The 55,173-nt window shown below is 55.5% G+C and carries 64 protein-coding genes (2 of these 64 running past the window's edge); 15 read left to right on the top strand and 49 right to left on the bottom strand.

Translation table 11 applies throughout. The features are described 5' to 3' along the window. The 4 genes in view from BMZ67_RS16925 to BMZ67_RS16940 are tightly spaced (at most 14 nt apart) and all read left to right on the top strand, a layout consistent with a single transcriptional unit that may run on beyond the window. Positions 1-1,119, top strand: partial view of a carboxyl transferase domain-containing protein gene (locus BMZ67_RS16925; protein ID WP_092026015.1) — the 3' portion only. The gene continues 489 nt to the left of window position 1, outside the view; only the last 1,119 of its 1,608 coding nucleotides appear in the window; its start codon lies beyond the left edge, outside the window; its stop codon occupies positions 1,117-1,119. 14 nt (positions 1,120-1,133) lie between these two features. Further along, positions 1,134-1,925, top strand: a complete 792-nt coding sequence (locus BMZ67_RS16930; protein WP_092026018.1) for an enoyl-CoA hydratase/isomerase family protein — start codon at positions 1,134-1,136, stop codon at positions 1,923-1,925. A gap of 4 nt (positions 1,926-1,929) precedes the next feature. After that, positions 1,930-3,963 (top strand): acetyl/propionyl/methylcrotonyl-CoA carboxylase subunit alpha, encoded by a 2,034-nt coding sequence (locus BMZ67_RS16935; protein ID WP_092026020.1) that lies wholly within the window; start codon positions 1,930-1,932, stop codon positions 3,961-3,963. Further along, a complete protein-coding gene (locus tag BMZ67_RS16940) occupies positions 3,960-4,853 on the top strand; it encodes a hydroxymethylglutaryl-CoA lyase (RefSeq protein WP_092026023.1) in 894 nt (297 codons plus the stop codon). The genes BMZ67_RS16935 and BMZ67_RS16940 overlap by 4 nt, the downstream gene beginning before the upstream one ends. 326 nt (positions 4,854-5,179) lie before the next feature. Here the strand turns inward: BMZ67_RS16940 and BMZ67_RS16945 are convergent, their stop codons facing one another. From BMZ67_RS16945 to BMZ67_RS17000, 12 genes are all read right to left on the bottom strand, one after another. Further along, entirely contained in the window at positions 5,180-5,833 is a 654-nt protein-coding gene (locus BMZ67_RS16945) for a leucine-rich repeat domain-containing protein (RefSeq protein ID WP_092026026.1), read from the bottom strand. 92 nt (positions 5,834-5,925) lie between these two features. Beyond that, entirely contained in the window at positions 5,926-7,089 is a 1,164-nt protein-coding gene (locus BMZ67_RS16950; RefSeq protein WP_092026030.1) for a hypothetical protein, read from the bottom strand. A gap of 389 nt (positions 7,090-7,478) precedes the next feature. Then, on the bottom strand, positions 7,479-8,021 hold the full coding sequence (locus tag BMZ67_RS16955; protein ID WP_092026033.1) for a DinB family protein: 543 nt from the start codon (positions 8,019-8,021) through the stop codon (positions 7,479-7,481). 77 nt (positions 8,022-8,098) lie between these two features. Next, on the bottom strand, positions 8,099-8,506 hold the full coding sequence (locus tag BMZ67_RS16960; protein WP_092026036.1) for a hypothetical protein: 408 nt from the start codon (positions 8,504-8,506) through the stop codon (positions 8,099-8,101). 373 nt (positions 8,507-8,879) lie between these two features. Further along, positions 8,880-10,139 carry a DUF7151 family protein gene (locus tag BMZ67_RS16965; protein WP_092026039.1) on the bottom strand — a complete coding sequence of 420 codons (1,260 nt, stop codon included), beginning with the start codon at positions 10,137-10,139 and terminating at the stop codon, positions 8,880-8,882. A 266-nt stretch (positions 10,140-10,405) separates the two neighbouring features. Beyond that, positions 10,406-11,551, bottom strand: a complete 1,146-nt coding sequence (locus BMZ67_RS16970; RefSeq protein WP_092026042.1) for a DUF7151 family protein — start codon at positions 11,549-11,551, stop codon at positions 10,406-10,408. Positions 11,552-11,826: 275 nt separating this feature from the next. Next, positions 11,827-12,444: an SMI1/KNR4 family protein gene (locus BMZ67_RS16975; RefSeq protein WP_092026046.1), complete on the bottom strand. Its 618-nt coding sequence runs from the start codon at positions 12,442-12,444 to the stop codon at positions 11,827-11,829. A 100-nt stretch (positions 12,445-12,544) separates the two neighbouring features. Continuing rightward, positions 12,545-12,790 (bottom strand): hypothetical protein, encoded by a 246-nt coding sequence (locus BMZ67_RS16980; RefSeq protein WP_092026049.1) that lies wholly within the window; start codon positions 12,788-12,790, stop codon positions 12,545-12,547. A 107-nt stretch (positions 12,791-12,897) separates the two neighbouring features. Continuing rightward, the gene (locus BMZ67_RS16985) at positions 12,898-13,302 is read right to left on the bottom strand and encodes a zinc-ribbon domain containing protein (RefSeq protein ID WP_092026052.1); all 405 of its coding nucleotides are present in this window, start codon (positions 13,300-13,302) and stop codon (positions 12,898-12,900) included. An 81-nt stretch (positions 13,303-13,383) separates the two neighbouring features. Next, entirely contained in the window at positions 13,384-13,782 is a 399-nt protein-coding gene (locus tag BMZ67_RS16990; RefSeq protein WP_092026055.1) for a hypothetical protein, read from the bottom strand. Between the two features lie 82 nt (positions 13,783-13,864). Continuing rightward, on the bottom strand, positions 13,865-14,392 hold the full coding sequence (locus BMZ67_RS16995; protein WP_092026057.1) for a hypothetical protein: 528 nt from the start codon (positions 14,390-14,392) through the stop codon (positions 13,865-13,867). Between the two features lie 234 nt (positions 14,393-14,626). Beyond that, positions 14,627-15,667, bottom strand: coding sequence for an AraC family transcriptional regulator (locus tag BMZ67_RS17000; RefSeq protein ID WP_092026060.1), 1,041 nt, complete (start codon positions 15,665-15,667; stop codon positions 14,627-14,629). Between the two features lie 177 nt (positions 15,668-15,844). On the opposite strand from BMZ67_RS17000, the gene BMZ67_RS17005 reads away from it, so the two are divergent. Both BMZ67_RS17005 and BMZ67_RS17010 read left to right on the top strand, forming a co-directional pair. Further along, a complete protein-coding gene (locus tag BMZ67_RS17005) occupies positions 15,845-17,011 on the top strand; it encodes an aromatic ring-hydroxylating oxygenase subunit alpha (RefSeq protein ID WP_092026063.1) in 1,167 nt (388 codons plus the stop codon). A 66-nt stretch (positions 17,012-17,077) separates the two neighbouring features. Next, positions 17,078-17,914, top strand: coding sequence for a phytanoyl-CoA dioxygenase family protein (locus BMZ67_RS17010; RefSeq protein WP_092026067.1), 837 nt, complete (start codon positions 17,078-17,080; stop codon positions 17,912-17,914). A 52-nt stretch (positions 17,915-17,966) separates the two neighbouring features. Here the strand turns inward: BMZ67_RS17010 and BMZ67_RS17015 are convergent, their stop codons facing one another. Together BMZ67_RS17015 and BMZ67_RS17020 are read right to left on the bottom strand one after the other, a co-directional pair. Next, positions 17,967-18,257, bottom strand: coding sequence for a hypothetical protein (locus BMZ67_RS17015; protein ID WP_092026070.1), 291 nt, complete (start codon positions 18,255-18,257; stop codon positions 17,967-17,969). A gap of 63 nt (positions 18,258-18,320) precedes the next feature. Further along, positions 18,321-18,713 carry a hypothetical protein gene (locus BMZ67_RS17020; protein ID WP_092026073.1) on the bottom strand — a complete coding sequence of 131 codons (393 nt, stop codon included), beginning with the start codon at positions 18,711-18,713 and terminating at the stop codon, positions 18,321-18,323. A gap of 244 nt (positions 18,714-18,957) precedes the next feature. On the opposite strand from BMZ67_RS17020, the gene BMZ67_RS17025 reads away from it, so the two are divergent. Both BMZ67_RS17025 and BMZ67_RS17030 read left to right on the top strand, forming a co-directional pair. Further along, entirely contained in the window at positions 18,958-20,130 is a 1,173-nt protein-coding gene (locus BMZ67_RS17025; RefSeq protein WP_092026076.1) for an efflux RND transporter periplasmic adaptor subunit, read from the top strand. A 22-nt stretch (positions 20,131-20,152) separates the two neighbouring features. Continuing rightward, positions 20,153-23,266 carry an efflux RND transporter permease subunit gene (locus BMZ67_RS17030; RefSeq protein ID WP_092026080.1) on the top strand — a complete coding sequence of 1,038 codons (3,114 nt, stop codon included), beginning with the start codon at positions 20,153-20,155 and terminating at the stop codon, positions 23,264-23,266. 81 nt (positions 23,267-23,347) lie between these two features. On the opposite strand, the gene BMZ67_RS17035 is transcribed toward BMZ67_RS17030, so the two are convergent. The 29 genes from BMZ67_RS17035 to BMZ67_RS17175 form a co-directional block, all read right to left on the bottom strand. Continuing rightward, on the bottom strand, positions 23,348-23,677 hold the full coding sequence (locus BMZ67_RS17035) for a TRL domain-containing protein (protein WP_092026082.1): 330 nt from the start codon (positions 23,675-23,677) through the stop codon (positions 23,348-23,350). Positions 23,678-23,838: 161 nt separating this feature from the next. Further along, positions 23,839-24,324, bottom strand: a complete 486-nt coding sequence (locus BMZ67_RS17040; RefSeq protein ID WP_092026085.1) for a GFA family protein — start codon at positions 24,322-24,324, stop codon at positions 23,839-23,841. After that, complete coding sequence (locus BMZ67_RS17045; protein ID WP_092026087.1) at positions 24,321-24,605, bottom strand: hypothetical protein; 285 nt, start codon at positions 24,603-24,605, stop codon at positions 24,321-24,323. The genes BMZ67_RS17040 and BMZ67_RS17045 overlap by 4 nt, the downstream gene beginning before the upstream one ends. Before the next feature lie 19 nt (positions 24,606-24,624). Then, positions 24,625-25,596: an Acg family FMN-binding oxidoreductase gene (locus tag BMZ67_RS17050; RefSeq protein ID WP_092026090.1), complete on the bottom strand. Its 972-nt coding sequence runs from the start codon at positions 25,594-25,596 to the stop codon at positions 24,625-24,627. A gap of 168 nt (positions 25,597-25,764) precedes the next feature. Further along, the gene (locus BMZ67_RS17055; RefSeq protein WP_092026092.1) at positions 25,765-26,244 is read right to left on the bottom strand and encodes a hypothetical protein; all 480 of its coding nucleotides are present in this window, start codon (positions 26,242-26,244) and stop codon (positions 25,765-25,767) included. A 151-nt stretch (positions 26,245-26,395) separates the two neighbouring features. Beyond that, positions 26,396-26,740 carry a hypothetical protein gene (locus BMZ67_RS17060; protein ID WP_092026095.1) on the bottom strand — a complete coding sequence of 115 codons (345 nt, stop codon included), beginning with the start codon at positions 26,738-26,740 and terminating at the stop codon, positions 26,396-26,398. A 550-nt stretch (positions 26,741-27,290) separates the two neighbouring features. Continuing rightward, positions 27,291-28,055 carry a DUF2185 domain-containing protein gene (locus tag BMZ67_RS17065; RefSeq protein WP_092026099.1) on the bottom strand — a complete coding sequence of 255 codons (765 nt, stop codon included), beginning with the start codon at positions 28,053-28,055 and terminating at the stop codon, positions 27,291-27,293. 528 nt (positions 28,056-28,583) lie between these two features. Beyond that, complete coding sequence (locus BMZ67_RS18885; RefSeq protein WP_092026102.1) at positions 28,584-29,105, bottom strand: DUF4184 family protein; 522 nt, start codon at positions 29,103-29,105, stop codon at positions 28,584-28,586. A 49-nt stretch (positions 29,106-29,154) separates the two neighbouring features. Next, the gene (locus BMZ67_RS17080) at positions 29,155-29,964 is read right to left on the bottom strand and encodes a hypothetical protein (protein ID WP_139214396.1); all 810 of its coding nucleotides are present in this window, start codon (positions 29,962-29,964) and stop codon (positions 29,155-29,157) included. 162 nt (positions 29,965-30,126) lie between these two features. Further along, positions 30,127-30,549 carry a hypothetical protein gene (locus tag BMZ67_RS17085; protein WP_092026108.1) on the bottom strand — a complete coding sequence of 141 codons (423 nt, stop codon included), beginning with the start codon at positions 30,547-30,549 and terminating at the stop codon, positions 30,127-30,129. 49 nt (positions 30,550-30,598) lie between these two features. Next, positions 30,599-31,150 carry a tetratricopeptide repeat protein gene (locus tag BMZ67_RS17090; protein WP_092026110.1) on the bottom strand — a complete coding sequence of 184 codons (552 nt, stop codon included), beginning with the start codon at positions 31,148-31,150 and terminating at the stop codon, positions 30,599-30,601. Positions 31,151-31,230: 80 nt separating this feature from the next. Next, positions 31,231-31,782 (bottom strand): hypothetical protein, encoded by a 552-nt coding sequence (locus BMZ67_RS17095; RefSeq protein WP_139214397.1) that lies wholly within the window; start codon positions 31,780-31,782, stop codon positions 31,231-31,233. A gap of 42 nt (positions 31,783-31,824) precedes the next feature. Next, entirely contained in the window at positions 31,825-32,220 is a 396-nt protein-coding gene (locus BMZ67_RS17100) for a hypothetical protein (RefSeq protein WP_092026115.1), read from the bottom strand. Beyond that, positions 32,221-32,595: a hypothetical protein gene (locus BMZ67_RS17105; protein WP_092026117.1), complete on the bottom strand. Its 375-nt coding sequence runs from the start codon at positions 32,593-32,595 to the stop codon at positions 32,221-32,223. Continuing rightward, positions 32,592-32,816, bottom strand: coding sequence for an addiction module protein (locus BMZ67_RS17110; protein WP_092026120.1), 225 nt, complete (start codon positions 32,814-32,816; stop codon positions 32,592-32,594). The genes BMZ67_RS17105 and BMZ67_RS17110 overlap by 4 nt, the downstream gene beginning before the upstream one ends. Positions 32,817-32,896: 80 nt before the next feature. Beyond that, on the bottom strand, positions 32,897-33,223 hold the full coding sequence (locus BMZ67_RS17115) for an antibiotic biosynthesis monooxygenase family protein (protein ID WP_092026123.1): 327 nt from the start codon (positions 33,221-33,223) through the stop codon (positions 32,897-32,899). A 111-nt stretch (positions 33,224-33,334) separates the two neighbouring features. Next, entirely contained in the window at positions 33,335-33,688 is a 354-nt protein-coding gene (locus BMZ67_RS17120) for a hypothetical protein (protein ID WP_139214398.1), read from the bottom strand. A 52-nt stretch (positions 33,689-33,740) separates the two neighbouring features. Further along, the gene (locus BMZ67_RS18540) at positions 33,741-34,025 is read right to left on the bottom strand and encodes a hypothetical protein (protein WP_139214399.1); all 285 of its coding nucleotides are present in this window, start codon (positions 34,023-34,025) and stop codon (positions 33,741-33,743) included. A 93-nt stretch (positions 34,026-34,118) separates the two neighbouring features. Further along, positions 34,119-34,586 (bottom strand): hypothetical protein, encoded by a 468-nt coding sequence (locus tag BMZ67_RS17125; protein ID WP_092026128.1) that lies wholly within the window; start codon positions 34,584-34,586, stop codon positions 34,119-34,121. Between the two features lie 217 nt (positions 34,587-34,803). Next, positions 34,804-35,181, bottom strand: a complete 378-nt coding sequence (locus BMZ67_RS17130; RefSeq protein WP_092026131.1) for a nuclear transport factor 2 family protein — start codon at positions 35,179-35,181, stop codon at positions 34,804-34,806. Between the two features lie 144 nt (positions 35,182-35,325). Then, positions 35,326-36,042, bottom strand: coding sequence for a response regulator transcription factor (locus tag BMZ67_RS17135; protein WP_092026134.1), 717 nt, complete (start codon positions 36,040-36,042; stop codon positions 35,326-35,328). Further along, complete coding sequence (locus BMZ67_RS17140) at positions 36,039-37,547, bottom strand: sensor histidine kinase (protein ID WP_139214400.1); 1,509 nt, start codon at positions 37,545-37,547, stop codon at positions 36,039-36,041. Before BMZ67_RS17140 ends, BMZ67_RS17135 begins: the two co-directional genes overlap by 4 nt. 29 nt (positions 37,548-37,576) lie before the next feature. Further along, a complete protein-coding gene (locus tag BMZ67_RS17145) occupies positions 37,577-38,107 on the bottom strand; it encodes a tetratricopeptide repeat protein (RefSeq protein ID WP_092026140.1) in 531 nt (176 codons plus the stop codon). Between the two features lies 1 nt (position 38,108). After that, positions 38,109-38,504 (bottom strand): hypothetical protein, encoded by a 396-nt coding sequence (locus BMZ67_RS17150; RefSeq protein WP_092026227.1) that lies wholly within the window; start codon positions 38,502-38,504, stop codon positions 38,109-38,111. 125 nt (positions 38,505-38,629) lie between these two features. Beyond that, entirely contained in the window at positions 38,630-39,217 is a 588-nt protein-coding gene (locus tag BMZ67_RS17155) for a DUF4272 domain-containing protein (protein WP_092026143.1), read from the bottom strand. Then, positions 39,218-39,601, bottom strand: a complete 384-nt coding sequence (locus BMZ67_RS17160) for a hypothetical protein (RefSeq protein ID WP_092026146.1) — start codon at positions 39,599-39,601, stop codon at positions 39,218-39,220. Beyond that, on the bottom strand, positions 39,598-40,176 hold the full coding sequence (locus BMZ67_RS18635; protein ID WP_175481962.1) for a hypothetical protein: 579 nt from the start codon (positions 40,174-40,176) through the stop codon (positions 39,598-39,600). The genes BMZ67_RS17160 and BMZ67_RS18635 overlap by 4 nt, the downstream gene beginning before the upstream one ends. Positions 40,177-40,202: 26 nt before the next feature. Continuing rightward, positions 40,203-40,883 carry an MliC family protein gene (locus BMZ67_RS17170; protein ID WP_092026149.1) on the bottom strand — a complete coding sequence of 227 codons (681 nt, stop codon included), beginning with the start codon at positions 40,881-40,883 and terminating at the stop codon, positions 40,203-40,205. Positions 40,884-40,955: 72 nt separating this feature from the next. Then, complete coding sequence (locus tag BMZ67_RS17175) at positions 40,956-41,699, bottom strand: NUDIX hydrolase (protein WP_092026152.1); 744 nt, start codon at positions 41,697-41,699, stop codon at positions 40,956-40,958. Positions 41,700-41,786: 87 nt separating this feature from the next. Here BMZ67_RS17175 and BMZ67_RS17180 point away from each other — a divergent pair, with 87 nt between their 5' ends. The 3 genes from BMZ67_RS17180 (at position 41,787) to BMZ67_RS17190 (ending at position 45,022) form a co-directional block, all read left to right on the top strand. Then, positions 41,787-42,902 carry a bifunctional nicotinamide-nucleotide adenylyltransferase/Nudix hydroxylase gene (locus BMZ67_RS17180; RefSeq protein WP_281246624.1) on the top strand — a complete coding sequence of 372 codons (1,116 nt, stop codon included), beginning with the start codon at positions 41,787-41,789 and terminating at the stop codon, positions 42,900-42,902. 157 nt (positions 42,903-43,059) lie between these two features. Continuing rightward, positions 43,060-44,421, top strand: a complete 1,362-nt coding sequence (locus tag BMZ67_RS17185; RefSeq protein WP_092026158.1) for a nicotinate phosphoribosyltransferase — start codon at positions 43,060-43,062, stop codon at positions 44,419-44,421. Positions 44,422-44,575: 154 nt separating this feature from the next. Next, a complete protein-coding gene (locus BMZ67_RS17190) occupies positions 44,576-45,022 on the top strand; it encodes a hypothetical protein (RefSeq protein ID WP_092026160.1) in 447 nt (148 codons plus the stop codon). 6 nt (positions 45,023-45,028) lie between these two features. On the opposite strand, the gene BMZ67_RS17195 is transcribed toward BMZ67_RS17190, so the two are convergent. Next, positions 45,029-45,667 (bottom strand): bacteriohemerythrin, encoded by a 639-nt coding sequence (locus BMZ67_RS17195; RefSeq protein WP_092026163.1) that lies wholly within the window; start codon positions 45,665-45,667, stop codon positions 45,029-45,031. Between the two features lie 145 nt (positions 45,668-45,812). Between BMZ67_RS17195 and BMZ67_RS17200 the strand changes: the two genes are divergently transcribed. After that, complete coding sequence (locus tag BMZ67_RS17200) at positions 45,813-46,286, top strand: EVE domain-containing protein (RefSeq protein WP_092026166.1); 474 nt, start codon at positions 45,813-45,815, stop codon at positions 46,284-46,286. A 68-nt stretch (positions 46,287-46,354) separates the two neighbouring features. Beyond that, complete coding sequence (locus tag BMZ67_RS17205) at positions 46,355-47,179, top strand: ion transporter (RefSeq protein WP_092026169.1); 825 nt, start codon at positions 46,355-46,357, stop codon at positions 47,177-47,179. 127 nt (positions 47,180-47,306) lie between these two features. On the opposite strand, the gene BMZ67_RS17210 is transcribed toward BMZ67_RS17205, so the two are convergent. The 5 genes from BMZ67_RS17210 to BMZ67_RS17230 all read right to left on the bottom strand — a co-directional run bounded on the left by BMZ67_RS17210 (position 47,307) and on the right by BMZ67_RS17230 (position 53,532). Next, entirely contained in the window at positions 47,307-48,074 is a 768-nt protein-coding gene (locus BMZ67_RS17210) for an IclR family transcriptional regulator domain-containing protein (RefSeq protein ID WP_139214401.1), read from the bottom strand. Between the two features lie 58 nt (positions 48,075-48,132). Further along, positions 48,133-49,272: a DcaP family trimeric outer membrane transporter gene (locus BMZ67_RS17215; protein ID WP_092026175.1), complete on the bottom strand. Its 1,140-nt coding sequence runs from the start codon at positions 49,270-49,272 to the stop codon at positions 48,133-48,135. A gap of 507 nt (positions 49,273-49,779) precedes the next feature. After that, a complete protein-coding gene (locus BMZ67_RS17220) occupies positions 49,780-50,538 on the bottom strand; it encodes an SDR family NAD(P)-dependent oxidoreductase (protein ID WP_092026178.1) in 759 nt (252 codons plus the stop codon). A 9-nt stretch (positions 50,539-50,547) separates the two neighbouring features. Further along, positions 50,548-52,461 (bottom strand): TRAP transporter large permease, encoded by a 1,914-nt coding sequence (locus BMZ67_RS17225; RefSeq protein ID WP_092026181.1) that lies wholly within the window; start codon positions 52,459-52,461, stop codon positions 50,548-50,550. A gap of 66 nt (positions 52,462-52,527) precedes the next feature. Further along, on the bottom strand, positions 52,528-53,532 hold the full coding sequence (locus tag BMZ67_RS17230; RefSeq protein WP_092026184.1) for a TRAP transporter substrate-binding protein: 1,005 nt from the start codon (positions 53,530-53,532) through the stop codon (positions 52,528-52,530). 610 nt (positions 53,533-54,142) lie between these two features. Between BMZ67_RS17230 and BMZ67_RS17235 the strand changes: the two genes are divergently transcribed. Next, positions 54,143-55,084, top strand: a complete 942-nt coding sequence (locus BMZ67_RS17235) for a 3-carboxyethylcatechol 2,3-dioxygenase (RefSeq protein WP_092026187.1) — start codon at positions 54,143-54,145, stop codon at positions 55,082-55,084. A 40-nt stretch (positions 55,085-55,124) separates the two neighbouring features. Beyond that, positions 55,125-55,173 carry the 5' portion of an alpha/beta fold hydrolase gene (locus BMZ67_RS17240; protein ID WP_092026191.1) on the top strand. 827 nt of this gene lie beyond the right edge of the window, so 49 of the gene's 876 nt are visible here — the first part of the coding sequence; its start codon is at positions 55,125-55,127; the stop codon falls past the right edge of the window.

Raw genomic sequence — 55,173 nt, forward strand, 5'->3', positions numbered from 1 at the left:
GGCCACATCTTCTACCGCCAGGCCAACATGTCCGCCAAGGGCATTGCCCAGATCGCAGTCGTGCTGGGCCTGTGTACCGCCGGTGGCGCCTACGTGCCCGCCATGGCGGACGAGAGCATCATGGTGAAGGGCCAGAGCTCCATCTTCCTGGCCGGACCGCCGCTGGTGAAAGCCGCCACCGGCGAGACCGTCACCGCCGAAGAACTGGGTGGCGCTGACGTCCACACCGGCATTTCCGGGGTGGCCGACCACTACGCCAGCACCGAGGCCGAAGCCCTGGAGCGCGCCCGTCGCTGCATTGCCAACCTCAACTACACCCGCCCCAACCACATGGCCCTGAAAGAGCCGGTGGAACCGCTTTACCCGGCGGACGATATTTACGGCCTGATCCCCAGCGACCTGCGCACCCCTTACGATGTAAAGGAAGTGATCGCCCGCCTGGTGGACGGCTCCGAGTTTGACGAATTCAAAGCCAACTACGGCAAGACCCTGATCTGTGGCTTCGGCCACCTGTACGGCATGCCAGTGGGCATCGTCGCCAACAACGGCATCCTGTTCTCGGAGTCCGCCCAGAAAGGCGCCCACTTCATCGAGCTGTGCAGCCAGCGGGGCATTCCGCTGATCTTCCTGCAGAACATTACCGGTTTCATGGTCGGTAAGGACGCCGAGCACGAAGGCATTGCCAAGCACGGCGCCAAGATGGTGACCGCGGTGGCCTGTGCCCGCGTGCCGAAACTCACCGTAGTGATCGGCGGCAGCTTTGGCGCCGGCAACTACGGCATGTGTGGCCGCGCGTACAAGCCCCGTTTCATGTTCATGTGGCCCAACGCCCGCATCGCGGTGATGGGTGGTGAGCAGGCCGCTGGCGTGCTGGCCGACGTCAAACGCGCCGGTATCGAACGCCAGGGCGGAAGCTGGTCGGCCGAGGAAGAGCAGAGCTTCAAGCAGCCGGTGGTCGACCAGTTCGAGCGCCAGTCCAGCCCCTACTACGCTAGTGCGCGACTGTGGGACGACGGCATCATCGACCCGGCTGACACCCGTCGTGTGCTGGGCCTGAGCCTGTCTGCCGCCCTCAATGCACCGCCCGAAGACACCCGCTTCGGCATCTTCAGAATGTGATGGAGGCTGACGACATGAGCACAGACGCTGTACGTTACGAAACCGATGCCCGCGGTGTGACACGGATTACCCTGAACCGCCCGGACAAACGCAACGCCTTCGATGCCGACATCATCAAGGCGCTGACCGACGCGGTGAACCGCGCCTCGGACGATCCCGCCTGCCGGGTGATCGTGCTGGCCGGGGACGGCAAGCACTTTTCCGCCGGCGCCGATCTCAACTGGATGAAGCACACCGCCACCCTGACCGCGGATGAAAACCGCGAAGACGCCCGCGCCCTCGCCGGTATGCTCCAGGCCATCGACCTGTCACCCAAGCCCACCATCGCGCGGGTCCAGGGTGCAGCCTTCGGCGGCGCAGTGGGTCTGGTGTGTGCCTGCGACATGGCCATCGCCACCGAAGACGCCCGCTTCTGCCTCAGCGAAGCCCGCCTCGGGCTGGCACCGGCCGCCATCGGTCCCTACGTGGTCCGGGTACTGGGTGCCCGTCAGGCCCGTCGCTACTTCCTCACCACCGAAGAAATCTCCGCCAACCACGCCGTCGACCTGGACCTGATCCACGAGATGGTCGCCGCCGAGCAACTGGACGACGCGGTGAACAACCTGGTGGAGCGGCTGCTGAAGAACAGCCCGCAGGCCCTCGGTGCCTGCAAAGAACTGATTGCCCGTACCGGCCACAACCAGCCGGACGAAGAACTGATCCGCTACACCGCGGACCTGATCGCCCACCTACGCACCAGTGACGAGGGTCAGGAAGGACTCAATGCCTTCCTTGAAAAACGGTCGCCGAGCTGGATTCAGGAGTAACCCGATGACTACGAACCCAATCCATACCCTCCTGATTGCCAACCGTGGCGAAATCGCCCTGCGCATCATGAAGACCGCCCAGGCCATGGGCATCCGTTGCGTGGCGGTGCATTCCGAAGCCGATGCCGGCGCGCCGTTTGTCGATTTCGCCGACGAAGCCATCTGCATCGGCCCTGCTGCTGCCGCAGACAGCTACCTGAAGGTGGAGCACATCCTCGACGCCGCCCGCCAGACCGGCGCCAATGCCATCCACCCCGGCTACGGCTTCCTGTCTGAGAACACCGAACTGGCCGAGCGCTGTGAGGCCGAAGGCATCCACTTTGTTGGCCCACCCGCTGGCGCCATCGCCGCCATGGGCTCAAAGAGTGCTGCCAAGGCACTGATGGAAGAAGCCGGCGTACCGCTGGTGCCGGGATACCACGGCGATGAACAAACCATCGAACGCTTCCATCAAGAAGCCGAGAAAACCGGCTTCCCATTGCTGATCAAAGCCAGTGCCGGTGGCGGCGGCAAGGGCATGCGGGTGGTCCGCAGCCTGGCCGAGGTGAACGACGCCGTGGCCGCGGCCCAGCGTGAAGCCAAGTCCAGCTTTGGCGACCCGCACCTGCTGATCGAACGCTACCTGGAAAACCCACGCCACGTGGAAGTCCAGGTGATGTTCGACAAGCACGGCAACGGCCGCTACCTGTTCGACCGCGACTGCTCGGTGCAGCGCCGTCACCAGAAGATCATCGAGGAAGCCCCGGCCCCGAACATCCCGGACGCCGTCCGCAAGGAAATGGGCGAAGCCGCCGTACGCTGTGGCGAAGCCATCGGCTACGTCGGTGCCGGAACCGTCGAGTTCCTGTACGAGCCCGGCGCTGGCTTCTACTTCATGGAAATGAACACCCGCCTGCAGGTGGAGCACCCGGTCACCGAACTGATCACCGGCCTCGACCTGGTGGAGTGGCAGCTCAAGGTCGCCCAGGGTGAACCCCTGCCGTGGGCCCAGGACGCCCTGCACTATTCCGGCCACGCCATGGAAGCCCGGGTGTACGCCGAAGACCCGGACAACGACTTCCTGCCGGTGACCGGCACCCTGTTCAGCCTGCGCGAGCCCGAGGGCCTGCCCGGTGTGCGGGTGGATTCCGGCGTGTGCCAGGGCCAGGAAATCACCCCCTGGTACGACCCCATGCTGGCCAAGGTCATCGTTCACGGTCACACCCGCGACGAAGCCCGCCAGCGCCTGGTGAACGCCCTCGCCCACTACCGCGCACTGGGGGTGACCCTCAACATTGACTACGTCTGCCGGATTCTGGAACACCCGGACTTTGCCGAGGCGAAGCTGACCACCCACTTCATCGAGCAGCAGGGCGACACCCTGTCCCGGCCGGCCTTCAGCCACCGGGAGCAGATGGCGCTGAGCTGGCTGGCCTGGCACCACGCCACCGCCGCCGAGCTGCCGGCCGCCGGAGGCTCTCCCTGGAATTCCAGAGACAGCTTCCGCATCGGCGGCCCCAAAGGCCAACGCTGCGAACTGCGCATCGGCAGCGAAGACGACACCCTGCACTACTGGATGGAATCCGCCGGTCATGGCCGGGTCCAGCTCGACAGCGAGGATCAGTCCATCGCCCTGAAGTGGCACCGTGACCCGGACAGCGACGGCGTGATCGTTCGCCTCAACGCCCGCACCGTCAAACTGGGCTGGGCCGTCCACGGTGAACGGCTCGGCGTCTTTGCCAACGCGGTGCACTGGGAAGCCCTGGTTAACCACCCCGAGGAACAGGCCGGCGATGCCGCTGGCGACGGCCAGATCAAGGCCCCCATGCACGGCCGCATCACCGCCGTCACCTGCCAGGTGGGCGATACCGTGGAAGCTGGCACCGCCCTGGTGGCGCTGGAAGCCATGAAGATGGAACACACCCTACGGGCACCGGTGAACGGGACCATTGCCGCTGTCCACTGCAACGAAGGCGACAACGCCGGCTCCGGCCAGGTGCTGATCGAGCTTCATGCAGAGTCTGTCGCAGAAACAAGCGCAGAGGAGGACAGCGAATGAGCCGGGAATTCGTCACCCTGGTGGAAATGGGACTCCGGGATGGCCTGCAGAACGAGGCCACCCCGGTACCGGCGGACGTTCGCGCCCGCTGGTTCAACGCCCTCGCCAAAACCGGCCTGAACCGCATCGAGGCGGGCAGCTTCGTCTCCCCCAAGTGGGTGCCGCAGATGGCCAATACCGATGAGGTGATTGCCGGTATCCAGCGTCGCGCGGACCTGTCCATCGAAGTGCTCACCCCCAACCAGAAAGGGCTGGAGGGTGCACTGGCGGCCAACGCGGATGTCTGTGCGGTATTCACCGCCGCCTCGGAAAGCTTCACCCAGCGCAACATCAACTGCACCATCGCCGAAAGCATCGAGCGCTTCCGACCGGTGGCCGAAGGCGCCAAGGCCGCGGGCAAACGCCTGCGGGCCTACGTCTCCTGCGTGGTGGGCTGCCCCTACGAGGGCGCCATCAAGCCGGCCCAAGTGGCTCCGGTGGTGGAACAACTGCTGGCACTGGGCGCGGACGAAATCTCCCTCGGCGACACCATCGGCGTCGCCCGCCCCAAGGAAATCCACGCCCTGCTGGATGCGGTACTGCCGTTGCTACCGGCGGAAAAGCTGGCCCTGCACTGCCACGATACCCGTGGCCAGGCGGTGGCCAACATCTACGCCGCCCTTGAGCGCGGCATCCGCATCTTCGACAGCGCCGTCGCCGGCCTCGGCGGCTGCCCCTACGCCAACGGCGCCACCGGCAACGTCGCCACGGAAGATGTGCTGTACCTGCTGGACGGCGAAGGCTTCGACACCGGCATCAACCTGGAAGCCCTGGCGGCAGTGGGTAATGAGATCTGTGATTTCCTGGAAAGGGATAACCCGTCTCGGGTTGGGAAGACGTTTAGGGGTTAGGTCTGACGAATACGACATAAAAAAGCCCCGCAAGCGCGGGGCTTTTTACTTCCAGTCGCGCCGGTTACTGGAGCGACAGTGGCGGCACGGTGGTTGCCGGCAAACCGATTGAGGTGGCAGACAAAAGAGAGGCAGCCCATAGAGCTTCTAAACCAGTATTATCAGTACAGGTCCCCGCCTCCCAGAAGCTTTCATAATTGAGAACCTGCGGTCATGGGGTCACATCATGGGGTCAGCGGCGTGCGCCCAAGCTGGTGGAAACGGCGACTAAAGCTGTCTGCAGCGACGTAGGTGGTCGCTGCAGACAGCCGGCCCAGGTCGCCGGGCTACAGCGCAGAAAACTCTGCCTGTTCTATCGCCGAGTCCAGAAAAATGTTGTTGATGCGATTCATAAACCGCTCCGGCATGCGCACGCGCTTAATGTGCTCGAGGCCTTGAAAGCCTTGGGGGCCGATCTCTTTGATGTGGCGTGGGATCACCAAATCGACAAAGTTGTTGTAGGCAAAGCCACTCACACGAATCTCTACGACCGATTCTGGCAATGACAGTGATGTCAGCGCATTGCGTGTGAAGCAATAGTCGGGAATGGTTTCCAGCGGCGCTTCAATTTTCAACTCTTCCAAGGCGTTTCTGGAAAACGCCCCATGACCGATGTAGGTAATTGCCTCTGGGATCACAAGGCTCTTTAACCGGTTGTTGTAAAACGCGTCCTGGCCTATGTAGTACAGCTTTTCGGGGAAAGAGATACTCGTCAGCTGGTTTGTAGAGAAAGCTTCCGCGTGAATTTCTTCCAGAGTTGGAGGTAACACCACGGACTTCAGGCCTTTGTTCTTAAAGGCATAGCGGTATATGGCCCTGACCACCTCACCCTTGATTGTTTCGGGGATCACCAAATCGGTGGCGTCTCCGTGGTAGTCGCCAATAACGACGCCGCCGTCTTCAACTTCATAACACTCAAACAGGTCCTCTGAGCTTGACATTTCTTAGCTATCCTTTTGGTTTTTTGGCGCTGAAAAGAACTTAATCGCCATCATTGCGGATTATCACCGTGGCATTGTTGTCACCCTGAAGCCTATTCGTGCGACTCGATGGTCGATTTCATTGATTGCCACTGGCGTGCGGGTAGAACCCGTTCGAGCAATTCCAGTTCATTGGCCGCCTCGAAATCCCGAGCGGTCACAAAAAAATCGTCGTCGGTTCTGATTAATGTTGCCAGTCGAGGGTTGTTCATCAGGCGGCGGCAAAACTCGACGTAAAACGTGATTACCAGTTCTTGTTGGCTCTCGAACTCCAAAGCGTCCAGCTGTGCATTGAGCTGGTCGAACAACGCACTGCAGCCTTGATGAAAGTCGACAGCGTCCAGGCCTCTTTCGCTGAAAAGCTCCGCGTCTGGAGCGTTCAGCCAGCTTAACGGTGCATACTCCGGATTATCGTCAACCTCGTGCGGTTGGATCAGCGCCAAGGTAGGGGGGAAGGGGCCCTGGAGCGAATACTCGAACAACACACAGCGTACTTCGACGCTTTCCAGCGATTCCTGGCTCAGCCCCGCCAGCAACCTGCTCTCAATGGCCTCGTTGGCCTGTTCCAACAGTTCTTCCAGCGAAAGCGAGTTCATTGCCCGGTCGTAGAGTATGTCGCCGTTGTCGAGTGACTCTATGCGGTCAACCGTGTAGCCGTCGTCTGCAAAATAGACCCGCTGTCGTTGCTGGCAGGTGTAATCGTGCGCCGGATTGACGCTCTCGCTGGTAATGTCACACATCCAGCGTTGGGCGTCCGCAGTGCCGCACTGCTGATACTGGTACCGTTGGGTTAAGCGCACGTGGGTGTCAACGCGCTCGTAGAGCAGCGGCAGCCCCTGATCGTCGCGGGTTATGCGTTCAACCTCCACAGCGTTGACGTGACCGTCGTTGTGGTAAGCCTGCAAGCGGGTTTGGGAGTTCTCCTCGCGTTGGAAAAAGAAATCGTAGCGGATGTCTTCGCCATAAACCTGGGTGGCGTATTCGAGTTGCCTGTCATTCAATGCGAGAAGGAACCGGTCATCGCCTGGCACCTCTTCAACGGTGGGGTACAGGGCCACCTGAGCGGGGCTCAGGTGCAGCAATTCAACCGCAAAGGGCTGCAGCGTAAAGAAGTCCGCGCCGGCAAATACGATCTGTTCACCGCGGTTCGTAGCGCGTTCCAGCAATTGAGGATACTCTTGGGGCAACGCTTCAAACAATTCGAGTACATCCCTCATGGTGTAATCAACCTCATCCAGTGGTAGTGGCTATAAGCAAGTTATCAATCGACGCAATGCCTCATTTATGACCCAAAAATCTGGAGAAATAAAAAATATCAGACTGTTCAGTAAGTTACGAGTTCTCTGTGCAATCATTCGTAACGTGAAGTTTGGGGCGGTTAAAAACACTGCACATTGAGCCTGAAGCCTCAGCGGCGCGCCCTTTGGGAGCCCTGAAGGGCTCCGTAGGTCATGGGGTCAGGTCTTGAACAAGTCGCTCCCATACAGGATGCTACTCCTGATGGAACGGCCGGACCGGCTGAGGCTGACAAGACTTTGAAAACCGGGACAGATTTATTCCCTCCCCCGGTGAAGCGGTGGAAAAATTGTCCGGCAACAGTGGCTGGTTATAGATGGGGCTCCTCCGGGATCTGAGCCAATAGGTCAGTAACCCCGATATCCACGCCCGCCTGCGATAGCAAAGTAGAAACTTGCCCTCGGTGATGAGTCTGATGATTAAAGAAATGAAGCATCAGGCTCGAATATCGCTTATTGGCGGGAATCCCTTTGGTGTTGTGGTAGCTGAGGATGAAATCCAGATCGCCTTCGGATAGCTGGGCTATCCAGTTGACAACCTGCCGATCTAGCCAGAGTCGCTGCTTAAATAAGCTCCCAAGATCGTCAAAGAGTATCTGACTCAGGTTTGTCGGATTTTGAAGGTCAGCGACCTCACGCAACGAGTTCAAACAGGACGGGTGGGTAGCAAAACGTTTGAGCCAGATGGTATCCCCAACGAGGATGTGATTCAGAGTTCCCAGGATAGAGCCAAAGAAGGCCCCGCGGTGCTTCGCCAGATCCGTCGCAGAGAGCTGTCCCGCAGTTTCATACACCTTCGAGTTCATCCACTGGTTGTAAGTGGCTAGCAATTCAAAGTGACATTTCAGGCTCATCGGAGTTCCATCTCATGTATAACGCCTTGGATAAGCTGCCGGGATGCAGCTCAGTACCGGTCAGCTTCACCCACTGGTTAAGCATTTTCCAATTTCTGTCCCAATTCCGAGATAAATAACCAAAAATCACCAGTGTCAAAAGCTACGACCCAAGATGCTTCCAAAGTTAATTCGGCTTGCCTGTTTTGTGGTTTGGACATCCTTAGCTTCACCTTAATCAAATTGACCGAGAAATCCCCAAGAAGTGAGCCTCTTGTGTAGTAATTGAAATTCCCATCCGATTTGGTCTTTTTGAAGCCATACTGAGCTAGTTTCTTATCGAGCTGGTCTACATCAAGCGATGTGTCTATTGGTTTTCGGTACTTCGGTAGTAATGTGAAAAAAGGCTTTTTACCTGACGCCAGCCTGTAAGGCAGCACCTTATAAACGGCAGTAATCACCACTACCAATGCTACTGCCACTATGAGTATATTTTGTGTACTCATCATTCTCCTTTACGCGCTTAACAGCAATTAGATAGAGCGCCTCAATACTGCACAAATTTGTGCTGCGTCATGATTACGCAACCTCATAGCAACACCATCTCAATGAGCGCTCAATAAAACAACAGCTTAGCCAATCATCAGGCACTTCGCTATGGCATCGTTTGACGCCCATGTTTGCTCTCACAATCGTACTGTACAAAGCCGGCAGGAAAGAGGCGCATACAGTTCTGGCGGCGCGGGGCAATAAGATCTGTGATGTCCTGGAAAGGAATAACCCATCGCGGATTGGGAAGACGTTTAGGGGTTAGGTCTAACGAAGACGACATAAAAAAGCCCCGCAATCGCGGGGCTTTTTTTCTTCCAATCGTGCTACTTACTGAAGCGACAGTGGCGGCGTTATGGTTGCCGGCAAACCGATCGAGGTGTCAGACATAAGAGTGGCAGCCCATAGATCTTCTGAACCAGTACTATCAGTACAGGCCCCCGCCTCCCAGAAGCTTTCATAATTGAGAACCTGATTGGCAATCGAGTCTGTGCCAATGGGCACCATGAACTGACCTTCCTTTCCCGCCCAAAACGCAGATTTGGCAGGAATACTCTGATTGGGAGTACCATCAATATAGATACGGGCGTCGCCCGTACAACCCGCGGCAGAGTAAATGGTGAACTTGTCCAGGAAGCTTCCATCCCAACCGATGCTTACCAGATAGTTGTAAGGATCCGGTGTACGCAGAGTAATTTCAGTGGGGGTCGCCCCCAATACGGAACCGAGTACCACACCGTTACTGTCCACCAGTTCGGTTCCGCCGCCCCCTTGATCACCGTTACACACATGATGGGTGTAATCCACCTCACCGCTTTCCAGCACGGCGTTGTTGGCGGTACCGCCACCGTCACCGTTATCCAGACCAGAGGTAACGGTCACACCGCCATACGGGCAGTCGGTTATGGATGGCGTATCCTGCTTGACCAGGGTGGTCTGGCCATCAGAACCATTGGTGCCGTCGGTACCATCCTGACCATTCGCACCATTGCAGATATAACCCGTAGAATCGATTTCCCCGGCTTGCAAGGTGCCATCACGGGAAATGCCCGAGTTGTCGCCATTATCCAGACCAATATCCAGACGCTGCCCCCCATCCGGACAGTTTGCTGGAGCTGCCGCAGTCAATGTGGTGAGTACCGTAAAGCCATCCACACCGTGACAGACATAGTTCGTCGCATCGACTTCACCGGCCTCAAGCAGGCTATTACCCGCAGTACCGCCGCCGTCGCCATTATCCAGGCCGCTATCCACCCGGTAGCCGCCAGCCTCGCAGTTGCCACCGGCCGGCTCCGCCGTCAGGTTGACCAGGGAGCTGGTGCCATTCGCACCATCTGTGCCGTCCTGACCATCCTCACCATTACAGACAACCTTGGTTTCGGTGATTTCTTCATCGGAGAGCTCGCCATCCCTATTGGAATCAAAGCCCACCCTGAACTCAACACCACCGTTGGCACAGACCGGCCCAGGTGCCAGATCAACAACGCGCGTGGTCGCACCATCCTGTCCATCATCGCCGTCACAGCCCACCGCCGTCAGTCCAAATATGGCTATTAATGAGGCCACCCCTGCTTTCGATACGTAATTCATATCCCCACCTGTTCTTATGTAATTGATGTTGTGGTGTCAGTCAGCAAACACGCCAGGCGCGTAATCTTTTGCGCCGCCGACAGCCTATGTCAGCAGCACATGAATGACTACAAGGGCTTTTTATCAATTTCGGGCTTTATATCACTTCTGGGCTTTTTATCACTTTTGGCTTTTTCCCTTAAAAGCGAACCAATCGGCCCAGGTTGGTGCTCCCCTTATAAAAAAGCCCCGCAATCGCGGGGCTTTTTTACTTACAATCGCCCTACTTACTGAAGCGACAGTGGCAGCGTTATGGTTGCCGGCAAACCGATAGAGGTGGCAGAAAACAGAGAGGCAGCCCACATATCATCGGATTTGACCTCTTCAGTACAGGTCCCCGTGTCCCAGTAGCTTTCATAAGCGATAACCTGATTGGTAATAAGCCCCGTGCCATTGGGCACCAGGAACTGATTTTCCTTCCCTGCCCAAAACGCAGACCTGGCAGGAATTTTCGCATTGGGAGTACCATTGATATAAATATAGATATCGCCGGTACAGCCAGCGCCAGAGTAGGTGGCGTAATTGTCGCGGAAGTTTCCGTCCCAACCGACGGTTACCAGATAGTTGTAGGGATCCGGCGTACGCAGAGTGATTTCAGTCAGGGTCGCGCCCAATACGGAACCGAGCACCGCACCGTTACTGTCCACCAATTGGGTTCCGCCGCCCCCTTGATCGCCGTTACACACATGATGGGTGTAATCCACCTCACCGCTTTCCAGCGCGGCGTTGTTGGCGGTACCGCCACCGTCACCGTTATCCAGACCAGAGGTAATGGTCACACCGCCATACGGGCAGTCGGTTATGGATGGCGTATCCTGCTTGACCAGGGTGGTCTGGCCATCAGAGCCATTGGTGCCGTCGGTACCATCCGTTCCATCAGAACCATCGGCACCGTCCGTACCGTCCTGACCATTCGCACCATTGCAGACATAACCCGTAGAATCGATTTCCCCGGATTGCAGGGTGCCATCGCGGGAAATGCCCGAGTTGTCGCCATTATCCAGACCAATATCCAGGCGCTGCCCCCCATCCGGACAGTTTGCTGGGGCTGCCGCAGTCAATGTGGTGAGTACCGTAAAGCCATCCACACCGTGACAGACATAGTTCGTCGCATCGACTTCACCGGCCTCAAGCAGGCTATTACCCGCAGTACCGCCGCCGTCGCCATTATCCAAGCCGGTATCCACCCGGTAGCCGCCAGCCTCGCAGTTGCCACCGGCCGGCTCTGCCGTCAGGTTGACCAGGGAGCTGGTGCCATTCGCACCATCCGTGCCGTCCCGCCCATCCTGTCCATCATCGCCGTCACAGCCCACCGCCGTCAGCCCAAATATGGCTATTAATGAGGCCACCCCTGCTTTCGATACGTAATTCATATCCCCACCGTTTCTTATGTAATTGATGTTGTGGTGTCAGTCAGCAAACACGCCAGGCGCAATCTTTTGTGCGCCGCCGACAGCCTATGTCAGCAGCGCACAAATGAACACAAGAGCTTTTTATCAATTTCGGGCTTAATATCACTTTCGGACTTTTTATCACTTTTGGCTTTTTCCCTTAAAAGCAGATCACTCGGCACCGATAAGTGCTGTACGGCCAGCAACACGCAGTTAGCAACGACAGGGATGAAAAGCAGCCGGTAGCATTTAGTCTGCTATATTTTTTGAAACGGAACTCTTTCATTCCATTTCAGTTGATATTGCTCACGCCACGCAGTGCCTGCCGAATCAAGCCACTCAATAGTGGCCTGAACGCTTTCTTCAGTTACATTGAAGCTCTCTATGTGGTGTTCTATGGTTTCGTCACACAGAGTCAGTATTTCAAGGTACTCATCAAACGAATCAGCCAGGACCACGAGCGAATCCTTCGTTCGTGGCCCGGTCCATTCTGGCAGCCCCTGGACGAAAGCCACAACTTTATAACCACCCCTAAGATCTATAAACAACCGGCTTGAACCGCCATCTCGACCTATAGGCAAAACTTTTTCTCGCGGGAAATCAGCATTCTTTCGTTCCTGCTTCAGTTCAAACGGATTGCATTCCCATTCACACGAGTCGCTCGCTTGATACAACCCACTAAAAGACAGGTATTCACTTGTGCCGTCTTCAAACTCTACGAGAGTGTCGTACTCCAGATATCCACCATTACACGCTTTAAGGAACTGAACGTAGTCCTCAGGTAAAGCACACCCCAGCGCCTCTTCTAAAACCCCTATCTCTTTTTCAGTAGCAGGCGTACCGGGATCGTCTACGATTAAATTTTTATATCTCAATCTACAAATCCGTCTGGAGGCTTAACACTGCTGGCACGCTCCATTTTTCTAATGAAAACGTGCCTACCCTTGTCATGTTTCTTTTTTCAAGAGCACCTTTTCAAAACGACCTGCCAAGTGCCGTATACCAGTTTTTTCCCGCAATTATTTGACCGGCTTCTTCGAGATACTTTGAATCTTTAGTATCTATGTACTTTTGACAAACCTCTCCAATCTCACTTTTCTTTAAATAATCAGGCAGGTCTTTCCAATCGCTTAAATCGCCATGTGCAACAGAATAGAATGCGATTGCAACCTTTCTCCAATCCTCATTATTTTTCTTAAGCTGCTCAATACTCTTTTTCATATACCATTTTTTATATTTAGCCGACGCCTACTGAAATATAATGCCCGAAACATGGGACATATTTGGAGTCGCGAGGCGGCGAAAAGCGGTCGCCGTGATGCCTCTGGTTACGTTTTACCCACTAATTTGGTCAAATGCGACTCCATGCCGCTATCGTATTTATTTGTATATTTTTTATACTCACGAATGCATTCAAGCCAATTTTTCAGGTATACCGCTTGGCTTTTCGAGTTTTCACTTTCTTCCAGCCACATTATTTTATAGCGCCTCAAGCTTTCCTTTAAAAGGTTGTAGCGCTTGAAGCAGAGGGAACACAGTGACCTATCATTCCAAGCTTTTTTTAGAACCTCGGTTTCATATTTCTGGCCCTCAGCGCTCCACACAAATTCATGAGAGCACTTCTTACATTTGATCTTAATGTCGTAATAAAAATCAAAGCGTGGATCATAGTAATCGTACGACCTCTTTAGTTCATCAGGCCACTTTGATTTATCAGCAGGGATTTTTTTCATCACACATAACGCCAAGCTGAGTCGCGAGCTTCAGCACGTCCGGTGGAGGCCCAATGGGCCGGAATGAATTTGATGCACTGGTTAAGCATGATTGTGAAGCCCGAATTCATAACCCACTTTGATGATTGTGCCCAGCATCACGGCGCACAACACAGTCAAAGGGATGAAGAAACGTGACCGCCCAATCTTTAATCTATGGCACACCGCGAGAGCCGCTGCTACCAACACAATTCCACCGGAGATCACGAACATTATTAGGATTGCCCGATCTTCATAGAACCCCGCATGATTACCGACCCAATGCTGCGACTCCAACGGCTCTGCCGATGAAAAAAACGAGCTCAACCAAGCCATTTTCTCAGCGTAAATATACAACGAATCGTTGATGTACCAACTGTGGTAATACGCCAGAAAAAATAATGTCATTGCTATCGCAATTAACGCGAAACAGACCTTGTGCGTTGTGGGAACCATATTCATTGATACTTAACGCCTGCAGCATGCGCGCCCATGGAATGGAGCCGAAGGCGCAAAGTAATGGGCGTCGCCGTGCCTGCACTGGTTAGATTTTATCGGCAAAGCCCTGAAAGTCAGCGTTTATTTCTCGGATTTTCGCCTCGTCATCGGCAAGATTTCGCTTTCCGTTATGCCGGAAATAGTAATCAATGAGTTCATAGGCCCACTTTGCATCAACGTAGGCTAAGAACAACCCCCGTTTAATTGCTTGAGGAGCGTAATCCCCTGCTAGCCTTTGATTAAACGTCGCAATGTGCCCGTAAATCGAGTTGATGCTGAGGCGCTGATCGCTAGTAATATGGAGACAGATTTCTGGATAATACTGAGTATAGATTGGGTGAGTAATCGCATGGGGCCATATGGTTGCTCGAGGTGCATCATCTGTGTTGATGCTCTTTGCACAACGCTCCATTGATTTCTCTAAATGTGCCTGTAGATCTTTGAGCTCAGCATTCAGTGCCCCCACGAGTTTTCGATTCTTAAGGTGACTTCTCAGCAGCTCTGATCCTTGGCCAAGCAGCCAGCCTACGACTACTCCCAATAAAGTCACCGTGGATTTACTCAGCTCTTCCATGCCTCACCTTAAAATCTAACAGCAATTAGATAGCACGACTCGATACTGCACAAAATTGACTGCATCATGATTACACAGTTTCATAGCAACAGCGCCCTACCGAGTTTCAGTTAAAACATGAGCTTAGCCAATCATCGGGTGCTTAGCTAAGTAATTATGTGACGTCTACGTTTTGCTCTCACAATCGCACTGTACAAACCCGCCGGGAGTGAGGCACTTGCTGTACCAACGTCATCAGGCACCAAACAACTGCTGTCGGTAATCGCTGGGGGTCAACCCTGTCCATTTCTTGAACGCCTTGTCGAAGGCACTCAGCTCTGCGAAGTGTAGCCGGTGGGCAACCTGCTCTACCCTGAGGGCGGGGTCTGCCAACAGGCGGAGGGCGAAATCCCGTTTCAGGCTGTTGAGGATGTCACTGTACGTTGTTCCCTCTTTTTTGAGCTTACGCCAGTACAAATTCTCCGATAGCCCTAGCCTGTCGGCGATCGTGCTTTGTGGGAGCCAGCCCTCTTCCCGGCTTAAAACCAGCAGCCGCCGAGTTTGCGCGGTAAACGGCTCTGAGGTATTCCGCACCAGCATCATATTGTGGTTGTCCCGCAGCATCAGGCGAACCTGGTCTTCTGTTGCGGTAAATGGAACATCCACGGCAGGGGCGTCGAACACGATCTGGTTCACCGGAGCGGAAAACACCAGGTTGTCACCAAACAGGTACCGTAGATGGCTGTCCTTGGGCAACTCCGGGAAGGTGAAGTGAACGGCCCTGGGCTTAAGTTCCTCGCCGACGAACCAACTGATCAGCCGCAGCCAGATCAACAGCATGCTCTGGTAAATAAATCGATAGCTGATCGGGGCGCGTTCGTCGAACCTCAATATGAGGGTAACGGAGTCCGCAGAGCGCCGAAGCTCCCAGCGAAACTGGTCGGTGAACAGCCCAAAGAAAAGGTTGCCGTAATCCGTCAACGACTGGAGGGTACGGCACCCCACGCCCCCGATGGCGAATACCCCAAAGGCCCGACGAGGAATAGGGGCGTCCAGAAAGTGGAGAAACAGATCCCCGCACTCCGCCATGACCCGCCGAATAAATCCTGCGTACTCAAGAACGGACAAACGGAGCCCTCCGACCTCCAGTTGCCGGCGAGAGAGCCCTTCCTGGGCCAGCAACCGTTCAGCGGTGTTTGACGCGACCCCCACCCCCTCCAGTACGTCAGCCAGAAAGGCAACGGGAATGGTTTGGGTCATCAACAGGTCTTGCAGTGACTTGTAGGTGGAGGCCATCGATTACTCCGAGATTTGCACGCCAGCACCAACAATGTACCCATTATTGCAATGATTGGACAACCTTAACGCAGGATTGAAACCTGTTTTTAGAGCGAGCTGGCCGCTAACGTTTCGGTTAGACGATCCGTACCCGGTCTGGCTCCCGGATCGGGCAAACTGCTATGTGAGGGCTCCATGAATCGATCTGACGAACGCCAGTTGTTGAAACAGTGCCTTAGCCTGCTTGAGGAAAAGTCCACCACGCTGTCCCCCGAGAGCCACACCTCCCCAACGACGCGTTACACCGACCCGGCTCGCTTTGAGCAGGAGCTGAAGGCCATTCACCAGCGCCTTCCCATCGCTTACCTGCACAGCAGTGAACTGCCCGAGCCTCATCATTTCCGGACCATTGAGACACACGTCGGCTCGGTTCTGTTCACCCGCGGGGAAGACGGCCAGGTTCGCGCGTTTCACAATGTCTGCCGTCACCGTGGTACACGGGTTGAGTCGCGGTCATCCGGCTGTACCAAAGCCTTCTCCTGCCCCTACCACGCCTGGCGCTACAGCACCGAGGGCGAGTTGGTCTCAGTGCCGTTTGAACAAACCTGCTTTCCGGAGTTGAACAAAGGCGAGCATGGGCTGGCAACGATACCCTGCGCCGAGGCCCACGGCTTTATCTGGCTGTGTCCCCTGGCAGACTCCCAGGAAGCCGCCGAGCAGCAGGTGGCACAACATCTCGAAGCGGTGTCCGGTGATTTGGCGTGGCTGGCGCCAGGCCAGTTGCACGTCTTCGAGCAGCACCGGCAACGCTGGCGCTGTAACTGGAAAATTCTCCAGGAAGGCGGGCTGGAAACCTATCACTTCAAGTTTGCCCACAAGAACAGCATCGGCCCCTACTTCCTGAGCAACACCTGCGTGACCAACCAGTTCGGAGCGCATTTCCGGGTGGTGATGCCCACGGAAAGACTGAAGGAAGTCACCGAGGCGTCACTGGCCGACACCCGCCTCCGGGACATCACCCACATCGTCTACGGCCTGGCACCGCAAACCACGTTCCTGGTCCAGAAGGCTCACATCGACTGGATCCAGATGATCCCGGTCAGCGTCGACGAAACCGACGTCATCATCACGTCGCTCATCCCAACACCACGCGAGGAGCTGAGCGCGGAAGAGTTTACCCACTGGAAACGTAACCAGAGCATTTCCATTGCCACCCTCGATGAGGATTTCGAGCTCGGCCAGTCCATCCAGGCGGGCCTGAACAGTGGCGCGAATCAGAGCCTGACCTTTGGCCGCAACGAGGGCGCACTGGCCGCCTACAACCGCTGGGTGGAGGACCAACTGCACGCATTCAGTGATTGAAGAGAAACTTACGCAGGGGCGCGATCACTCGCGCCCTACCCGCTACACGCCATAAGAGGCATGCCAATGTCCCAACAGTTTGATGTTCGCCGCTACAACAAAGCCGACCACGCCAAAACTCACCCGCGACTGAAACCCGCACCGGAACGGACGGCACCGGAAATCGACCGGGATTTCGAGCGCCTGATGCGGGATGGCTACGTCATCATCAAGAACCTGATTCCCCAGGAAACCTGTGCCGCGATCAAAGCCGAAGGTCTTGCCCTGCTCGGCCAAACCGGCCGCAATGCGTTTGAAGGCCACCAGACCCAGCGGGTTTACAATGTACTGTCGAAGACGAGGCTGACCGACCAACTCGCGACCCACCCTCGCATCCTCGGCCTGATGGATCGTTTGTTTGAACCAGGGTTTCTGCTGTCGCAAAGCCAGATCATCAACATTCTCCCGGGCGAGGCTCCGCAAGGGCTACATCACGACGACGCCTTCTACCGGCTCCCGCGGCCCCGCCAGCCCCTTGGCGCAGCAACGGTCTGGGCCATTGATGATTTCACCGAGGACAATGGCGCGACAGTGGTTGTGCCGGGCAGCCATCACTGGGGGGATGACCGGGCTGCCAAGCGGGAGGACGCCATCCCGGCGGTGATGCCGGCCGGATCGGTGGTGTTCTTCCTAGGCACCACCTGGCATGGCGGTGGTGAAAACCACTCGGCAGGCGCCCGTTTCGCCATCACCCATCAGTACTGTGAGGCCTACATGCGCCAACAGGAAAATTACCTGCTTGAGTTGTCCAAGGAGACGGTGCGGGGGCTCTCGCCGGAACTCCAGGCCCTGGTCGGCTACTCAATCTACCCGCCGTTCATGGGCATGGTGGAAGGCATGCACCCTCTTCGTACGTTGGAATGACGTGATTCGAGCTGTTAAGCAGCCATCCCAGGGATCGGATGGCATCGGTGGTTCAGGCCGTGCTGACGTCTCGCGCAAACGTGAGGCCGTAAAAGACATGGGCGACCACCAGGCACCCGGTGACCAGGCCAACCGAATAGCTTGTGCCCCAGATCGCATAGATCGCCGCCACATGGCCGAGCATCAACCCCCACCACAAGGCCATGCCAACCGCACCCAGCACTTTGTTGTGCTTACGGGTGAAGTTGTGGATGCCGAACCCCCAGACGAGAAACGTCCAGAACATCGACCAGCAAAAGATAATGGTGAAAGCAACGTTTATAGCTATATCTGAGAGTTCCACGATCCATGGGTTCCTTTGTAATTCCGATCTTCCCGCACGTTTATTTTTAGGCCAGACCGAAGGCTACTCGGTGGCCGTCGCTGGAGGCACTGACGGACGGGCGCCAATTGGGTGGCAGTTCTTCAGCACCACACGCCCCTGTAGCATATCGCCACGGGAGTATTCCCGGAAAATGCACTCGTTGGTTTGCGGGTTGTAGTCCTCAATCCACAGGTTGTCGTCTTTCCAGGTGGAGCCAATGTGTTGCAGCCCCTGGGGGATCGTAATACTCATCACGCCGCCGTAGCGCTTCACGAAGATCTGCTGCAACCAGAAGTAATAGGCCATGCTGCCAACCACGGCGATGACGGCCGCCAGGACCAGTGCGGGCTTCCATTTTCCCAGGCGCATTCCAAGCCCAAACAGGGCAACACACACCAGGCCAATAACAACAATCCAGTACAGGTAGGTAACCATAACAACATCCTTGTGGATGGAAGTGGGGCATTCGTCACGTTCACTAGACCCCGACAGAATAGCAGCCCTTTCCTGCCTGGGCGCAACTCAATGTCTAACCACGCCCATAGCAGCAGGGGAAAAACAACCCGTCGTTGGCTACTCTGTGACTATACCTGATGGCACACCCCGGTGAAGCTGTCATACTCTCACGTCTTCCGATAACACGCATCGTGCGACTAAACGACCATAGCCGGAGATAGCCATGGCCCACTTTCCCCGCAGCTTCACGGCAGTCAGCTGCCTGATTGTCACTTCCCTGCTCCTGACCGCCTGTGACAATCCTCAACAACAGACCTCTTCCCCACCTCCGGCCGTCACGGTATACACCGTGGCCAGTCAGCCCATTGGCGACTACCGGGAGTTTGTTGCCCGGACCTCGGCTTCCCAGGAAGTGGACCTGCGTGCCCGCGTGGAAGGTGAGATTACCCAGATCAACTTCACCGAAGGCGGCACGGTGGAGGCAGGCCAGCTGCTCTTCGAGATCGACCCAAAACCTTACCAGGCTGCTCTGGAACGAGCCCGCGCCGACCTATCCGCGGCCAGGGCCAGTGCCACCCAGGCGGCGGCTGACTTCCAGCGGGGGCAGGAGCTGTCACCCCGAGGCTTTATCAGCCAATCGGATCTGGACAAGTTACGGGCCGCCACTGACCAGACCAAGGCCAGTGTGGAAGGCGCCCAGGCGCTGTTGGAGGAAGCCCAGCTGAACCTCGGCTACACCTCGATTACGGCACCCTTTGACGGCCAGATCGGCAAGCACCTGTATGACGTTGGCACCCTGGTCGGGCCCAGCTCCGCCCCCCTCGCCACGCTCCAGAGCATTGACCCCATCTTCGTGGACTTCCAGCTTGAAGAAGGCACCTACGTCAGTTACCTGCAGCAACAGGCCAACAACACCGACGAGTCGGGACAACCCGCATTGGATCTGAGCCTGCGTCTGCCAAACAATGAAATCTACGGCGAACTGGGATCGCTCAACTTTGCCGACACCCGCATCGACAGCACCGTTGGTTCCGTTAATATCCGTGCGGAGTTCCCGAACCCTGATGGGCTGATCCTGCCCGGCCTGTACGTCACGCTGATTGCCGAAAGCCAGGACAAAGCCGAAGCCCCCCTGATCCCTCAATCGTCGGTGCAGGAAAGCCAACTCGGCTTTTTCGTGCTGACCCTGAATGACCAGAGCCAGATTGAACAGACCATCGTCACCATGGGCCGGCGTATTGGCGCCATGTGGGTGGTTGAAAGCGGCCTAGATAGCGGGCAGCAAATCGTGATTGAAGGCCTGCAGAAGGTTCGCTCAGGTATCACCGTCACCGCCGTGGAAAAGACCGTCGACCCTCAAACCGGCGTTGTGATGGACCTGCCAGGCAACCAATAAGCTGAGCTAAAGGACGCCCCCCATGATCAGCAAATTTTTTATCTTCAGGCCCAAGTTTGCCTTCGTCATCTCCATTGTCATCTCGATGGCCGGGTTGCTGGCCCTGACCCAGCTTCCGGTGACGATGTACCCCCAGCTCACACCACCGGTTGTGCAAATCACCGCTTACTACCCCGGTGCCAGCGCCCAGGTGGTGGAGGAAACCGTCATCCGCCCCATTGAGGAGCAGGTCAACGGTGTGGAGGACATGCTGTACATCAGCTCTACCGCCAATAACGACGGCGGCGCCTCGATCCAGATCTATTTCAATACCGGTACCGACGACGACATGGCCCAGGTCAACGTCCAGAACCGGGTAGCCATCGCAGAGCAGGTATTGCCCGAAGAGGTACGGCGCCAGGGTGTGACGGTGAAAAAGCAGTCCACCGACATGCTCCTCGGCATCAACCTGGTGAGCACCAGCGAAAATATCGACCAGCTGTTCCTGTCCAACTACGCCACCAACTACCTGACCGAGCCACTGGGCCGGATTCCAGGTGTTGCCAGCGCCGAAGTCCTGGGGGAGATGTCCTACGCCATGCGGGTGTGGCTTAACCCCAACCGCATGACCGCCCTTGGCATTACCGTCACCGACGTTCGCAATGCCTTGAGCGAGCAGAACCTGATTGTCGCCGCCGGCAAACTGGGGGCAGACCCGGCCCCCGACAGCCAGCAGTTCGAATATTCACTCCAGGCCAGCGGCCGGCTGATCTACCCGGAAGAATTCGGCAACATCGTGCTGCGGGCCCGTAGCGATGGCTCCTATGTCCGCCTTAGGGATATTGGCCGGGTGGAGCTGGGGTCAGAGAGCTACTCGGCAAAAGCCAAGCTGAACAACGATGCAACCGCCTTCCTGGTGATCTACCAGCTCCCCGATGGCAATGCCACCGACATCGCCGAGCGGGTCAAGCTGCGGATGGAGGAGCTCTCACAGCAGTTCCCCCAGGGCCTGGACTACAAGATCGTTTATGACACCACCGAGTTTATCAACCGCTCCATTGAGGAGGTGGTGGTCACCCTGCTTCAGGCCATCGCACTGGTCATTCTAGTGGTGTTCCTGTTCCTGCAGAACTGGCGGGCCACGCTGATTCCCTCACTGGCCATTCCGGTTTCCCTCATTGGCACTTTCGCGGTGATGGCCGCGATGGGTTACTCCATCAACCTGATCACCCTGTTCGGACTGGTTCTGGCCATCGGTATCGTGGTGGACGATGCCATCGTGGTCATTGAGAACGTCGAACGGATCATGCAGGAGGAAGGTCTGTCTCCCAAAGAAGCGACCGTGAAAACCATGAACCAGGTAACCGGCCCGGTGGTCGCGACGACGTTGGTGCTGCTGGCCGTCTTTGTTCCTGTCGGGTTCATGCCTGGCCTGACCGGCGAGCTCTACCGCCAGTTCTCGGTGACTATATCCTGTGCGGTCATCATTTCCTCCATCAACGCCCTGACCCTGTCACCGGCACTGTGCGGCGTACTGCTGAAGGCCGACAACCAACCCGTGCGCTGGTTGCGCCCGGTGGAACGCGGTATCGAGGCGCTCACGGGCGGCTACAAGGGTTGCATTGGCTGGATACTGAAGCGGAGCGCACGCATCGGTGTGTTGGTGATCGTGCTGCTGGTGGCGACCGGCTGGCTGCTCAAAACCGTACCGACGGGGTTTGTCCCGAATGAAGACCAGGGCTTCCTGCTGGTTGATATTCAGTTGCCGGACGCCGCTGCCATCCAGCGCACCGACACTGTCCTGGCGCGCATCAATGACGTCGTTACCAGCGACCCGGCCGTCAGCGACTTCATCACCGTCTCGGGCTTCAGCCTGCTCAGCGGTGCTGGCTCGAACAATGCACTGGGGCTGATCATCCTGAAAGACTGGGATGAGCGAACCACACCCGAGCTGGGTCTGGAGGCCGTCATCCCGCGCATCATGGGCCAGCTCTGGGCCATGCCGGATGCCCAGATCATGGTGTTCAACCCGCCGCCAATACCGGGGCTCGGCGCGTCGTCCGGTTTTGAGTTCCAGCTGCAGGACGCCCAGGGCAGAGCCCCCAACGAACTGGCGCAGGTTCTTAACGGCCTGGTGTTCGACGCCAACAGTCGCAACGACCTTACCCAGGTGTTCAGTACTTTCCGAGCCAACGTGCCCCAGTACTTCCTGGAAGTTGATCGCGACAAGGTCAAAGCCCAGGGCGTCAGCCTGTCTGACATCTACATGACCCTGAACGCCAACCTCGGCTCGCTGTACATCAATGACTTCAACAAGTTCTCCCGAACCTACAAGGTCATCATTCAGGCCGATGGCGACTACCGTTCCGACCCCAGCGATCTGGCCAACTACTACGTCCGCAATGCCGATGGTGACATGGTGCCGCTGCTGACCCTGGCCCGGCTGACCCCCATCCAGGGCCCCACCAGCATTACCCACTTCAACCTCTACCGGTCGGCCCGGATCTCCGGCCAGCCTGCCGAGGGCTTCAGTACCGGCCAGGCCATCGCGGCCATGCAGGAGCTGGCGTCCAAGCTGCCCGATGGCTATGTCTTTGAGTGGTCTGGTCAGACCAAGCAGGAGATCCAGGCTGGCAACCTGGCCCCGATCCTCTTTGGCCTCGCCGTCGTGTTTGTCTACCTGTTCCTGGTGGCGCAATACGAAAGCTGGACCATTCCGGTGTCGGTGATCGCGGCGGTTCCGCTGGCCATCTTCGGCGCCATGGCGGGTATTCTGGTGGCAGGCATCAGCAATAACATCTACGCCCAGGTGGGGCTGATCCTGCTGATCGGCTTATCCACCAAAACCGCCATCCTGATCGTCGAATTCGCCATGGAACAACGGCGCGAAGGCAAATCGATTATGGAAGCGGCGTTTGAGGCTGCCCGCCTGCGTTTTCGTGCCGTGCTGATGACCGCCTTCTCCTTCATTCTTGGCGTGCTGCCACTGGTCTTTGCCACCGGCGCTGGCGCTGCCAGCCGGGTGTCGCTGGGCTTGACGGTGTTGTGCGGCATGATCAGCGCCACCCTGTTTGGCACCCTGCTGGTTCCGATCTTCTACCAGTGGATCCAGAGCCTGAGAGAGAAGGTTGGCGGGGAGGGAAAAGCGAAAAACTGACCGGACACCGGCGTTGAATTCTGCCGGTGTTGAATAACAGGGCCAGGTCGATGCTTACACAATCGATCTGGCCCTTTACGTTCATGCCTCGACCGGGTCACCGAAAACCACCGTGCAGTTCTTGTTAAACGGGAAGTACCACACGCCCGTTTCTCCGGTGAGCTTTATGTTGTCGATATCGCCGTTATCTGCTGCGGTAATCAACGAGCCATCACCAACCAGCGGTATGAAAAACAGAACATTCCAGGTGCAGGCTTCGCCTCTGGGCCTGGCCTGCAACTGCTCGAAATCAATGTTGGCAACGCCGACCCGAGCGCCGTCCGCGTACCTCAGGGTTTTCGCCAGGTCCCTGGTTGACGTCGCACAGCCCGCCATCGAGACAATCGACAACAGTAAAATCCATATCTTCATGTCTGATCTCCTTAACGATTTTCAGGGAGATCATAGGCGCGGGCAGCCGTTACTCAATCAGTCGAACAAAAGTATCAACATGCACGACGCTTGATCGTAGCCTTCGATACTTTTATGGGATGGGGCGCGTCTGTGCGAAGGCTCTAACGAAGCAGCAACGGCTAGGCTTCGGTCGCCTTTTTGTACCTCACAACAGAGGCCTCCGGCCAATAGCTGCTGCGGCGGTAGTACTCGTCAACAACGGTCGCGTGCTCTGGCAGAACCACCCAGTGTTGCTTGGTTGTCGTATAGATATGAATATCCGGCGGACACAGGTTCGGGTTATTCAACGTGCCTACCCGAACGAACGCCACCTTCTCCCTGGCCGCACCATAGTGGCTCCACAGGGCCGACTTACACGTGGAACACCGCACAACGTTCTGCCCTGCACCGCTGTTACTCGGCACCGCAATGGTCTCGGTACTGCCCTTGAGCAGCTCCACACTGTCCGATTCGATCAGGGCATTTACCGCAAAGGCCGACCCACTTTCTCGCTGGCACCAGGTGCAGTGGCAACAATGGACAATCATGGGCGGCTGCGTCAGCCTGTACTCAACACTGCCGCAGGCACATTTGCCCTCCGCGGGAAAACCATCGCTGTTGCTCATTCCAGGCTCCTGTTGGCAGACCAGTCCGCTCCATCAACCGGCTCCACGTTTCCATCTCCCAAGTATCGGAACAGCTCCCCGGCACCGTCTTTAAACACGTCCCCATGGTTTAGGACGACCGCCCGCGCCGGGGAAATAACCTTCAGTTCCCCGGTGTTCTGATTGATTAAATAGACAACACCCTCAGAAGTTTCAAACAGCGCATAGTTGGGAGCAGCGGATATTGTCGTGTTGTCACAACCGGCCAGGATCAGCGCCGTCAGCAGAAGTGAGCGTCTCATTCAGCAGCCTCCCACAGGGTTAACGTTCGAACTCACGTTCAATAATTTCCCCCAGAGGTCTCCTGGGTGCCGGCTCGATGTCCTTATCAGGGTAGCCGAGTCGCAACAGGATCTGGGGAAACCCTCCCCCGATCAGGCTTTGCAGTTTTGGTCGTAACGATTCGACCTGGATGGGCTGGTTCAGATAGGAAGCCTGCAACCCAAGCTGGCAGGCAACGAGAAGCGTGCGCTGCAAAGCCTGCCCTGCCCGCAGCCAATCGAGCGGGCCATCACTGTCAGTTGTGAGAACGGCGAGCAGCGGAGAAGCTTCGGCCAGGTCGCGGTCCTTGGCCGCCACACCGCCGCCCATATCGAAGGTCCGGACCACCAATTGTGCGACTGGCGCGGCCAACGACGGAACCGTCAGCCCGTCTCCCTGCCGCCTTGGGTGCATCCACGCCGCCAGCTCGCGGCGCCAGCGTGGATCACGCCATTGCGCAGTGTCTCCGGCAGCCACCAACTCGGCGGCCTGCAGCCTGTCAGACTCGGCCAATAACGGCACCAGCCCTGCCCCTTCACTCTGTGCCACCGCCTGTAGTTGCCCGACCACCTGGTCAGTGAGATTGCGGGGATCAAACCGCCTACGACAGGTTCTGCGGCGGGTGATGACATCAGAAAGCTCGCTCCGTTCCACGCCCGGATCGAGCTCGCCGGTAAAAGCAACGCGAGCCAGGAGGTCTGGATCTTCCGGACACGGAAAACAGTCCACCCGAACCCCGAGCCCCTCGCCTTCGGCCGCTGCACGCAAGTTCATAAGTGCGCAACCACAGCTGATCGTCAGTTCACGATCAAAGGGGTCATTCACAGGCAGCGCCCGAGTTCGGTCAGCGTAGAGGTCAATACCAGATGGCGACACCCGGAACACCCAGGGTTGGGTGTTATGGCTGGACGGCGCCAGCGCCGCCATTTCAATGATCGACTCTGCTCGGTTACACCATGCGTTGTTGCTCATTGCCGTCTCCTGATATGGCAGGCTGTTTTGGGGATTTGAACAGCCGGGCTACCTGAAAGCACCGAAAACTGCCCATACGGACATTCAATGCCTAAGTAACATCATGAACCGCCGTTCGATAAGCTGACTCAGATATGACGAAGTACGCCATTTTTTATATCTCTTGGCTTAACCATTTTTAGCCAAAAAAGTTGCCACGACAAAGTTCTCATACTCAACAAAAAATACTATATCCACCCAGCCTTTATCATTCTCAGACTCAAGTAAAACATGCTTTTGTCCGACCAAACGATTCCAGGGTCCGCTTTCATCTTCAGCCGTTGATATCAGTCCATAATACTCAACCAGGTTCCAATCAAGGTTCTTTATATTTTCACGGCTAACATGTGAAAGCTGGGCATAAATACATTGCTCGAATAGCTCGGAAACCTTCTCAAAGCAGGCCTCACTCATACTGATACGGCGGCCCGCCTGAGTGTTCTTACTGATCAATTCTTTGACAATTTCTTTAAGGCTTTTACCTTTTTTAGAAATATACGCAGCTGAAAACAAACGACCTTGACAACCAACCAGGCACCTTAGTGAGTTAAGAAAGCCATCCAGCTCTATAACACTAAGCTCAGCGGAATCTACTTCAAGCTCAGCCAAATCCACGCCTCCATAGTTTTTTTTGCACAATAATGAGAGAGCCCCAGCATCAGTCTGATCAGCTTGCCAGCCCCATCCTGCTAAAAGTAATTACCAAGGTCCCCTCTGTCTGTAGGATCAAAAGGAAGTAGGTAGAGGCTGGAAAACCATCTCAGTCGCCACCTCCAGTATCGGCAACTCCACCAGCGGAACCGAACCCGTCGGGGCCCCCTGAAGCCGATGAGGCATCAATGACATTTCGTATGTGATCCTCGCCAATATCAAAGTGCTCACAAAACTCAATTTCATCTTTGTTATTAAAATATAGAATAACTGCAAGCAGACCAGACCCAGCGAATGGAAGGAACATCAACATTAGCGTGAAGAAAGATTCGCCCTCACCTTGCACCGCCGCGTACCCCAGGTACAGGATGGTTATGAACGAAGGCAGCGTTACAATAAGCAGTGTGTACAAAATAAATTTCATGGTCGGATGTCGGAATTTCTTAAATTTCATCAATGCTCCTTACACTCTAGACAACCGACGATTCATGAAGCGCACCCTCTGTAGTACATTCAGGATATTCAGAAAACTCCAGCTCCATTCCGATCGATACCATGATGTCCATGTCCACAATGGCTACCGCAGCTATACTCGTATTAAACCAAAGCCTCGCTAGCGGCTTGATCTAGTCCAACTCTTGAAACTCTAACCACGTCCGCAACCTCAGGATAATTCTCTAAAAATTTCTGCCAGCGAACGGTCAGAGACAGCTCTTGATCCCTCCAAAAAAACTGGCTTGGTCTAAAACGGAGATCGTTAAAAATTTCGAGGTCTTCGGTAGCGAAACGGGGCTAGGCCAAGCGTTAACCAAAAGGATCAATGCCTTTACTTGATCCAAGTCTGGAAGAAAACTGGATGGATGCGACAGATCCTCTCTGCCGGAATTTCACCGTCCGATGGTGCGGAGCTTCCCAAAACCAATATCGGTTCCCGCATTTCCTCTCTCAAGTAGTTAAATGACGCCCGAGTATGCCCGTATGCCACACCCCGGAAGGCCCAGACGCTATAGCCCCGTATACGTCAATGTATCCCAGATCTTATTAATGTGACCCAGAAAGGATTCATCATCAAAATACACGGACAGATGGATTTCCTTGGTCTTCCCAAAACCAAACATGTATACGGCACTTTGATTCTGACCCTCGACTGTTTCAACCAGACGGTAAGACATCTTACCCAGCTGGTCAGAACCCGACCGTTGCAGATCCGTTCTATCCGGAGAGGCATGCTCCAGCAACGTATCCATACGCGACTCAATATCTGGGTTATCCGAGTTGTACACCGATATCCATAGCGTGATTCCAGGCCTCCACAACACCAGGCTATCGCCATCAACCCTGCGCAGAAGCAGATCATCTGCCGAAAATGACCAGCCGTCGGTCACATGGACAACACCTGGACCGACCGGTGTTTGCAAGATCACCTTGGGCTCATCAACATCACCCGAAATGACTTGAAGCCTCCCATCCGGCTTGCGCTCTATCTCAGTCCCCGGCGGGTATGTCAGGAAGCCAATTATTTCAGGGTCATAGTTTGCAATTGTATTCAGGCTTAGGAGAGAGGTGTTGTTCGGATCGTCGATATAGTCCTGAGTTTCCCCGCCACCGTAGAAAACCCACCCACTATCGCCTTCGCTTTCTGGCTCATTGCGGAACATGTAGTCCACTTTGCGGCCATCAACAGCAATTTTGTCGGTGACAAAGGCAAAACCCAGGTCAGGTATAAGGCGGGTGATCTCGCCCTTTGATAACTTGAACGCCTTATCCAAATGACTCTCCCTATCACTTTTATACAACACATTTGATGGCGAGATTCCTCGTCCAAATTCCTTTCATTTACAATGTGAGGCGACTCATACGGTATCTAACCCCTCAGGCTGCGGAGCAAAGTATCCGCAGCCTTGTCTTCTGCGCCTACATATACTGTAACTTTCTTCGCTTCTCGCTAAATTTGGCGCCAAAGTGTTTTCTCTTATGGCCGCACAAATAACATGAGCAAACACACGGGGTTCTACTGCATTTTCCCAGTACTTTTACCGACTGTCGTGCGTGCCCACCCCAGTAGTTTCTACGATCCTTTTTTATGCGTTTTACGTGATGTCGCCTTAAGGCACGCTTCGTATCTTTCATCATCCAAGTCCCGATTCTCAGTGTTAAATCGGGTGGTCCCTCCTTCGAGAAACCGCCCAAACCTGAATCGAGACTTAATGTGTTTATTCATGAGATGGCCTATTAAACTTAACGCGGAAATAACCAGCGGGCACTGCGCTGCTGTGTACGCTTGGGTGAATGATCGGTTATGCCTTGTACCTCCCGATAAACAGAAGGTGTAATAACCACACGAAGCCTACCAAGGCAGAAAAAAGACAGATCAAGTGCAGCATAGGCACGCTGATTATATGGTGCAAAACATTTGCGCTGTTCAGCGGGGCCAAAGGCCGAATGTCAGGGTGCATGATACTGTCGAGAAAAACGTGGCTATATGCACCAAGGAGCGAACCAACCAACGCAGACAACCAGCTAATACCGTTGCCCAAGTGTAGGCGGGAGTCTTCACTTCGCTTATGCAGAGAGTTCCATGCCTGAAGCAATCGGCTGAATAACAATCGAACGACCAACATAGCCAGAACTGCAGCGAGTGTAGCGCCTACATACGTATGAAAGAATGCATGGACGGGCCACTTGCCGTAAACCAGGTTGTAAAGCGACTCCAGATCTATAAACACTTGCGTCAGGGCGAATGCGGATAAACTGAAATGCTTCGGAAGAACTGCTTTAACGACGGCACCGGGCCCTAGATGAAACGGAGTGAATGGCACGGAACCTCCTTAGATATTACGGGTAGCATTCCCACGCTGGATCAATTTTTTAGCTTCCCTCTGGCGGCAGATATTCTACGGCCAATAACTCATCGATTAATTTGAGATCTGAAATTTCTCTCACCGCCCTTTTTAGGCGTTTCTTCAGGTTTGGCTTCAGGTGGGGTAAAGCAACTTCTGTTGGCATACCTCGCAGCCCCAAAAATATCGCTAAAGCGAAAATATGCTCACTTTCTGATAGATAGCCGCTGCGGCTATATTGCCAGCCCTGAGAGTCAACATCTGAAAACTGGTGGAAGTTAACTGCCGAGTTCGCCATAAAAATCCCGAACCCTAAAAACGTTGCAGCGATATCAGTGGCAAACTCCCAATTGTCCCAACCTCCCGGAGGTCCCTCTGGACTTGTAGCGGTTAGATAGTGTGCGAGTTCATGCGCATAGGTAGCTACTAATTGAGTGGGATTTCGCACCAGGTCAGGGCTGTAAGTAATGACAATTTCGTTATCACCTTCTACTTCAAAGGTTCCAAGCGGTGCCTTAGGAGCATTCTGAATAATTAACGTTGGGGCTACTCGTGGGTCGGCCTCTTCTTGTTCTTCTAGTCTGCACGGCCATTCTTCCATGCCAGCGTATTTTTTTACGGCATGGAAGGTCGCAATCGCAGCTTCGTTCTCAGTTTCAACACTTGATGGGAAATAATCTCTGGTGGGTAAGACTAACTGTGTGCCCTCGTAGAACTCTTTTCCACCAAAGTGTCTGAGAAGCCATTTGAAAGTAGCAACCTGAAACTCAGTATCTTCTCTCGAGAGAATTTCTTTTGACCTTAATATCCCTAGCATGCTCAATCCATATTTACGCATAACGCCCGGCACATACTCAGGCTTGAAACGACAGCCTGACAACGGGCCCCATGACGTCAGAACGCATTTTAAGCACGGGGCATGTCCGTCCGTGCATGCTCCTTGATCACGAGTTTGAGCGAGGCCCCCACCACTCTTACTGACCACCATCTCGACTTAACGCTAAGCACCACGATGTGCTTTGGTGGAGCCGATGATGTGTTTGGTTAGGAGTGTTCCTAAGCTCGCAACGAAAGCACTGAAAAATACGACCAGCACAGCATCTTTAATAACAGACATAGTGTTCAAAACCCGATAGATGCCTTCAAATTGCCTTCCAAGCAGCGCGAAGAACAGTACCAATACCAAGTAGCCTAACGCCGTTGCCGCCGGTTGTACCAATTGAGTCGCGACAGGCTTCGTCTCGAAATACCGAATGCGGCTCAACGTAGCCTGGGAAACCCAATAGGACACACCAGCAAGGCCGACAGACCAAAAGTAGGGATTGTGAGAGTGCTCTACAACTGGCCACTTGCCTGCTACGGACACCACAAATGCTAGTACAAAGTAAAAGTAATGAATCACAGGCATATCTAACGTCTGCATAAAGTGCCCCGTCAGACACCGCTTTCAACACGTTTGTGGCATGCCATTCTCAGTCCTCGTAGCGGTATGGCGGGGGGCTACCAATCTTTTCCGTCAACTTATGCGATAGATAGCCTGTTGCCCCATTAAGCAGGTCTCGGGATGCCCCCTCGTAACCATCCCAGGTGCCAAGTTCTTCCGGGGGGCGAAGTATCTCCTTCATTCGCTCAAGGAAAATAGGGTCTTCGCCCGCAAAAATCTCCGGTCCTCCGCAGATAAGCGCCCGTGCGAAATTATCGGTCTCTCCCTGAGGGTTCTCACCCAGCCCGTTGAACGTAAGCCCCACAAAAAGGTGGAAGAGTGGGTTTCCAGCGACCACGCCGGTATCTGCAAATCCTTGCTGCAAACCAGCCAGCGCATCAAATGCTTCGTCAAAATCGCCATGCTGAATCGCCGCATTTGCGATTGCTAACAGCAGCCAGACGCGCTTTACCCGGTCAGGTTGCAGTTCCCGTGAGTGCGACCAAGCCTGTTGATACGCATTCAACGCATCACCCGGGTTGCCGGAAAACATGCTGTTGTCGCCCTCAGCGATCAGCCTGTTAAGCTCTTGGTTATCCATGAACCGTCTACCACTCCTGTTTGATAACGCACCAATCACCGGGTCAACGGAGTAGCGCTTTTTATAATGAGTCAAACCAACTATGACTCTGAGCAAAACTCGCTTTCAAAAAACGCTTTTTCCCATACTTCCAGGTGTTCATTCGCTTCACGATAAAACTCTGGGCTCACCTCATCCAATATGGAACTTTCATTTCCTAATAATTCTATAGCGGTATCTTTTTTACTGTCTGCGCCAAAGAAGTAGTTATACTCAACCAGATAACCACAAGTACTTTCTTCGTCAACATACCGACAAACACTACGAAGCACGCTTAAGTCACGAACCAGATCTATGTAGTTGTGACCGCCGCCAAGCCTGTAAATCTTCCAGACATTACTTCCCGGATCGTACACCTCTTTGCAACCTTCCAAGTGCACATCCTCAGACCAAACCTGGAAATAATCCCCTACCGTTTTACAGATGCCATAGCCAATATCTTGTATATCTTTTTCGGTAATCCTGCTGCCGGAATACTCCTTCCCTTCAAGCCAATTCAGCCAGTCTTTGTAAATACCAGGTGATGGAATATCACTACTCAGGAACCGGCTTCGTGCCTCGGGTGATATCTTTACTTTCAAGAATAATGACATGCCAAACTCCATTCTTCCTTGAGACGGTTATCGTCCACTAATTCACTGATTATGTGATTTCAGGTGGCCGAGCAATCTCACAATTTTTTGCCGCTCTTTATACGACTTGAGGGCACTGGGCAACTTCGTTAACCAATGCAGATGCTGATAACCTTGTCCTAGCCAAGACTCTTCCGCTAAGGAACGAGTGGTTGGCAGATTCTTCTGAGACAGAACGTCGATGCAGTGTTCTACCTCCTCCATGCTGGAAAAAGAGAGCTCATACCCTTTTGCCTCAACCTTGGAGACAGGGTAGCCCTTTCCGACCTCAGGTTGCGGGAGAGGAGGATCAAATTTAGTAGCTCCAGACCAGTGCTCGCAATCCAAGGGGCGGTGAACCACCAAGCTTGCCGGGCTGGGGCGATATTCCTTCACGTATTCGACCCAATATTTGGACATTCAGTTACCCCTGATTTCCTGCACTCGCCTGGTCCTAACACTCGGCTCGCCGAGCAAAATTTTGATGACGTCTTTGCCGTGCTTGCCCTTATTAAAGCCTGCCCAGCCAGTACTGTGGAAGCCGGCGGTCATGGGCGACGGCCAGAACCTGAAAACCGTCAGGTAAACGATAGATAGAGGAAATCGGTGAAGGGACGCTCTGCGAATATCTGGTGGCAACTCGACTTGCCAGGCTTTCGGTGACTCGCCAATTAATTTGGCCAGGGCCTCAAATTCCTCTATGAGGGCGCCACCCAATCCCGGAACCTTTGACTCGTAATAGCCAACTGACTCCAGGAACTCGGCCTCCGCTGCCGGGTGAAAAGAATAATTCATTTGATGAGAGCTCGAGCCTTCCTCATAACCTCCTCGCCAGACACAGTCTGAACCGTACCATTGTCGATCTCGTCACCCCTGCGCCGGGCCTCAAGCAACCAATCGGACCTGAGCTCTTCTTCTGATGGAGAGTCGAGGCTCAACACTAGTCGTTGGATCAATTGAACTCGCTCCTCTTTGGGAAGATGAAGCGCCTCGTCTTCAATTTTCTGGAGATTCATGGAACACCTCTCGTTCACATATCGCCCAATTCTGGCACGGATAGGTATCAGGTGCCATGACCCGGTTTTTCCTCCTGGTCCTACCCCCGATGCGCTGCCATGAATTGATGCTCTATGACTTCATAGTGTTGCACCGAGAGGTCAGGCTCAAGCTGATAAGCTGCGTCTTCAGGATATAAGCGCGCCACCGAAATATCGCTGCCAGCAAAAGCCTCGATTGATTCGAGTTTGTCCCAGTATGTAATGAGAGTGAGCTCAACTTTGCCATCGGAGGAGCGGTGGAAAATCTGTGCGCCGAGAAACCCAGGAGTTGCGGAAGAATCTTTGATCCCGGTTTCATAAAGATAGCTCGTGAATCCTTTACTGTGGACATCAGGCACTCGGCATTTCCATTCTCTGGCGATCATTACTACACACTCTCCGTTACGCTTGCATAAACGGCGGCTTTTGCGCAGAGAAGCGGAAAGAAAGCCGTCCGGTGGAGGCCCTTCAGGGCCGGAACGAATTTAATGCACTGGTTAGATTTTTTTGAGCGGGCGGGATAATCCATACCCAAAAACTCCATAGCCGGTGATGGCTACAATAGCCAACCCCCACGCATTACGTAATTCCAAAACATCAGCCTGGAATACCAGTGCAAACATCATTGCAACTATTGCCATGGCAAACCAACCAAGACAAAAAGTGAGCTTAGGGCAAGCTTTAACTTCATGACGGCCGTATAGAATAAAGTAAATTCCAACGAACCCCAGCCAAAACGCTATGAAGGAACAATTCTCCTCAAAGGCTTCGCTGCTGCAATAACTGCGACCCCGAGCGAGCGCGTCTCCGCTGATGGTAATCAAGACTACTGAGGCGAGAAATCTGGTCATTGAAGCAAAATCTAACGCCGCCAGCACGTGCAGCTTTGATTTGCTATGTTCTTCATGGCGTAAAAATATGCATAAAAAATGATGATATTAAAAAGAAAGTAGCTAAAAAACCCAATATTAGAGAAACAGGTATATATAACCACTTTCTATTTATTGGCAAAACTACGGCCAACAGACATGGAATCAATACAAAGCCAAAGGTATAAGCGAGAGGTATCTCCCAGCCAGGTTTTGAAAAGTTACAAAATACTGTCGGCCAAATTATTCCTGCCGGAACCAGAACATATGTAAAACGCATCAAATCCATCTTGTACTTATTTTTTACTATCGTATCCATCGATACTCCGCGTAAACATAACGCTTGCACCATGCGCGCCCACGGAATGGAGCCGAAGGCGCAATATAGTGGGCGTCGCCGTGCCTGCACTTGTTATAGCTTTGCACTTTGCCAAATACCATATTTATGCTGCGATACGTTAATGCAATTTTTCTTAAGCCATGCCACGGCCCTTTTGAATTGCTTTTCGATATCGTTACCTGTTTCTGGGGATACATCCATATAGATATCATTAGGAATGGTATCTACAAAAAGCCTACCCCTAGAAGGAGCTTTGCCTTCGTTATATAAATCCCTATTCCACTCAATACAAGACCGACCTATGCTTCTAATCTGCCACTCTCCACTAGGCAATTGATTAGAAGTGCCAACCACCAAGTCTAAAACCCTCTCATCTATAACTAACCAAGATTTCGCGTCAGCAGACTTTACTAGAGTCTTACCATCCCAATTTCCAGGGTATATCGAATTGACAACTCGAATAGAATATTTTTTCTGAAGGTAAGAAATCAGCTCGCTCTCATCTTCAGGAGTTAGTATGTGTTGGATTTGAATTCCCATACCTACCTATTTGGCTATAACATTGATTCAACGTCACCTGACGTGTTTAAACACGTCAGGTGACGTAATATCCCGACACATATCCCCGCATAAGCGGAACAGCCCCCGTAAGCAGAAACAATAACTTAACCCCATTCTTCCATGCATAGCCCGCACAAAATGCGTCAAGTGCCACAATATCCCATACAGAATTACAAAGGCGGGGCCCGGCTTTCATTTACTCTGCCGAAGGCAGGTTTCCACCGAGCATGTTTTCGACCACCGCCGCGTTGTAGAACGTTTCGACGGTGTGAATTTTGTCGTTCCGAACGCGGAACCAGACGGCTAGCCGCACATCACCAATGGGTTCGAAGTGGGTCTGGTAATCAAGGATGGCGAATACGTGCTCACCGTCAGCACTGAGCTGGCGTAGCACCAGGTCTTTCTGGATGGCGAACATGCCGAACTGGTAGGTCAACATGTCGTCGCGGCTGAGAAAGCGCATGTTCGGGCCCACGTATTCAAACCCCTCCTCCGCCAGCAAGGCCTTTGCCTCATCCAGTCGCTGGGCCTGAATGTCGGCGATGAACTGCGCCACGATGTCTTTCGGCTGCATGAATAAACTCCATTTATAAGCAGGGGCGACTTGGGTATCCGGGCCAGTGCAGATACCGTGAATCGTTGAGTAGTTCTCCCATCTGTATAACAAAAAAGTCGCTATGACAAATGATTGCGGAGGAGATGGTTTGAGGAAGCCGGATTATTCCTCGGCTTTCAAGCGGTAACCCACTCCGTACACCGTCTCGACCACCCGGGGCGCACGCAGTTTTTTCTCGATTTTCTTCCGCAGTACGGCCAGGAACTGGTCGAGCACTCGGCTGCTGGGAAGGTAGGCCCGGCCCCAGCAGTGATCAAGGATTTCGTCTTTGCTAAGCACCCGGCCAGCGCTGTCCCGCAGCAGTTGCAGAAACTTCAGTTCCCGTGGGCTTAGGGGCTGGTGATGGTCGCCGTAACTCAGCTGCATGCGTTGGCCATCGGCCAGCAGGCTGCCGATGGGGAAGGGCTGGGCAACCGGTGCCACATTCGACGCCTGGCGGGCCTGCAGGTACTGTTCCCGTCGCAGCAACGCTTCCACCCGGGCCTGCAGTTCGGCCGGGCGAAACGGTTTGGTCATGTAGTCATCCGCCCCCCGGCGGAACCCCTCTACCCGGTCAATGTCTTCATCGTAGGCGGTCAACAGCAGCACCGGCTGGTAATGGTGCTGCTCACGCAGGCGGCTGCAGAGTTCGATGCCATTCAACCTCGGCATCATCACATCGAAGATACACAGGTCCGGCTGAAACCGCGCCACCGCGTCGAGGGCCTGCTGGCCGTCACTGACGCCCTCGCAGAGGTAGCCCGCCTTCGCCAGCAGGTTGGTTAACCCCTGCCGCAGGTGCAGGTCGTCATCGGCAATCAATATCTTTACCGCAGTCATGGTGCGCTAGCCCCGCTGTCTTCGCCTGTGTCGGAGTCACTGGGCATGGCCAGCTGTGCCGGAAGCGCCACCTGGATGGTGAGTCCCGGGCCCGGCCCGATGGTGAAGGTTCCACCAACCTGGTCGACCAAGCGCTGGCAGACATACAGCCCCAAGCCGAACCCAGCGGTTCGGTTGTGGTGGCGCGAGTGATCCTTAGTGGGCAAGCCGGGACCTTGATCGCGGTAGTGCAGCATCAGGGTTTCATCCTCCAGGTGGCAGCTCAGCGTGGCCGGGTTCCCGGGGGCATACTTGACCAGGTTATCCAGCAGATTGATGACCACCGCTTCCAGCACCTGGCTGGGCAGGGTTACCGGTGCCTCCGTTTGACACTCGAGGCGCAGCGCCGTGTGGCTGGCTTGCAGGCGCGGTTGGAAGGGGGTGATCAGCTGTTGCAGGAAGGACTCAAGCACCAGGGTCTGACGGCTCAGCACCCGGTGCCCGGCATCGCTGTGGGCATGAATCGCGTTGTTGATCAGACGTCGGAGCCGGGCAAACTCGGATTCCATCACCGTCATGTGCTCCCCCACTTCCTCCGGGGATTGCGCCTGGCGGGCCAGTTCCGTGTACAGCTCCAGGTTGGCCAGGGGCGTTTTGAATTCGTGGGCCAGTAACTTCAAGAAGGTCCCGCGCTGGTCGCTTTCCTTTTGGGTCTGCCGGTGCAGCAGGTACAGGCCCAGCCCCAATCCCAACAACAGCAGTATCAAAGGGAGCAGGATGGCGGCGTAGGCGGGCCACAAGGTGTTGAGTTCAGCCACTCTCTGGCGGGGATACAACAACTGCCAGTTTCCCAGCAAGCCATCCAGTGGGTATGCCATTTGGTCAGGGCCAGTCGCGGTGTCAGCCACCGTATCTGCCACAGGAGCCAGCCGGTAGCTGGCGCTGGACTCCATGGCTATTGCCTTTAACAGCAGCGGCTTGGGCCAGTCCGGTTGCAGCAGCAGACAATAACGCTGCTGGTGTAGCCAGCAGTGCAGGAGACGCTGCTCCCCCGCAGGCCCCAGGGGGCGGGTTAGACGAGGCGTCTGTTCTGACAGCTGCCTCTGCAGCGATTCGATGCCTTCGGAGAACCGGGCGAGCAGACGTTGCTCACGGGGGAGCGCGGCGACGGATGGCGGGGGGAACACCCGCTCTCCCGCCAGATCGCCCCGCCAGACCAGGTCGGCCACACCTTGTGACAACACCCAGTCACGCAGGACCGAAGGCCGCCTATCAAACCCTTCCACGGTGGACTCCAGCTGCTCCAGCGCCTGCACCACCTCCAGCTGCAACGACTGTGCAACCCGCTCCATCTTCTGCGCCTGCAGGCGGGATGCCTCCAGGCGCTGCAGTGAGACCTCCTGATCCAGTGCCCGCAGCCCCAGTGCCGCCAGGCTGAAGGTGGGCAACAACACCAGTATCACCAGCAACGTGGTCGAGAGTGATTGCCTGGGCGGTGTCAGCGTAGGGCGCGCGGTGGATCTCATCGTGGGTTTCTTGTTATTGGCGGACGTGGTTACTGGGTGGTATCAGGCTCACCGGGTTGCGGGCAGTCCAGCCCCTGCTCAGTCAGGTAGTCGCAGGCCTCGGTAACACCCTCTTCGGCCGCAAGCCGGAGATAGCGAATGCCCTGCTCCCGGTCCAGCTCGGTGCCCACGCCTTCATAGAGGGCTACGCCATAGTGCAGGCGGGCCAGACTGGCGTATCCTGCCTCATCTTGCTGCTCGGCACCACGCTTCAATAGTGCCGTAGACTTTTGAAGGTCTTGCGGTACGGCAACGCCGGTTTCATACATCTGCGCCAGCCAGATCATCGAATACACGTCGTTCCAGCGTTCGATGCAATCCTCAAAGATCAGCATCGCGGAGCGGTGGTCGCCGGTTTTCTCCGCCGCATAGCCATACAGACACTTCAGCCGACTGTCGCTGTCCACAAAGCTGCCGTAGGCAAGATCACTGGTCTCGCCGGCCCAGGTCGCCGGGCCGGGTATGGCCAGTGCCAACCAGACGATCACGCTAAGTACCGCTTGAGCATTTTGTCTGCGCATGTCACAGCCCTCCCGGGTAGAACAGGTACACCGCGAGCAGCAGCAAAGCCCAAAAGCCGATTTCCAGGGTTTCAGTGATGGGCTGGATCTGCCGGAGCGCGCCGTAGATATGCACCACCATCATCAGACTGAAGATCGCCGCTAACAGCTGGAAGGTAAATGTCAGGCCACTACCGGTAATGGCGGAGCGGAAAATAAAGAATTCGGCGACCAGCACGCAGGCGCCCAGACAACGACCGAAATACACCGCAAGATCGGTCTCCTGCGGGACCTGCCATTTCATCCGGCGGGCCCACTGCAGGGGCACGCAAAACAACGGTATGGCGAAGACCGTTGTGGTCAGCAGGCCAAGTACCCACAAGAAGCCAACCGCATAATCCGAATACAACCCCATCATGCCAACACTCCCCATCAGACTCGTTCAATGAATTCTGTGCCAGAGTAACGGCAGTCTGAGGGGGAAATGTCAGAACACTGTAAGAATCAATGCCCTGACTAAAGTGGGCACGCCCAGCAGCGACGTCAGGTATCGGTTGGTACGTCGTCCCAGCTCTCGCCAAAGCCGGCCACCCAGCTCATGCCATAGCGTCGTTCGTAGACAATGCCTGGATGCAGCTCCGAAATGTCCGGGTCATCTGCACCGGGTATGTCCATACCAAACCCGAACTCATGGTCCCGGACACGCCAATGCTGGTGGTACAGGAATGCTTCCATCGCATCAACTTCCTCCCCTGTCCGGATCCTGGCATCGTTCAGGAAGGTTTCGGTGTTCCGTATGGCGCAAAGCACCAGGTCATTGTCGAAAGGAGAAAACTGCTCATCAAACGGGGGCATGTGTTCAAGCCCGTGCAGGCTCCAGATCAGGGAAGCCAGCGCCTCCGCCTTCCATGAGTAGTCTATCCGTTCCTGATCCGAGGGCTCTGCAGAACCGATAAACTGAGCTTCGGTGGGGGTCAGGAACCTTGATATGTTCTCGTCTGCCACCCACTTGGCGTTGGGTTCGGGGAAGTGAACCTTGCCAATGGTCGCGATAATGGCCAACGCCCTTTCAGCCACTTCCTGGGCGGTCCTTGGCACAACCTCCGCGTCTACGTCCTGTAGCTCATCCATCTAACGCTCTCCCTGGCTGTCGGTATTACTCAAAAACTGATCAGGCTGCCACTGTCCCTGCTCCCTCACCAGAACCTCATCCTGGTTGCGGATGACCTCAAGCAGGCCGTCCTGATGGACGTAATACGTGACATTACCATTCGCAAACCGGTACCCCAGGAAACGACATGGGGTTACCCCATCAGCGCATGTGGTATGCCAGGAGCCGCCGCTCAGGGTGATGGCATTCCCACTGATTTTGCTCTTGCCGGTGTACATCATCTGGTTGCAGGACACATCCCCTTCGGCACAGGCAGACTCGATATGGACGAGGTAGTTCTTGGTTTCAAGGTCTGCCGCTGATGCCGCCAGTGGAAACAGGACCATCGCCAGCAGCCTTTTCATGGTGTGGTCGCCCCGACGGGGTTGGTTTCAGGGAGGCTCGGAAGCGGCGCTGACGACACCTGCGCAGAAAACTCATGTTTGAATTCATGATCGCCTACATACGCCAGGGCAATGGCGCCCAGCCAGGTAATCCGGAACCGGTCGGTACCGTCAATACGGTCAAACCGGATCCGGTGTCTGGCAGCAGCATCATGACCAAGCAGGTAAATATGGAAGGCGAAGTCGTCCCAGTCCTCGTGCGCGTCGGGGTCTGGGTCTACCAGCAGTTCCAGGCCATCCAGAAACTCCGGTGAATAGTCGGCCTTGGCACACACCCTGAAGCCGCCGTTGTGCCATTTGTTCGACGACAACGTACAGGCGTGGTAGTTACCCCACACATTCGGGGCGTCCCAGGACGATGGGTAGTCGACGTCCTCATCGTCTTCGATGTCGCGTTCGGAATAGTAATCGGCCGACTTGAGGTGAAGGTCAAACCACACATCCCCATCCACCTCTTTCGCAGACCATTCAAATTCTTTGATCGGGTGCCCCTCCGGCCAGGGGTTATCCTTGAAATAGATTCTGTCCGCTTCCATGAACTGGCTCCTTGGTTACTCGTCCTTCACTGTGTTCTCTGGCATTGCATTTCGGGGGCACCGTAGCCCCAGGTGATCACAGCCTGCCCCTGATGTTCCCAAAAACTTTCATTCCGTCCCTGATATCGGCTTCCGTTCTCATCCGGCTGCAAATACATCACTGAGACGCTGTCACCACGCTCAGCAATCAGCGTAGCTGGGGCGGTGTGGAAAAACGTCACAACCACCTCATTGGCGGGGTTGCCGTCGCAGCTGAAGCTGACCGGACCGTCGAATTCGACAAGGCGATAGCGGGCTTGCAACTCGGCAATCCGGCGCTCGTATTCAGTCCTGACACACTCACGCTGGTCGGTGGCCTTCCAGCAGTCATTCCGACCACTGATCCAGCCTCGCTGCTCGGCAGCCAGCATCGGCGGCTGCTCGTTCTGTGCCAGTTTCGAGGCGGCGGCATAAACACCATCAAGCTCTCGGTCCAGCGCCGACAACTGCTCATCACCGCAGATCATCGCTTCGATACTTCCGTCGCCAACCTGGTCACAGGGAAACGATGGTGAAAAGGACAGTGACGGGGTACTCGTCAATTCCGCAGCCGGACGCTCGGCCTCGCTGTCATTCATGCAGCCAGCCAGGGCCCCGGCAACCGCCAGCAACGCCACCTTCAGGGTAATTGCGGTCGCCTTACGACCGCCGTTTGTTTTGCCAGACATCGCATTCCTCCTTGATGGACCGACACATTTGCCAGCCCAAGCTATCCAGTTATCGCGGCACAGGCAAGCGGCCTACTTCCCTTCCCCCACGACACGGACAAACGCATGCTCGCCGAGCCCGGCCTTGGCGCGGAACAGCGCCGCCGGACGGCCACGCCCTCCGGGTGGCGGCGCCTCACCCACTTCATCAAGAATGTCAGCACTGAGGATGCGGCGGCGGAACGACTTTTTCTCTAACGCCGCCCCGAGCACTTCTTCGAACGCTTGCTGCAACTGGGTCAGGGTGAAGGGAGCATCCAGGGTGTGAACCGGCAGCACGGTATAGGCGGTTTTGTTGCTGAGGCGCTGACGGGCGGCATCCAGCAACTGGCGGTGGTCGAACGCCAGATCCTGCCCCATGGCATCGGCCAGGGGCCACCAGCGGGTATCCGCCACCGAGTCGACAAACGCAGCGGTAGGCGCATGGGCCATCAGCGCCATGTAGAGTACCGTCACTGACCAGCCCCGGGGGTCACGGGTGTTATCCCCTACGGTATAGACCTGTTCGAGGTACGGTGCGGTGACGCCCGTTTTTTCCTCCAGTTTCCGTGCGGCCGCCTCACTGAGGGTGGTGTCCTGTCCGGCATCGATAAAACCGCCGGGCAACGCCCAACGTCCTCGTTCCGGGTGGTTGGCCCGCTTGACCAGTAGCACGTGCAGGCGCCCTTCAATCAGGGTGAAGATCGCCACATCCACCGTCACCAGCGGGCTCAGATAATCCTTCGGGTTGTATTCTTCCAGGAAGCGCTGTTCGTCGGCCTTGTCACTGGCGGTCATCTTTTCCTGTGCTCCCTCTTGCAAAATTAGTGGCTTTACGCCAACAATAACACGGGGATTGGCACCCGTCAGCACTGGCCCCCGTCAATTCCATCAGCAGCCGGACAGACCGGCTGTTTACCCAATCAGCAAGGAGTTTGCTGCATGCAACGAGATTTCGATTTCGCGGTTTTTATTGGTCGCTTTCAACCCTTACACAGCGGGCACCTGCAGGTCATCAAGTCTGGGCTGGCCCGGGCTGACAAACTGATCCTCCTCATTGGTTCTGCCTGGCAGGCCCGCAACGCCCGTAACCCCTGGACACACCTGGAGCGTGAAGAAATGGTCCGGGCCTGTCTGACGGAGGAGGAGAACCGGCGGCTGCTGTGTCTGCCACTGATGGACTCGCCCTACAACGACGAAATCTGGGTGCGTAACGTGCAAGCCACCGTGGCCGGACTGGCCACCGCGCACTACACCACTCCACACCGGCCCATGAAAGTTGCCCTGATCGGCCACAAAAAGGACGCCACCGGCTACTACCTGAGCCTGTTTCCCCAGTGGTCGAGCATTTCCGTCGACAACGTCGCCAACCTCAGTGCCACACCCTTGCGGGAGCGTTTCTTCAGTGAAGCTCCCGACACCGTGCTGCCACAGCTCACCACCGATGGCATCCTGCCGGATGGGGTCACCACCTGGCTGAGCAACTTTGCCCAAACCAACCCTGGCTACGCCCAGGTGCGGGATGAGCTGGCGTTCGTACGCAAATACCAGTCGGCCTGGAGCAACGCCCCCTATGCACCCACCTTCGTAACGGTCGATGGTGCGGTGGTGCAGTCCGGCCATATCCTGCTGGTGGAGCGGCGAGCCAATCCGGGCAAGGGCCTGTGGGCGTTGCCCGGCGGGTTTGTCGATCCGGGTGAACGCCTGCTGGATGCCTGTCTGCGGGAACTCCGTGAGGAAACCCGCCTGAAAGTGCCGGCGCCGGTGTTGAAGGGTTCGATCCGGGAACAGCGGGTCTACGACGACCCGTACCGCTCAGCCCGGGGCCGTACCATCACCCACGGGTTTTACTTTGAACTGGCGCCCCAGGCCGAACTGCCCAAGGTAAAAGGCGGCGACGATGCCCGCACCGCCCGTTGGGTACCGCTGGCGGAGCTGGACCCGCAATCCATGTTCGAAGACCACTACTTCATTATCCAGGACCTGATCGGGGCGGCCTGACCGCCCCCTGATATTGACCAGAAAAAAAGCTTGACCAATTAAGTGGCTCTAGGCCAATATATGGTCATCGGGCAGCACACAAGGCCCGTGCAGCGGAGCGCTGCTCGAAGTGCCGGAGAGACCAGCACTGATCACAACTGACCGGAGGATTTCCGTCATGCGTAACCTGATCCTGAATACCGATTCCTACAAGACATCCCACTTCCAGCAGTACCCGGCGAACACCCGGTTCATCTCCAGCTATATCGAGTCCCGTGGCGGCGTCTATCCATCCACCGTGTTCTTCGGCTTGCAGGCGTTCATCAAGGAATACCTCAGCCGCCCCATTACCACCGCGGACATTGATGAGGCCGACGCCGTTTGCCAGGCCCACGGCGTTCCGTTCAACCGTTCTGGCTGGGAGTACATTCGAGATGTCTACCAAGGCTACTTACCGCTTGAGATTGAAGCAGCGCCGGAGGGAGCAGAGATCCCGACGGGCAATGTACTGGCTCAGGTTCGCAACACCGACCCCAACTGCGCCTGGCTTACCAGCTATGTTGAGACCGCCCTGTTGCGAGCTGTCTGGTACCCCACCACGGTTGCCACTGTGTCCCGTGCCTGCCGAGACATTATCGAAGGCTTCATGAACGACACCTGCGACACCCTGGATGGCCTGCCCTTCAAGCTCCACGATTTTGGTGCACGGGGTGCCAGTTCCGAGGAAAGTTCCGCCCTCGGTGGTATGGGTCACCTGCTGAGTTTCCGGGGCACCGACAACCTGTCCGCGATCATGGCGGCACGGCGCTACTACGGCGCTGATATGGCCGGCTTCTCGATTCCGGCCGCGGAACACAGCACCATCACCAGCTGGGGTCGTGACGGTGAAGCAGCGGCCTACGCCAACATGCTGGAGCAGTTTGGTGGCGAAGGCCGGACGGTGGCGGTGGTCAGCGATTCCTACGACTTGTGGAACGCCATCGATAACATCTGGGGCTGCGAGTTGAAGGACCGCGTGCAGACCAGCGGAGGCACCCTGGTGATCCGGCCAGACTCCGGCGTTCCGGAAGAGATTGTGCCCGAGACCATCGAGCGCCTGATGGCCCGCTTCGGCTATAGCATCAACGGCAAAGGCTACCGGGTGTTGCCGGATTGTATCCGGGTGATCCAGGGTGATGGAGTCAATGCCGACAGCATTCGCGCCATCCTGACCGCGATGAAGGAACGGGGGCAAAGTGCCGACAACATTGCCTTCGGCATGGGGGCGGAGTTGTTGCAGAAGGTCAATCGAGACACCCAGCGCTTTGCCATGAAGGCCTCCGCCATCCAGATTGGCGATACCTGGCAGGACGTCTACAAGGACCCCATCACCGATCCCGGCAAACGTTCCAAGCGGGGACGGTTGGCCCTGATCCAGGATGAAGGCAGCTATATAACCGTTCGGGCCGACGCCCTGGATGGCCGCGCCAACCAGTTGGTTACCGTGTACCGCAATGGTGACCTGCTCAACCGCACTGACTGGGATAGCGTCTGCCAGTAGGCCACAGAACCCAGAAGCCCGCACTTAGTCAGCCTTCGAGTCCGGTCAGGAGCATGACCCTCCTGACCGTGACACTTCGTCGCGAATGAGAGAGACCTCCCCCAACGAATCCGTTAGCATCGGTCGTTCCCTGCTATCTCATGGAGTTGTTGTTATGGGCCTGGCCGAAAAGCTCAGTATTACTGCCGCGTTTGTGTTCTTCATGACCGGCCTGTTGACCGGCATCTGGAAATACCGCTGTATGGCCACCAGTGCCAACGGTGCGGCTCCGGTTTATGTCAACGTGGCTCATCGCAGTTCGCTGATGTACGCATTTGCGGCCCTGCTACTGGCCTACTTTGCGAAGCTGAGCAGTTTTTCCGAGCTGACCAACACCCTGGCCGCGGGCGCCGCGCTGACCTACTTTGCCCTGGCCATCTTCACCTACCTGATTCATGGCTGGCTGGACGATACCAGCAACCAGCTGCGCAAACCCCACCGTCTGGGCAAGCGCCTGCTGCCCCCCTGGATGACACCGCTGTTTATGTGGACATTGATCCTGGCGGAAGTGGGTGGTGTTGCGGTATTGGGTATTGGCGCGCTGCAGACAGTCTGGGGTTAAGGAGAGCTAAGGGGCGCCATTTTCGTCGGTGGGGCCATGCTGCATGGCCCTGAGCTTGGCTTCTGCCCGCTGCCGGGCTTCTTTCTCCCGGATCAGTTCCACCGCATTTGCTGACAACTTGCCGTAAGTCTCCAGCATTGCCCGCACCATCACCGCCACCGGCCCACTGAGTTGTTCATCGGCCTGTGCGCGGGCGTCCTCGACGTCCATGCCCGAATCCATCGCGTGTACCATCAACGCCATCCGGCGGTCCGACTCAAGAATGTGGAAGGCCAGCCAACGGGTCAGGAAATCGAACAGCCCTTTCAGGTCACGCTCCCGGTCGTCGCTCTCCTGCCAGTACTCCTTCACCTGCTCAAAGAACAGTTCATGAGCCTGATGGTGATTCTGGTAAAGGGGCTGGTCGCGAAAATAGCGCTGCCAGATCCGCTCTTCCGCCTCAAAGTGGTAATGGGTGTAATCCAGCAGGTCTTGCAGCAGGTGGCGGAACTGGATGTCATCGGCACAGGAAAAGTGACTCGCCAGCCGATTGAGGATCGCCACCAGCTTGCGGTGCTGTTGGTCGATCAACTCAATGCCGGTTTCAAAGTGACTGTTCCAGGGAAAGATTTCGTACCCTGAATGTTCGTTATCTGACCTGGACATTTACTCTCCCCCCAATGTTCTAACACTAGCCCAGCATTGCCCACCCTGCTCTGACCGACATCAATTCCGCGATGAGTGAAGAACGGTTAAGACGGCGGTTCGCCATGGGTTAGAATGGGCGTCCACTCAACAGCATGGGGCGACCATGGCGAAATGGCTGGTTAAATCAGAACCTGACGAATGCGGCATTGATGATTTTGCCCGCGACCCGCAAGGGGTGATCCCATGGGACGGTGTCCGCAACTACCAGGCCCGTAACTTCCTGGCGCAAATGCAGGAGGGTGACGAGGTGTTTATCTACCATTCCAGTTGCAAGCACATCGGGATTGCCGGCATCGTCAGGGTGGCGAAATCCGCGTACCCGGACCCGCTGCAGTTCGACCCGGACTCCCGCTATTTTGATGCCAAGAGTTCACCGGACAAGCCCCGCTGGCAGGCCGTTGACCTGAGTTTTGTGCGCAAGCTGCCAAAACTGATTTCACTGGACCGTATCAAGAGCCTGCAGGGCCTGACGGACTTGCCGTTGGTCCGCAAAGGCACCCGGCTGTCGGTCATGCCAGTCAGCGACCATGACTGGGAGACGATCCTGACACTGGACGCTACCCCGAACGGGCATTGACCTTTAAAATCCCCTTCCCGGATGTGTCACCCAATCAAACAGACAGGTAACAGGAGAATTGGCAAGCCATGTCATCCGTAATAACCGGAGTCTCGACGCTGGAGCAACTCCGTCGTATTGAATCCAGCAAGCTGTTCCAGGGTTCGGTGATTGCCATCATCATCCTGTCGGCACTGACCATCGGCGCCAAGACTTACGACCTGCCGCCCCTATTCGCCGAGGTGCTGGGCCTGCTCGACGGCGCTATTACGGTGTTCTTCCTGGTCGAGATCCTGTTCCGTTTCAGTGTCTTCCAGAACAAGAAACGCTTCCTGCTCGATGGCTGGAACCTGTTTGATACCCTGGTCGTTATCGGCAGCCTGATCCCCCTGGACAGCTCCGAAGCGGTGCTGCTGGGCCGGCTGCTGCGGGTATTCCGGGTACTGCGACTGGTGTCGGTGGTGCCGGAGCTGCGCTTCCTGATCAACTCGCTGCTCAAGGCGATTCCGCGTATGGGCTACATCGCCCTGCTGATGTTCATCATCTTCTATATCTACGCGGCCATGGGTTCCATGTTCTTCGCCGATGTCGATGAAACCCTGTGGGGCGATGTGGCCATTTCCATGCTGACGCTGTTCCGGGTAGCCACCTTCGAGGACTGGACCGATGTCATGTACGCCACCATGGAGACCTATCCCCTGAGCTGGCTGTACTACCTGACGTTCATTTTCCTGACCGCGTTCGTATTCCTGAACATGATGATCGGCGCAATTCTGGAGGTGATGAGCGAGGAGCAGAATGCCCAACAGGCGCAGCAGGCCCATGACGAACGCCACGAGATGGCCCGCCGTCTGGCGGAGGTGCAGGAGCAACTCAAGGAACTCACCGAGCTGGTGCGCACCCGCAAGGACTGAACGCCCCTACAACCGTCAGGCGCTGCCGTGCGAAGTGCCCGGTAGTGCCTGACGTTAACCATCGCCTGCAGCGCCCCTGCACCGAGCAGGAACTCTAGCCGATTGGAGTTTCCTGTATCCGCCCCGACTATATCCGCAGGCTTTCCCCGATGCGTTGCGCCTTATCCAGCATATAGTCGTGAAATTTGGCCGCAGCCTCGTCAGGCGTCATATAGGAGCGGTGGAAGATGATATTCAGGCTGCCAAAAATTTCGTCTTGTACGTAGACCGGCACGGCGATAGAGGCAATTTTTGAGTACTCATCCCACTCCCCCGAATTCTGACCGTACCCCTTTCTTTTGGTCTCGCTGAGTACCCGACGAACATACGCGTCGTCCTGAGCCAACCGCGAGTCCAGCGATGTTCCGGATTTGAGAATGTCGATGATGTATGTACGTTGCTCGTCGGAGCAGCTGGCCAGATAGGCTTTTCCGCTGGCGGTCATCAACATCGGCAGACGCTTGCCAATCATCGAACTTGTCAGCGACAACCTGCTGGTCCGGTGCGTAGACTCGATAACGAGCATGGAGTCCAGCTTGAACGTCGACAGGTCGGCTGGCCACATGACGTGCGCAGTCAGCTCGTTCATCAGCTCCAGGGTCTTGGTGGAATGTACGCTTTCATGGCGATAGCCGTCGCTCAACTTGCGCACCTTCGGTGAAAGGTAGAAAAAGGTATCGTCGGCCGATCGCTGAACATAGTTGAGGGACACAAGGGTTTCCAGGTAACGACGAACGGTTGTCCGGTGGATCCCGGTTAACACCGCAATCTGATTACAGGTCGCCCGACAGCCAATGTCATTGATGGCTTCCAGAATCTGCAGGCCTCGCTGTACTCCTTGAACTGTCTTATACACACACACCTCATCAGATAGATGCCCCTCCCAAATGGCGAGGGGCCCAATGCGACCGGATTCAGAAGCTATACTTTGCCATCATTTGCAGGCGTGTTGCAGCACCGTCGCGACCGTCAACAACCTCTCTCGTGTGGTGAGAGACTTCCACGCCATAGTCGACGTTCTTCACGGGCGACCAAATGTAGTTCAGGTAAAAGCTTTGGTACTTGTCGTCCCGGTCTGCCCCTACCGCGCCAGCGTCGTATGCATCATCCCAGTCAGCCTGTCCCAGCCCGTAGGCGAGATTGTAGCTTCCCTGGCCAGCATTAACGGTCATGCCCAGGGTGCCGCCCACGGCGGTTATGGCATCGACCTGGCCGGTACGAGGGTCCACATAGGCCGGAGCCGCCGGCCCAAGATACAGATAGCCCCCAACGCCCTCACCATAAACAACCGAGCCTTGCACGCTGATGGTCGGAGTCAGCCGAAGCTTGGCCGCCAGGGACGCGCCGTATCCAAGCTCAGAGTCTTCGTCATCACTGACGGCGTTATAGGCCTCGAGCTGGCGAACCAACACGGACGTCGCATAGGAAAACCGCTCGCCCGCCCTTTCATACCGCAGGGTCAGGTCTGGCAGGCTACTCTTGGCTTCAACATCCGCCACACCGCTGTACGTAACCCCCCCCAGTCCGGAGGGGTCCTCAATCGCCACAGAAAGCCCTTGATAGGTATATCGCAACTGCGCGTGACGTGAAATGTTGGGCTGTCCCACCTGCCCGGTGAAATCCACGGTCGGCGTGAAGCCCAGGAAACTGGTGAAGTTGGTGGTGGTTTGTCCGGCCAGAACACCGTTCCACTCCCCATAGGCATGTCTCAGCCGCAGGGTTCCCCCGCCGTTGCCCCAAAAGTCACCTTCTATGTAGGTTTTCAGGTTACCGGCTTCGGTTGGGGTATCGGTTTGTAGACCAATGCGAGTCTGAAACGCGTGGGCGTCAAAGTGACCATCCGCTCCGGTTTCGCCATCCAAGCGTACTGCCGAATTAGAGGCCGCATTACCGAGCTTGGCGTCCAGGTCATAAATAAGATCGAGCTTACCATAGCCCTTGATCGTGACCTGGGTGTCTCCGGCCTCAAAGCCAATGGCCGATGCTGTCGTGGTAAAAATTCCGAAGTTTAAAAAGGAAATCGCCGCTGCAATATACTTAACTTTATTGTTCATTAACTGCCTCACCATCTAATTAAAAATATTTTGTTTTTATGCTTTAAGAACCCATTAATCTTGCAGATTTATTACCTCCCCCCTTAGTGACCAAAACCCAAGAACCCGACATCAAATTCCACTCTTAAAACCCCGCCAAACAGGAAAATCCGGGATTTCAGACAACAAGAACCCACCCAAATGAAATATTCAGGAAAAAATGATCGATCCTAATTAAAAGCGGTATTAAACTGGTTTTTTATGAGATTGTTTCGCCATCAATCCCCACCACCATTGAACTGGCAAAACGGGGCCTTAAGGCGAAACTTTCCATTACAAAGTTGCCCTTACAAATTCAGTACCGTTTGATAGATGGCGCCACCTTTCACTTAGAAAAAACATCCAAATGAAAGGGTATCAGCGCACCTAATTAGAACTAAATTAAAAACAAATAAAGGATATTATTTTTTATTTTCTCTTAATAACCACAACAAACACTCCCCTTCATTACCTGAACCCCGCGCGCATTTAAGCCATCCGGTAACCACCGTTAACATCAATCGATGCGCCAGTAATGTAAGACGCCAAAGGAGACAACAGGAATTCAATGGCTCCTGCCACATCATCACCCTCCCCCAGACGGCCAAGCGGTACTCGGGATGCCACGTTGTCAGCAGGATTCCCTTGACGGAACATTTGAGTATCAATCAGGCCTGGACAGACGCTGTTCGCCAGCACGCCGTCCTCGGCGTAATCTCGTGCGATCGATTTGGTCAGGGCAATCACCGATGCCTTGCTGGCAATGTACGCCGGGCAGGACCTGTACCCGCCCAGTTGCGCCGCCGCAGAGGACACATTGACAAGCCGCTTTGGCTGCTCTGGGTTCTTAATGTTTTCTTGCTGGAGGAAAGCCTGACACATCAGGAAAATACCAGTGCTGTTGACCTGGAACACCCGATTCCAAAGATCCAGCGAGGTCTGCTCCAGGCTGATACGGTCGCCGTTGTCAGCCACCGGAGAAATACCAAAGCAGTTTGCAAGCGCGGAGGCCTGGATGCCCTGGTTCTTCAGCTCCAGAAACAGGTTCCGCACCGACGCTTCACTCCCCACATCGACGGTGAAGCTTTGGTGCCCCGCCGCTGGCAGGCCTTCAATAACCTCATCCAGCCCCTTGCGGTCAATGTCGCACAAGACAAGGCGATGGGTGTCCAATCGCGCCAAACGTTCAGCAACCGCTCGCCCAATGCCACCGGCGGCCCCTGATACAATCACCACTTCCTTAGTCATAAAATTTCCTCATATCACGCTAGGTAGCCAGAGAGCGATGGCAGGGAAACTCACCAGGAGCACGATCCGAAGCGCATCCGCCACCAGGAAGGGGGTCACGCCCCTGAAAATGTCTTTCATCTGGACACGGTCACCCACCACCGATTTCATCACGAATACATTGATGCCAAGCGGCGGCGTGATCATGCCGATTTCCACCAGTGAAAGTGTCACCACACCCCACCACACCAGGTCGTAACCCATGCCCACGATCAGAGGCAGTACGACCGGGGCAGTCACCAGAACAGCCGCAACCGTATCAAATACCGTTCCAATGGCCAGGTAGATGACAACCAGTGCCACCAGGATAAAGACATGGGGTGTTTCCTGCGGATTGACGTAATCCAGAATCAGGTCCGCCGCACCGGCAAAGCTCATCAGGGTCGCGAAAACGCTGGCACCGATATAGATCACGTAGATCGCCGCAGAATTACGTGCGGTGTCCTGAAGGCTTTCCCAAAACGCCTCAGCGCTGAAACCTTTAGAGAACACAAAGAACAACAGGGCTAAGACCGCTCCGACTGAGCCGGCTTCCTGTGTGGTGAACACGCCGCCATAAAGCCCACCCACCACCAGTCCGAACAGGACTACCGGGCGCCAGGCTTTAACCAGGTCCTCCACCGCCGTTTTTCGATCAAACGTCTGTACCTCGGGAGCGAGTTCGGGTTTGAGTCGGATGGTGATCATGATGGCAATACAGTACAGAACCAACGCCAGCAATCCGGGGATCAGGGCCGCCTGGAACGACTCCTGGATGGACACTTCCGCGATGATGGAATAGATGATCAGAACCACAGACGGCGGAATCAGGGCACCCAAGGTACCCCCAGCAGCAATGGTGCCAGCGGCTACGGCCGTGGAGTAACGGCGTTTAACCATTTCCGAGAATGCCACTTTGCCAAACGTTGCCGTCGTCGCAATGGATGAACCACAGATGGCGCCAAAACCGCCACAACCCACAATCGATGCAATCGCCAGCCCGCCTTTGCGGCTTCCCAGCACGGATGAGGCTGCGCGGTATATCTGACCGGACATATCCGAGGCCGTTGCAAAGTTACCCATCAGCAGAAACAGGGGAATGGCAATCAGGTCCAGGCTGGTCGCCGTTCCAACCACTACGTTTCCCGTGATTGCCAGCGCCTGACTCACCCCCAGATAGCTGCCAATGGCTAAGGCACCGACCGCGAGCAGGGAAATCCCAACCGGCACCTGAATAAGAATCAGGGCATAAGCGGACAGGAAACCACCCACTACCAGGAACATGGCCGATGTCTGGCTATCCCCGGCCTGGGTCACATACACAGCCCCGGCGGACACGACCGCCCCAACCATCAACAACGGCGCCAGAATTTTTTCCCTCGGGATGCCTCGAAGGTGCTCCCAGACAGCCCGCGCCATGGCCGCAACGACGATCAGCGCCAGAACAATGGACGCCGCCCCCGCCATCCCCCAGACCGGATAAGTCTGCAAGCCCAGAACCGAGGTAGTTTCTCCATACTCATAAGCCGTCATGGCTTTGGTCATGAATGACCAGCTGATCACTCCGAGAGCACACAGGGAAAGCAGTTGCTCAAACAGCCGATTAAGGCTGCTACCCAGCGGGCGGAATCGGGAAAACAGCTCAATCTTGATGTTGTGGGACTCGAAAAACGATGACGCAATCAGTCCGGCCACCACCACGGATATAAGCAGCTCAGACAGCTCATAGGTCCCGGCAAAGGAGTAGGAAAACACTGTTCGGGCGATCACGTCCGCACAGGTCAATGACGCCAGAACAATCAGGAATACCAGGCTCAGCCGAGTAAGAATCGTGAAGCCTTTATCCAACCCGAAGCGCTGCTGGCGTTCTAATGGTTCTGCAAATAGAGCTTGTGACTGTTCCATAACCGGTCATCGTCAGAAGGGTGAGTGAAGCATGCATTGCCCTTTGCACTGCATGCCCTTAGAACGTTACTGCTGGCGTGCGTCTTCCACGGCCTCGATGTAAGTCGCCCAAACCTGCTGACCGTTGTCCACACTTTCAGCCCAGTCGTTGATAACGGGGGTCAGGCGGGCACGCCAGGTTTCCACCTCTTGCTCAGAGGGAACCGTGATAACGTCCTCACTTGAAGAAGCAACCTGCTCCCGCAGGCGCTCGTTCTCGCCACCCAGGCTTTCAGACCAGTATCGAATAAAGTTACGCCCACCCATGTCATCCAGAACCTGGCGTACATCCGCTGGCAGTGACTGATAGGTGCGTTTATTGATGGTGATGAACACCGGACTGGACCCGAAGGGAACATCCAGGTGCCACTTCACGTAATCGGCGATACCCCAGGTGAACACCGCGTTCCAGTCGTTGATGCTTCCGGTCAGAACGTTCTTCGACAGGTTCTCTGCAATTGACGGCACCGTCAGTGCAACGGGATCTGCATCAAACGCCTCCAGGGCCTTGGCAGCTAGCGGACCTGCCGCGCGGTAGCGGTCACCTTCCAGAGCTTCGAACGACTCCAGAGGCTTGGTGGAGTGAAGTCGCTGGATGCCAGAAGACACAATGGCGAAAACATAAACATCCTCGAAACCCGTCAACAAGTTGTTTTCGTACAACGTCCACAGCCCGGTTGAGGCCTCGTAAATATTGTTTGCATAAAGCGGTACCTCGACGACCTCCGACTCCCTGAAGCGCCCTGGTGTATAGCTGGTGACACCCCAGGCCATATCAACGAGGCCGTTTTTAACCGCATCAAACGTATCCCTGGCATTAACCAGCGTTCCGCCGGAAAACATCTTGATCTTCAACTGACCATTGGTACGTTCCTCGATTTCCTGGAAATACTGACCAAACAAATCGGTAGTCATAAAAGAGGTTGGGCCAGCAATATTTGAAAAGCGAAGAGTAACTGATTCTTGATCTGCCGAAACCGACAAAGAAGTGAGCGTGAAAGCGAGGCCTAAGGCCAGACTTTTAATTCTCATGGCTGTGTCCTTTTTTTGTGTTGTTTTCGGAGGAGAAATCTATAACTGCCCCGAGAATATGTCCAAGACGCGATACGTTAGTGTGCACCTAGTGCACACGACCTTATCGCCAGCAGAAGCGTTCGAGCTCAAAGAAAACAGCGACCATCTTCCGAAAAGGCACTACAGAACCCGGGTTGCAAAGATGCACACCAACCTTGGTACAGCACCAGGGCATCGGTTCCGGCGATCAAAAGGAATGAAATTTTTCAACACCAGGCAGGGACTGCTGCCTTTAACGTTCATAAAAAGGTGACCTGGCTCTCACCAACCCCTCCACATCAGCGTGCACTCTGTGCACGCCTTGGCGATTTTCTATTGCTGACGTTTTTTATGTTTCCTTATAATTTTCAAACTATTTAAAACCCTAAAAATATAAAAACCGGATCACTAAAAACATTTATTAAATCCAGACCAAATTAAAACCCTATATAGAAGATCTAGGATCTGGATCTTAATTTTTGACCGGCAACCAAATATCACAGCACCAAACGCTGAAATAAGATTTATAACAGGCTTTATTTTAAAAAATCATCAGGAATAAATTGCTTTAACAATATGGTGAGGTGATATGAAAGCATTGCTTCAATGCCTGTCCCATACGCCACTCGTGGGGCATGTGGATCCAGAGCAATACATACTGGAAGAAGTAAACAACGTTATCGACGAGGCCAGAAAACGTATCGAAACGTTTGATCCGGAACTCGTGTTGCTGTTCTCTCCAGACCACTACAACGGTTTCTTCTACGACATCATGCCGTCGTTCTGTATTGGCACCCACGCCCGTGCAATCGGGGATTTCGGCACGGCAGCGGGTGAGCTGACCGTTCCCGCCGAGTTGTCAGAGCAAGCCGCTCAGCACGTAATGAATGCCGGTGTGGATGTCGCCTTGTCACACAGGATGCAGGTGGACCATGGATTTGCACAGCCGCTGGAGTTCCTGCTGGGCGGCTTGGACAAGCTGCCAGTCATTCCGGTGTTCATAAACTCCGTGGCCGTCCCCCTGCCCTCGTTCCAGCGAGCACGCCTGTTAGGAGATGCGCTGGGCCAGTATTTGGCCTCCCTGAACAAGCGGGTGTTGATCATCGGGTCCGGAGGACTTTCCCATCAGCCTCCAATCCCAGAGCTGCCAACGGCTAACGAACACATTAAAGACCGCCTTTTGGGAAGCGGTCGTGACCTGCCCGCAGAAGAGCGTAAAGCCCGGACCAACCGGGTGATTGATGCCGCGCGAAAATTTGTTGATGACCAGAACACCTTGCGCCCCCTGAACGCTGAGTGGGACCAATGGTTTCTGGAAGTGATCGCCAGCGGAAACCTTGCCGAACTCGACCAGGTCAACAACCAGGACGTGTCCGACCAGGCCGGTAAGTCCACCCACGAAGTGAAAACCTGGGTGGCGGCTGCGGCTGCCATGGCAGCGTTTGGCCAGTACACAGAACAAGCACGTTATTACCGACCGATTCCAGAATGGATTGCTGGTTACGGCGCCCTTACGGCAGCCCAAGGCTGACTTGAAGCGTCAAATACATCGAATCTTCGAGGATAAAAGTATGGCACAGCAGTGGACAGAAGCAGGCACCAGCAAGACCGTTTCCATCC

Source organism: Marinobacter zhejiangensis (assembly GCF_900114775.1).
Classification (GTDB): Bacteria; Pseudomonadota; Gammaproteobacteria; order Pseudomonadales; family Oleiphilaceae; genus Marinobacter; species Marinobacter zhejiangensis.

Excerpts from the sequence above, each read along its gene's own strand:
- BMZ67_RS16950 (WP_092026030.1), bottom strand. The coding sequence starts at position 7,089 with ATGAGGGATGTACTCGAATTGTTTGAAGCGTTGCCCCAAGAGTATCCT.
- BMZ67_RS17135 (WP_092026134.1), bottom strand. The coding sequence starts at position 36,042 with ATGACTGCGGTAAAGATATTGATTGCCGATGACGACCTGCACCTGCGG.
- BMZ67_RS17115 (WP_092026123.1), bottom strand. The coding sequence starts at position 33,223 with ATGATCGCCAGAGAATGGAAATGCCGAGTGCCTGATGTCCACAGTAAA.
- BMZ67_RS17105 (WP_092026117.1), bottom strand. The coding sequence starts at position 32,595 with ATGAATTATTCTTTTCACCCGGCAGCGGAGGCCGAGTTCCTGGAGTCA.
- BMZ67_RS16965 (WP_092026039.1), bottom strand. The coding sequence starts at position 10,139 with ATGAATTACGTATCGAAAGCAGGGGTGGCCTCATTAATAGCCATATTT.
- BMZ67_RS17020 (WP_092026073.1), bottom strand. The coding sequence starts at position 18,713 with ATGGTTACCTACCTGTACTGGATTGTTGTTATTGGCCTGGTGTGTGTT.
- BMZ67_RS18635 (WP_175481962.1), bottom strand. The coding sequence starts at position 40,176 with ATGGAAGCGGACAGAATCTATTTCAAGGATAACCCCTGGCCGGAGGGG.
- BMZ67_RS17050 (WP_092026090.1), bottom strand. The coding sequence starts at position 25,596 with ATGAGCAACAACGCATGGTGTAACCGAGCAGAGTCGATCATTGAAATG.
- BMZ67_RS16945 (WP_092026026.1), bottom strand. The coding sequence starts at position 5,833 with ATGTCAAGCTCAGAGGACCTGTTTGAGTGTTATGAAGTTGAAGACGGC.
- BMZ67_RS17150 (WP_092026227.1), bottom strand. The coding sequence starts at position 38,504 with ATGATGGGGTTGTATTCGGATTATGCGGTTGGCTTCTTGTGGGTACTT.
- BMZ67_RS17200 (WP_092026166.1), top strand. The coding sequence starts at position 45,813 with ATGGCGAAATGGCTGGTTAAATCAGAACCTGACGAATGCGGCATTGAT.
- BMZ67_RS18540 (WP_139214399.1), bottom strand. The coding sequence starts at position 34,025 with ATGGATACGATAGTAAAAAATAAGTACAAGATGGATTTGATGCGTTTT.
- BMZ67_RS17175 (WP_092026152.1), bottom strand. The coding sequence starts at position 41,699 with ATGACCGCCAGTGACAAGGCCGACGAACAGCGCTTCCTGGAAGAATAC.
- BMZ67_RS17130 (WP_092026131.1), bottom strand. The coding sequence starts at position 35,181 with ATGCAGCCGAAAGACATCGTGGCGCAGTTCATCGCCGACATTCAGGCC.
- BMZ67_RS17145 (WP_092026140.1), bottom strand. The coding sequence starts at position 38,107 with ATGCGCAGACAAAATGCTCAAGCGGTACTTAGCGTGATCGTCTGGTTG.
- BMZ67_RS17140 (WP_139214400.1), bottom strand. The coding sequence starts at position 37,547 with ATGAGATCCACCGCGCGCCCTACGCTGACACCGCCCAGGCAATCACTC.
- BMZ67_RS17230 (WP_092026184.1), bottom strand. The coding sequence starts at position 53,532 with ATGAGAATTAAAAGTCTGGCCTTAGGCCTCGCTTTCACGCTCACTTCT.
- BMZ67_RS17220 (WP_092026178.1), bottom strand. The coding sequence starts at position 50,538 with ATGACTAAGGAAGTGGTGATTGTATCAGGGGCCGCCGGTGGCATTGGG.
- BMZ67_RS17010 (WP_092026067.1), top strand. The coding sequence starts at position 17,078 with ATGTCCCAACAGTTTGATGTTCGCCGCTACAACAAAGCCGACCACGCC.
- BMZ67_RS17215 (WP_092026175.1), bottom strand. The coding sequence starts at position 49,272 with ATGAACAATAAAGTTAAGTATATTGCAGCGGCGATTTCCTTTTTAAAC.
- BMZ67_RS16995 (WP_092026057.1), bottom strand. The coding sequence starts at position 14,392 with ATGGAAGAGCTGAGTAAATCCACGGTGACTTTATTGGGAGTAGTCGTA.
- BMZ67_RS16960 (WP_092026036.1), bottom strand. The coding sequence starts at position 8,506 with ATGAGTACACAAAATATACTCATAGTGGCAGTAGCATTGGTAGTGGTG.
- BMZ67_RS16970 (WP_092026042.1), bottom strand. The coding sequence starts at position 11,551 with ATGAATTACGTATCGAAAGCAGGGGTGGCCTCATTAATAGCCATATTT.
- BMZ67_RS17100 (WP_092026115.1), bottom strand. The coding sequence starts at position 32,220 with ATGTCCAAATATTGGGTCGAATACGTGAAGGAATATCGCCCCAGCCCG.
- BMZ67_RS16990 (WP_092026055.1), bottom strand. The coding sequence starts at position 13,782 with ATGAATATGGTTCCCACAACGCACAAGGTCTGTTTCGCGTTAATTGCG.
- BMZ67_RS17195 (WP_092026163.1), bottom strand. The coding sequence starts at position 45,667 with ATGTCCAGGTCAGATAACGAACATTCAGGGTACGAAATCTTTCCCTGG.
- BMZ67_RS16930 (WP_092026018.1), top strand. The coding sequence starts at position 1,134 with ATGAGCACAGACGCTGTACGTTACGAAACCGATGCCCGCGGTGTGACA.
- BMZ67_RS17125 (WP_092026128.1), bottom strand. The coding sequence starts at position 34,586 with ATGGGAATTCAAATCCAACACATACTAACTCCTGAAGATGAGAGCGAG.
- BMZ67_RS17185 (WP_092026158.1), top strand. The coding sequence starts at position 43,060 with ATGCGTAACCTGATCCTGAATACCGATTCCTACAAGACATCCCACTTC.
- BMZ67_RS17120 (WP_139214398.1), bottom strand. The coding sequence starts at position 33,688 with ATGACCAGATTTCTCGCCTCAGTAGTCTTGATTACCATCAGCGGAGAC.
- BMZ67_RS17045 (WP_092026087.1), bottom strand. The coding sequence starts at position 24,605 with ATGAGACGCTCACTTCTGCTGACGGCGCTGATCCTGGCCGGTTGTGAC.
- BMZ67_RS16955 (WP_092026033.1), bottom strand. The coding sequence starts at position 8,021 with ATGAGCCTGAAATGTCACTTTGAATTGCTAGCCACTTACAACCAGTGG.
- BMZ67_RS16980 (WP_092026049.1), bottom strand. The coding sequence starts at position 12,790 with ATGAAAAAGAGTATTGAGCAGCTTAAGAAAAATAATGAGGATTGGAGA.
- BMZ67_RS17110 (WP_092026120.1), bottom strand. The coding sequence starts at position 32,816 with ATGAATCTCCAGAAAATTGAAGACGAGGCGCTTCATCTTCCCAAAGAG.
- BMZ67_RS17205 (WP_092026169.1), top strand. The coding sequence starts at position 46,355 with ATGTCATCCGTAATAACCGGAGTCTCGACGCTGGAGCAACTCCGTCGT.
- BMZ67_RS17190 (WP_092026160.1), top strand. The coding sequence starts at position 44,576 with ATGGGCCTGGCCGAAAAGCTCAGTATTACTGCCGCGTTTGTGTTCTTC.
- BMZ67_RS16935 (WP_092026020.1), top strand. The coding sequence starts at position 1,930 with ATGACTACGAACCCAATCCATACCCTCCTGATTGCCAACCGTGGCGAA.
- BMZ67_RS17080 (WP_139214396.1), bottom strand. The coding sequence starts at position 29,964 with ATGCGTAAATATGGATTGAGCATGCTAGGGATATTAAGGTCAAAAGAA.
- BMZ67_RS17035 (WP_092026082.1), bottom strand. The coding sequence starts at position 23,677 with ATGAAGATATGGATTTTACTGTTGTCGATTGTCTCGATGGCGGGCTGT.
- BMZ67_RS17025 (WP_092026076.1), top strand. The coding sequence starts at position 18,958 with ATGGCCCACTTTCCCCGCAGCTTCACGGCAGTCAGCTGCCTGATTGTC.
- BMZ67_RS17090 (WP_092026110.1), bottom strand. The coding sequence starts at position 31,150 with ATGGATAACCAAGAGCTTAACAGGCTGATCGCTGAGGGCGACAACAGC.
- BMZ67_RS17085 (WP_092026108.1), bottom strand. The coding sequence starts at position 30,549 with ATGCAGACGTTAGATATGCCTGTGATTCATTACTTTTACTTTGTACTA.
- BMZ67_RS17030 (WP_092026080.1), top strand. The coding sequence starts at position 20,153 with ATGATCAGCAAATTTTTTATCTTCAGGCCCAAGTTTGCCTTCGTCATC.
- BMZ67_RS17005 (WP_092026063.1), top strand. The coding sequence starts at position 15,845 with ATGAATCGATCTGACGAACGCCAGTTGTTGAAACAGTGCCTTAGCCTG.
- BMZ67_RS17095 (WP_139214397.1), bottom strand. The coding sequence starts at position 31,782 with ATGTCATTATTCTTGAAAGTAAAGATATCACCCGAGGCACGAAGCCGG.
- BMZ67_RS17000 (WP_092026060.1), bottom strand. The coding sequence starts at position 15,667 with ATGGCCTCCACCTACAAGTCACTGCAAGACCTGTTGATGACCCAAACC.
- BMZ67_RS17155 (WP_092026143.1), bottom strand. The coding sequence starts at position 39,217 with ATGGATGAGCTACAGGACGTAGACGCGGAGGTTGTGCCAAGGACCGCC.
- BMZ67_RS17225 (WP_092026181.1), bottom strand. The coding sequence starts at position 52,461 with ATGGAACAGTCACAAGCTCTATTTGCAGAACCATTAGAACGCCAGCAG.
- BMZ67_RS16940 (WP_092026023.1), top strand. The coding sequence starts at position 3,960 with ATGAGCCGGGAATTCGTCACCCTGGTGGAAATGGGACTCCGGGATGGC.
- BMZ67_RS17160 (WP_092026146.1), bottom strand. The coding sequence starts at position 39,601 with ATGAAAAGGCTGCTGGCGATGGTCCTGTTTCCACTGGCGGCATCAGCG.
- BMZ67_RS17060 (WP_092026095.1), bottom strand. The coding sequence starts at position 26,740 with ATGAAATTTAAGAAATTCCGACATCCGACCATGAAATTTATTTTGTAC.
- BMZ67_RS16985 (WP_092026052.1), bottom strand. The coding sequence starts at position 13,302 with ATGAAAAAAATCCCTGCTGATAAATCAAAGTGGCCTGATGAACTAAAG.
- BMZ67_RS17040 (WP_092026085.1), bottom strand. The coding sequence starts at position 24,324 with ATGAGCAACAGCGATGGTTTTCCCGCGGAGGGCAAATGTGCCTGCGGC.
- BMZ67_RS17170 (WP_092026149.1), bottom strand. The coding sequence starts at position 40,883 with ATGTCTGGCAAAACAAACGGCGGTCGTAAGGCGACCGCAATTACCCTG.
- BMZ67_RS17235 (WP_092026187.1), top strand. The coding sequence starts at position 54,143 with ATGAAAGCATTGCTTCAATGCCTGTCCCATACGCCACTCGTGGGGCAT.